We start from the raw sequence: 57,671 nt of genomic DNA, 5'->3' as shown, positions 1-57,671 counted from the left end.
GAGCAGTCGTGCAGGCAATGTCGCCGCCAGATCCTGCACCCACCAATCGCCATCCTTATAGCTGGGAAGCTGGTCAATCGGCGTTCCGCGCGGCAAACGAATATGACCGGGTGCGAGCGAGGTTCCGCCCATCGCTTCAGCGCGTTCCGCGGTTTGCGTCCAATCCTTCAGCGCTAGGTCGAGCGGCGGGGGAGTGACGATGCCCGCTGCAATCGCATCGGCGCGGTCGCCCCAGCGAAACTCAACTTCTGATGTCAAAGTCGGGATATCGGGCAGCGCCAGTCCATCGCGCTTGTTCAACGTCGAAAACACACCGTGGGCCAGCCTGCGCGGACCTCCAGTAAGTAAAGGCAAAGCCGTCGCGATCACCGCGTGGGGCGGCGTGTCCAACCGCAACCATTGCGCCAGCATCAACCGCAAGACGGAGCGCGGTTTGGCATCATGCGGCAGAGGCTTTTTCATCGCGCTGTCGATCATCATATCGAGATCAGTCAGCCAGCGAAGCGTTTCGCCCGCAATTGCCCGGGCCAGTGCTTGGTCCGCCGGTCCGCGGATCCTGCGCAGCGCATTGCGCTCAACCGTTTCCAGCGTTTCACCGCGATGCAGCACCGCATCAATCATCTGCAGCGCAGCGCGCCGTGCGGGTAATCCCGAAATATCTGACATGCCGGTCCTTTAGGCGGGGTTGAAACCAACCGCCACCCCGCGCATTGATAGGATATGACCGAACGCGCAACCAAACGTCCCGCTGGATTTCAAAAGCCTGCTCACTGGACCAACGATCCGGCCCCGAAGCCCAAGGCGGTCGATCCGCAAAAGAACGAACCGCGCGATCTCTCGCCGACCCGCTACGGCGACTGGGAGAAAAACGGCATCGCGATAGATTTTTGAGGGATTCTTTGATTGGCCTCAAGCGCCGGCGGTCGCATCCGCTCCCTTAGGCTTCCGCGCTAACCGCGCGTCGGGCAGTCGCCCTCTGACTTCCGTGACCAAGGCTCAGAGCGAATGATGATGGCTTGGAATGGCTCGGTTCACCACCAGTGAACCGCAAGGCCGACCGGCCGCCCGAGCTAATGCGAGGTAGCCAAGGAATGCGGATGCATTCCGCCCGGCGACTGAGGATCTAAGATAAACTCCTAAACGTCACTTTCAGCCCGTCTTTGGGCTGCGGTATTGGCCAGGCTTTCCACGCGGGATCATAGCCCTCTTCAATCTCGATCTGATAGCGCGTCAGGATCTGCGCCATCAGCACTTTCACTTGCATGTAAGCAAAATGCAGCCCGAGGCACATATGCGCGCCGCCGCCGAAGGGGACCCAAGCATATTTATGGCGTGCCTTTACCTGATCGGGCGTGAATCGCATCGGATCGAACTTCTCCGGCTCGGGCCAATGTTCTTCCATATGATGGACATATTGCGCGTTGATCCCGACATGCGTGCCAGCCGGAATTGTATATCCGCCAAATTCGAAATCGCGCAATGCACGGCGCGGCGTTGAGGGGACCGGCGGGATCATCCGCAACGCTTCCTTGAACGCCATTTCGGTAAGTTCCAGCTTGCCCAGATCATCATAGCCCAGATCGCCAGAGCCACCGGTGATCGCGGTAATCTCCGCGCGCAGTTTCTCCTGCCATTCGGGGTTCTTGGCCAGCAGATAGATCAGCGATGTGGCGCTCGATGTGATTGTGTCATGCGCTGCCATCATCAGGAAGTTCATGTGATCGACAACTTCGTCGACCGGCAACAGCGAACCATCTTCGCGTTCAGCAGTTGCAAACTGGCTGAACATATCCTGCCCGCCGCCTTCCTTGCGGCGGCGATGCGTTTCCTTAGTGAAATAATCGACTAGGAATTCGCGGCCCTTCACCCCTTTGCGCATCAATGTGAACGGCAAGGGATGGCGGATCGGCGCGACCGACGCTTGCACCATATAGACGAAGGCTTCGTTGATTTTGTCGGCTTCGGGGCCCCACTCGATGCCAATGAAACTGTCAGCGGCCAAATCGAGCGTCAGCTTCTTGATGGCAGGATAGAACAGCATTTGATCGCCGCCCCAATCCTTCACCGCATCAGCAATGCCGCGATTGAGACTGCCTGCATAATGCCGCATCGGACCCGGCTTGAACGCAATCGACAACGCTTTGCGATCAGCGCGGTGGTGATCGAAATCCATCAACATCAAACCGCGCGGGAACAGTTGGTCGAGAATTGGTCCCCAGCCTTGCTCCGAAGAAAACAGCTTCTGGCGGTCGAATAGCACTAGCTCATTGGCATCCGCGCCTACCAAAGCAACCACCCAGCCTCCAAAGGCTTTATTGCGGTATACTGTGCCGTACTTCTCCACCATGTCTTTGGTGAAAATGTGCGGATCGGCCAGCATTTTGAAAGTATTACCGACGACCGGATAGCCGCCTTCGCCCGGAATATGCGCGAGGTCCGCAGGTTCGGGATTGCCCTCCGTCCAATGAGTCAGAGTGGTTTCAGTGGTTTGATCAGCAGCAAGAGTGGCCATTTATTCCTCGGTATCGTTGAACTGGCTTACTGACATCAGTGTAAGTAAATCGTTGGGCTATGTCCAGCCCGACAATTCACGGCGGATAATATGCTCCAGCATATCCATTCCGGGCGTGCCGGTATTGAGGCAGGAAAGCGCGGCAAAATTCTCGCCCCCCGCTTCCTCGAACTGCTCTTTGCCCTCCAACGCCAGCTCTTCGAGCGTCTCCAGACAATCAGCGGAGAAGCCCGGTGCAGCGATGGCGACATTCTTCACGCCTTCCCCGCCAAGCCGTTCCAACGTGTCGTCGGTAGCCGGCTCCAGCCATTTGGCATTGCCAAAGCGTGACTGGAAACTGGTTTCAAAACGCATGCCTTTGCGGGGCGCCATATGCTCTTCCAAAAGCCGCGCGGTTTTGCGGCAATGGCAATGATAGGGGTCGCCCAGATCAAGCGTGCGCTGCGGCATCCCGTGAAAGCTCAGCAGCAAAACCTCGGGGTCGAAATCAAGCGCATCCAGCTGCGCCGTCAAATCCTTCGACAGCGCATCAATATAGGCAGGATCATCGTGATATGGCGGGAGCGTTCGCAGCGATGCCTGCCAGCGCATTTCTTTCAGCTTCTCTGCCGCTTTGTCGATTACCGTCGCTGTCGTTGCACCCGAATATTGCGGATAGAGCGGCGCGAGGAGAATCCTATCGCAGCCAGCATCCATCAGTTTCTGGATCTCGTCGGGAATACTCGGCGTGCCATAACGCATCGCCCATGACACATGGACCGCGTCACCCAACCGTTCCTGCAAACCTTCAGTTTGCCCTCTGGTAATATACTCCAGCGGCGAGCCCTCGTCGGTCCAGACTTTCTTATAGGCCGCTGCTGATTTCTTGGGGCGCGTGTTCAGAATGATACCGCGCAGAATCGGCTGCCAGGCAATCGGCGGAATTTCAACGACGCGGCGATCCGACAGAAACTCCGCCAAATAGGTCTTCACCGATTGCGTTGTCGGTGCCTCGGGCGTGCCGAGATTGATCACCAGCACACCAACCCGCCCGCTCTTAACCGGCGGGTGGTCCGATGGGAGTTGCTGATCTTGCCACGTCATCCGCTGTTACAGGCCTTCAGAAAACAAGGGGAGACGGCGGAACCGCAATCCGGTTGCTGAGAATAATGCATTTGCAATAGCAGGAGCGCATACAGCAGCTCCTAGTTCCCCTGGATCGAAAGGATCTTGCTCGCTGGCGATGAAATCCACTTCAATCTCCGGACAATCCGACAACACCGGCAAGTCAAGCTGCGACAGGCGCTGATTGGTAGGCAGGCCGCCAGAATAGCGGGTGCTCGACCCTCTCGCTAGAGACAGACCGAAGATCAGGCCACCCTCTATCTGCTGCCGCGCAATATCCAGATTGACGATCCGGCCAATATCCACCGCAGCGCTCAGCTTGGTTACGCGCAGTCCGCCTTCATCACGGCGAGCCGTAGCAATGCAGGCAATCCGCCCACCACTTTCGCTGGAACCCATCAGATGACAGGCAAGCCCCTGCCCGCTTTGGTCACGTCCACCGTCCCATTCGGCAAGGCGCGCGGCACGTTGAAGACAGCTGACCATGCGTGTGTCATTGCCAAGCATTTCAATGCGGTATGACAATGGCTCGCGCCCGAACATTGCTGCCGTTTCATCAATGAACGATTCGATGAAGAAGGCTGTGTAGCTATGCGCATTGCCCCGCATTCGGGCGGTGCCGTGACCGATCTCTGTTGGCACATGGTCAACTGCAACATGCGGAATCCCATAATGCGGCATCGCGCCTTCTACTGCCAGCGGATCGGCTTTGCCCGCAGCGTCACGGCGCGCGGCCCAAGCGGTCTTGTTAGCAAACAAGCGTTCGCCAAATTCATGTGTGGTCGGCGGAACCGCAACACGAACCTGCATTGCATTGATCCGCCCATTTGCACCGGGAATAAGCTCCGCCCAGAGCAAACCCGACGCCGGCGCACGTGGCGGGCTCGCTAAATGTTCCTGCCAACGCGACCAGATCAATTGTACTGGACGGGGGCGTTCCTTGGAAATCTCACGCGCGATCAACGCTACTTCAATCGCGTGGTCATGCTCCAGCCGCCGGTCAAAGCTGCCTCCTGCTGGCATCGGGTAGAGGATCACGTCTTCGACCGAGAGGCCAATCGCTTTGGCCGCCGCCTCCCGCGCTTTTTCGGGCGCTTGACTGGCGATCCAGAGTTCGAGCTTGCCGTCCGCGTATCGAGCTGTGGCACTGGCCGTTTCAAGCGTGGCGTGAAGCGCAGGCGCAACGTGATAGCGGCGGGCGATATCGCGTTCTTTTAACGCCTCACTACCCTCGCCGCGTGTGGCAATCCGGAAAGCTTTGCCGCTTGGCACAGCGTCATCAAAGGCTTCATCGGTGCGGTCACTTTCTACGACATTCGCCACAGAGAACCGTGGCTTCATTGCCTCAACCGCCTGATCGGCACTCCACCAATCGGCCGCAGCCACAGCGAGCCAACGCTTGCCCTTGATGATACCGACAATACGGTCATCACCGGCAACCGCCCCCTCATCGAAACCGGTCAATTCGGCTTGCTCAAGCGGCCCATGCTTGATCGCGGCATAGACCATGTCCGGCAGCCGGACGTCACCGGCAAACAGATGCGTCCCATCGACTTTCGATGGCAGATCAAGACGCGGAAATGCAGTCGCACCCTGAGCAGCGCCTGCAATTGGTCGCTCTGATGCGAATTCGGATTTGAGTGGCGCCGGATCCGGCGCCTCGCGCTGCGCCGCTGCTTCCACGAGTTCGGCGAAAGAAAGCTGCTTGTCGTCATGAACCACAAATCCGCCGCGCGCCTCACATTCCTCAAGCGGTGCCCCCCATCGCTCTGCCGCTTCTTCGGTCAGCATCCCGCGCGCCGACGCCGCAGCTTCGCGGCATGGCAACTCGTACGCGGCCAGCGATGTGCCATTGGCGGTCGCAGAAAAGCGCGAAATCTGAGCGTAGCGTTCGGCCAATATCGCATCGGGCTCACCCGCCAGTTCGGGCATGGTGGGCATCCACAAGGCTGACCACTGGGCGGCCAGCGGGATATTCGCATAGGCACCGCTTGCTGGAGCAGGCTCGACCGCGACTTGCCGCCAATCCGCACCAAGTTCCTGAGCAATGATCTGCGGCAGAATAGTGCTGACGCCCTGCCCCATTTCAAGCTGTGGCACAGCGACGGTTACGACGCCGTCCCGCGCGATTTTTAACCACGCATCGAAAGCATATTCACCGTCAGCAGGCGTCAACGGAGTCGGGAACGTTCGTGGGCGTAGGCCCCACGCGACCAACAGGCCGCCGCCAACCGCAGCGCCAACCAGCACTCCGCGTCGGCTGATAGCCATGGTCAGACCGCCTCTGCGGCAGGACCTTTGTCCAACCAGTCCGAAATGCGTTTAGCTACTTCGTGGAAGCTATCCCTCGCAGGACCATCGCCAGTTGCAGGCGGTGTACCAGCATCACTTGCCTCACGGATTTCCAGCGCCAGGGGAATACGACCCAAGAATGGGATGCCTGTCGCATCCGAAGCGGCCTCAACCCCGCCTTTGCCGAACGGGTCACTGACCTCACCGCAATGCGGGCAGGTATAGCCCGCCATGTTTTCGACCAAGCCGATGATCGGTACCTTGCCCGAGTCGAACAGATTCGCCGCACGCTGGGCATCGATCAGAGCCAAATCCTGAGGTGTCGATACGATCACTGCGCCAGCAGGTTTGAATTTGGACAGCATGGTCAGTTGCACATCGCCAGTGCCCGGTGGCAGATCGATCAGCAGCAATTCGGTATCGCCCCAATGCGCATCGACCAATTGTGCCATCGCATTGCCAGCCATCGGACCGCGCCATGCCAGCGCTTTACCCGGCTCAACCAGATGCCCCATCGACAATAGCGGAATGCCATGCGGGCTTGGCACAGGGACCAACTTATCGTCACGCGCTTCGGGCTTTTCACCCTTATTGTTGAGAATCGTCGGCTGTGAGGGGCCGTAGACGTCGGCATCGACCACTCCGACGTTGCGGCCCATCCGCGATAGAGCGACCGCAAGATTGGCAGTCAGCGTCGATTTACCAACGCCGCCTTTGCCCGATCCAACAGCAATTATGATCGGCGTTTTTGGGGCTGGCGGCGCAGGGGCTTTATCCGCGACCATCGCGACGCGGACTTCGGCAACCCCTTCGGCCTCGCCGATAATCTGCTTCACAGCAGATTCCAGACCATCGCGATTTTCAGGCTCCAACCCTGCTGCATCGAGCACCAAAGTGACCCTGCCGTCGGTGAGTTTTATCGACTGCACGCGCGCGGCAACTGAGTCCGGAAGTCGTGCCTTCAAAGCCTGTTCGTCCATGGCAGAAGTCCCTAGCAGCAAAATCGCACCTGCAACCCCTGTTTTTCCTGCAATCGACACCTATAAAGGAAACATGAGCACATTTGGCGATTTCACGAGAAATATCGGGCTGGCGATGGCTGGCAAAAGTCCTTGGGGCAAATCCGGGGGAGACAAACCTGATTCTGGGCCCAAGTCCGGAGCGGACGGAGAGTCCGCAAACGGCTCCGGTGGCGAGGACAAACCTAAGGGGCCGCGCAATCCGTGGCTTCCTGGTGGCGGCAACGGCAATGCACCCGAAGAACCGCGCCGTTCGGCCAATATCGAAGATATCTTCAAGAATCGCGGCAAAGGCGGCGGTGGTGGCGGTCCGGGCGGTCCCAGCTTCCAGATGCCGCAGCGCCCCGGCGGTAAGAGCTGGCTACCTATTGGTCTCGGCTTGCTTGCTTTGGCTTGGGTCGGCACGACATCAATTCACCCGATTGGTACAGCCGAGCAAGGCTTGGTAACGTGGGCGGGCGGCAAATATAGCCGCACTCTCGATCCAGGCTTCCAGTTGACACTCCCCTACCCGATCCAAGCGGTCGACAAAGAGAATGTCGAAGAAATCCGGTCGCAGAAACTGCCTGACGGTGAAGCCGAGCAACTGATTCTGACAGGCGACCAAAATCTGGTCGACTTGTCCTATCTCATTCGTTGGAAGATCGATGACCTTGCACTGTTCCGGTTCCGCCTGAGTGATCCAGCGGATACTGTGCAAGAAGCAGCAGAGACCGCGATGCGCGCTGCGGTCGCAGAGCTTGATTTGGACACAGTTCTGTCCGGTGAAGGCCGCGCTGAAATCGAGCAGAATGTCCGTATGCGGATGCAAGCGATCCTCAACAGCTACCGCGCGGGTATCGCGGTACAAGGTGTCGAGATCGACAAAACCGATCCGCCCGAAACCGTGATCGACGCATTTAAAGACGTGTCAGCGGCAGAGCAGGATGCGCAAGCGGATATGAACCGCGCACGCCGTTACGCGCAGCAATTGCTGGCCAAGGCCGAAGGCGACTCCACCGCGTTCAACAAAATCTACGAAGAATATCGTTTAGCACCACAGGTCACGCGGCAGCGTCTCTATTACGAGACTATGGAGCGTATTCTGAGCCAGACCGACAAGACCATTATCGAGGCCGAAGGCGTGACGCCGTATCTGCCGCTTCCTGAAGTGCGCAGACGTAGCCAACAGTCCCAAGCAGCGGAGGGCCAGTAATCATGAGCAACATCTGGCAGAATTATAAAGGCGCCGTGATTGCGGTAGCTATTTTCGCCTTGGCGGGACTCACCAGCCTGACTTTCGTCAATGAGGGTGAACAGGCAGTCGTCCTTCAAGGTGGTCAACCTGTGAAGACGATCAACAAGTTCGATCCGGATGACCAGTTTGGTCAAACAGGCGCAGGCATCCATTACCACCTTCCATTCATACAGACGGTTCAGATTGTCGATCGCCGAATTCTCGATCTGGATATGGACCGCCAGCAAGTGCTGACCAGCGACCAACAGCGCCTGCAAGTGAACGCCTATGCACGGTTCCGGATTATCGATCCTATTATGATGGTCACCAACGCACGGACAGAAGAGAACGTCGCGTCGCAACTTGTGCCGATTTTCACATCGGTCCTGCGTCAGGAACTCGGCCGCCGGACCTTTGCTTCGCTGCTAACCGCAGAGCGGGGCAATGCGATGAGCAATATCCGTGACACACTCGATGCGGCCGCGCGCCAATATGGTGCGCAGGTGCTCGACGTCCGGATTAAGCGCGCCGACCTTCCCGAAGGCCGTCCGCTCGAAGCTGCGTTTGAACGAATGAAATCGGACCGTCAGGAAGAAGCAGAAACAATTCGTGCGCAAGGCCGCCGTGATGCGCGTGTTATCCGCGCTGAAGCCGAAGGTGAAGCCGCGCGGACCTATGCCGCAGCGTATGGAAAGGACCCGCAATTCTACGACTTCTACCGCGCGATGGAGAGTTACGATAAAACCTTCGTTGAGCGCGAAGGTGGACCCGAAAGCAGCTTTATCCTGTCGCCAGACAATGAATATCTGCGGCAGTTCCGGGGTAATCGCTAAGGAACCCGACCCGACCAAATACGTTGGTCGAACGAGGAACCGCATTGGTCGGCGTTTACAAATGTCGTTCAAACGGCGTTCAGGGCGGATCGCCTGATGTGCTTGCGGGGAATTTTGGCGCGGTGACGCGCCCAGTAATGAAGAGGAATAAAAGGACGTGAAGCCTGTGCGATATGCTTATGGATTGACTTCCGCGCTGCTAGTTGGCGGCGCAGCCATCTCCTTGGTCGGGGGATACCCCGCAGGAGCCCAAACAGCCCAAAATGAAGGCATCGAGATGCAACGCGCGGTTCCCCGCGCTGGTGCTCCCGAAAGCTTTGCCGATTTGACCGAGCAACTTCAGCCTGCGGTGGTCAATATTTCGACCCGCCAGCAAATCGAAGTGCAGACTCGAAATAGCCCATTTGCCGGGACACCTCTTGAAGGGATGTTCGGAAACCGTCGCAGCGGCGGTGATGCGCAGCCCCAAACGCGCGAAGGGCGGTCATTGGGTTCTGGCTTTATAATCTCAGCAGACGGCTTCGTTGTCACTAACAATCACGTTGTGGCGCCGCAGACCGACCGAAACGGTCGCCCGGTCGGGACGATTGAAGAGATTACGGTTACCTTCCCCGATGGTAAAGAATATGATGCAGAACTGGTAGGTACCGATCCGCAATCAGACCTTGCGGTGCTGAAAATTCAAGGTGGTGATGACTTTCCATTCGTCAAATTTGGCGGCTCAGAACAAGCACGGGTCGGTGACTGGGTTATTGCGATTGGCAATCCCTTTGGTCTCGGCGGCACTGTAACAAGCGGCATCGTGTCGTCGGTACTTCGCAATACCGGCAGCGGTGCCTATGATCGTTACATCCAAACCGATGCCAGCATCAATCGCGGCAATTCGGGCGGCCCGCTATTCGATATGCAGGGCAACGTCATCGGCATTAACAACGCGATCATCTCGCCAACGGGCGGAAGCGTTGGCATCGGTTTCGCAATTCCGGCCGATATTGCCACACCGATCGTCGAGCAACTCAAATCAGGTGAAGAAATCGAGCGCGGCTTCTTGGGTGTGAGCATTCAACCAGTTGACGAAGATCTGGCTGCATCGCTTGGTTTGCCTAAGAACCAAGGCGAGTTTGTACAGCTCGTTCAACCGGACGCTCCCGCCGATAATGCCGGCATTCGCGCTGGCGACATCGTGACCAAAGTCGACGGAAAAGCCGTCACGCAAGATCAAACGCTGTCCTTCTTGGTCGCCAATGTGAAGCCCGGCGTAACGATCCCGATAGAACTGTACCGCGAAGGCAAACGCCGGACCGTGCAGGCAACCGTGGGCAAACGCCCTAGCGCAGAAGAGATGCGCAACCAGCAAATGTTCAGTCAGGATGCCGAGCCGGAAATGCCCGATGAGGCTGATACCGAAAGCCCGATCATCGAAAAGCTGGGCCTTCAAGTTGTTCCGCTATCCGCAACGATCGCACGTCAACTGGGTGTGAGCAGCGATACGACGGGACTGGCGATTGTTGCTGTGAATCGCAATTCCGACGCAGCGCGCAAAGGCCTACAACGCCGCGACATCATCAAATCGGCGAACTATCAGCCGGTTAATTCGATTGAGGATCTGGAGAAAGCCGTCACCGAAGCAGAAGAAGGTGACCGCGACGCGGTACTGCTGCAGTTCCAACGGCCAGGTGGACCAACCGTCTACCGTGCGGTCCGTATTCGCTAAGCGAAACAAACCCGAAAAAGAAAAAGCCCCGCTGGTTCGATCCGGCGGGGCTTTTGTTTGCGCATCATCCTAACGGGTAGGCGGCTGCGCCTGTTCACTTGGTCTCGGTGACGGCGGCGTAGGCTGAACAGCGCGTTGTGCTGGCCTCTCTACCGGAGCAGTGGGCCGCTCGCCCGTCGCCTGATCGAGGAAATCGTCGCTAGCCGCTGGCGGCGCATTATTCTCTGGCACTTGTGGACGGTCCGCAGCGTTACCGGGCTGTTCCCCGCCTTCGACACTGAAATCAGGGTCGCGCTCGCCGTCGCCCAGACCCGGCTCGATCAAATTGCCTTGCTCGTCGATGTAGTAATAGTCCTCCGGATCGCCGAAGTAGAACTCGTCATCGGGCTCCAATTGCCATTCGGGCAGCTTCAACTCGGTATTGAATTGCTCGATCGGGCGATCTTTCACCGCATAGCGCATATAGGCAGCGAAGGCTTGCGCTGGCGCGCGTCCACCCTGCAATCCGCCCACACGCTTCGCATCGTCGCGACCCATCCACACGCCGGTCGTGATCCCGCTGGAGAAACCAATGAACCAGCCATCCTTGTTGGAGGATGTGGTGCCGGTTTTACCCGCGACCGGGCGACCAATCTGCGCCGCGCGGCCTGTACCTGTATTGACCGCCGTTTGCAGCAAATCGGTGATTCCCGCTGCGACATATTCGGGCACGAGACGCGTGGCGCGCTTCCGCTCATGCTCATACAATGTCTCGCCGCCCGCGGTCGTCACTTTGACGATTCCATATGGATCAACCGAATTGCCGCCCGCCGACACCGCTGCGAAGGCGCGAGTCATATCGATCACGCGGGTTTCGCTGCTTCCCAAAACCATCGAGGGATATGTCTGGATCGGGGTGGTAATCCCAAACCGCTTGGCCATGCTGGCCACGGTTCCAAAACCGACTTCGTAACCCAGCTGGGCGGCCACGGTGTTTTTGGAATAGGCAAATGCCGTGCGGACATCGATCTCACCGGCATACCGGCCATTGGAGTTCCGCGGAGTCCAGCCGTCGATTGTGGTCTGCACATCCTTCACCGGTGCCTCGGGTGTATAGCCGGATTCCAGCGCCGCCAAATATACGAACAGCTTCCAGGCCGACCCCGGTTGCCGCACTGCATCGGTCGCGCGGTTGTAGTTTGTTTCGACGTAATCAGTCCCGCCAATCATCGCGAGGATTGCGCCGTCGCGGTCAAGGCTGACCAGCGCGCCTTGAGCACCATCGGGTGTGTTCGATTTTATTGATGCGGCAGCAGTGCGCTGCATCCCGACATCAAGTGTAGTCCACACTTCGATAGGCTCGAATGTTTCAGGCAGTAGCAAATCAAGCTGCGGAAGCGCCCAATCGGTGAAATAGCGAACCGAGTTCTGACCGCGATCTTCTTTGAGATTGACGGTCGCTGGGTCCACCGTCACGCTGGGATCAATCCGGTCTTGCTCTTTCATCAACCGCAAAACGACCTGCGCGCGATCCACGGCCGCCTGCACATCAGCTGTCGGTGAGTAGCGCGACGGTGCTTTTACTAACCCGGCAATGATTGCAGCTTCGGCAGTCTCAAGTTCCGTAGCGGGATGACTGAAAAATTTCCGGCTCGCGCTGTCGATCCCGTATGCGCCGCCGCCAAAATAGACCTTGTTGAGATAGAGCTCGAGGATCTGCTCCTTGGAGAATTTGCTCTCCATCGCCATCGCCAGAACCGCTTCGCGCATTTTCCGGTCAAGCGTCCGGTTGGAGTTGAGGAACACGTTCCGCGCCAATTGCTGCGTGATAGTCGAGGTCGCACCAAAGCGTTTGTCGCCTGTCGCCCAAACCCAAGTGGCACGCGCCAAACCAATCGGATCAACCCCAAAATGACTGTAATAACGGCGATCCTCGACCGAGATCATCGCGTCTTTCATGACTTGCGGAATTTCGTCGCTATCTAGCCATTTGCCGAAGGTTGGCCCGAGCTCGACAATCTCGGTTCCGTCGCGCGCGCGGACAATAATTGTCTGCGCGTTCTGCGTAGCTTTCAGATCCTGGTAGCTCGGCAATGACCGTGCAGCGAAGACCACTGCGAGGCCCAGAAACAGCACGCCCAACAGCGCAAAACCGCTGCCCCAGATAAACAGGCGGCGAAACCACAAGCGCCAGCCGGTGGGCTTCGCTTTTTCTGTTTTACGGCTTGCCGCGGCTTTCCGCCGGCTGCCACGCTTAGCCATTGAATCCGGTTACCCTTATAGCGGCGCTTACGGCGCCAAATTCGCTTCTGGGCATTGCATAGGCCAGTTGTAACCCGGCGTGAACGGCCAAAGTTAATTGTTACCCCGCTCTAGTTCTTGGGCCTAGCTCTTCGGCACATCTTTCAAGATGCCGTCCGGATTGAAATCGAGCGACGCGCTGTTGATGCAGTAGCGCAATCCCCCCTGATCCTGCGGCCCATCAGGGAACACATGTCCCAGATGTCCGCCGCAATTGGAGCATGTCACCTCGGTGCGGATCATACCGTGCGAGGTGTCGCGATGCTCCATCACCATATCGCCATCTGCAGGTTTGGTGAACGCAGGCCAGCCGCAGCCCGAATTATACTTCGTATCGCTGGCAAACAGCTTGGTTCCGCATCCAGCGCAGACATATTCGCCTTCTTCAAAGTGTTTATCATATTCGCCTGTGAAAGCACGCTCTGTGCCTGCTTGGCGAAGGACATGGAACTGCTCAGGCGTCAGCTTTTCGCGCCATTCGCTGTCGGTGATGGTCTTGGGATCAGACATTGAGTGTCTCCTTTGTTGGAGAATATGGGTATTTTTTGTTTGGCCTCAAGCGCCGGAGGTCGCATCCGATTTTTTGTCTTAGCCCTCAATCGCCGGGCGCGAGCCATCCGGCTCGCTTGGCTTCCTCGCATAAGCTCGGACGGCCAGTCGGCCTTGCGGTTCGCTTATCGCGAACCGGACCGTTCCAAGCCGTTATAGTTGGAACCCGATCTTGGTCGCGGCAGCCAGAGGGCGACTGCCCGACGCGCGGTTAGCGCGGAAGCCTAAGCCAACGGATGTGAGCGCCGGCGCTTGAGGCCAAGCAAACTACGCATTCACATCCGCATAGTGGCTGGGCGGTTGGATAACTTCCATCCGCTCGCTCAGCAGCGGCCTGAAGCTGGGGCGGCTTTTGAACACCGAGTACCAGCCCTTGGTCTGTTCGTGCCCTTTCCAATCAATCCCGCCAAGATAGTCGGCAACGCTGATCTGTGCCGCAGCAGTCAGATCGGCAAGACTCATGCGCGAGCCAGCCAGCCAAGGACGCGTATCAATCAGATAATCCATATAGTCGAGGTGACCATGCGCCATCTTCATTGCTTGCGCCAAAGCGCGCGAATCCGGCGGTTGCCGCAGAATTAGGCGCTTCTTCATCCGCTCATGCAGCAGCGGAGCTGTGACATCGGCGAAGAAATTCTCGTCAAACAGGGCGATCAAACGGCGGATTTCCGCGCGCTCTTTGACCGTACCATTGATCATCGGTGACTGATCGACCGTCTCTTCAAAATATTCACAGATCGCGCGGCTGTCACACAGCGTGATCTTCTTCTCGGCGTCGTGCAGAACCGGCGTGCGGCCAGCCGGGTTCAGCTCCCAGAACTCGTCGCTACCTTCCCACGGATTTTCGCGCCACAATTCATAACCGACGCCTTTTTCGCTCAGCAGCAGACGGACCTTGCGGCTGAACGGGCACAGCGGAAATTGGTAGAGACGCCACATGCTACTCTATTGCCTCAAGCATCTGCGGGCGTCCACAATTGTGACGCCGCATTGTGAAAATTGTCAGATTAAACGCCCGATCCTTCGAGCAAAAGTAAGCAAGATGGCATAATCTGATGAACTTCGCCTGCTGCGGACAGTTTATGCGCTTCTGTGCGGAGCATCGCGGCGACAGCATCACGGGTTATATTTTTGCTATCCATCAACCCTGCAGAGAAGCGGACAAAAAATTCCTGGCCTCGCTCTGCCATCGGAGGATAGCCAAGCGCCTTTTTATCGCCAGCAGCCTGCGCACCGGCAATGATCGCAAAGGCTGCCGAGCAGCGCAGAGCGGTTTTCTGCTCAAGGCTAAGCGTGGCCGTCGGGGCGGATTGCGCCTGGGCAACTGGTGGCGAAAGCAACGCGGATGCCAGTATGGTGGCGGTCAGAACAATTCTCATAAGCGCGCTGTACCGCCCTTCCGCTGAACCTTCGACTACCAATGTGAAGAAATCTCTCGAAACTTTGCCCAGCAAGGCCCATCTGCCTCGCGAGACGATTTTCAAAGGATAGCAGCATGACCGATTACCCATCCCTTCACCTTCTTATCGGCGGCGAACAGGTTTCTGGCGGTGGCCGCGCAACCGAGGATGTTCTTAATCCGGCAACCGGCGACGCACTTGCTGCTCTTCCGCACGCTTCTAAGGACGATCTCGACCGCGCGCTAAACAATGCCGAGCAGGGTTTCCGCGATTGGCGCCGCACGTCGGCGGACAAACGCGCAGCGATACTGACGAAAGCCGCAGGACTGATCAAAGAGCGCGCAGGCGATATCGCGCAGGCGCTTACTCGCGAACAAGGCAAACCCGTCGGCGAAGCCAAAGGCGAAACCATTTATGCGGCAATGCTGCTCGAATTCTATGCCGGTGAGTGCAAGCGGCTTTACGGTCGTACACTGGTGCGGCCTGAAGGCAGCCGGGTAGAAATCCAATATCATCCAGTTGGCCCCGTCGCGGGCTTTGCTCCGTGGAATTTCCCTACGCTGAATGTGATGCGCAAAATCGGCGGCGCGCTGGCTGCAGGCTGCTCGACCATCGTCAAGCCAAGCGAGGAGACCCCCGCTTCGGGGATCGCCATCGTGCAGGCGCTGCTTGATGCAGGCGTACAGGGCAATGTCGTACAATGCGTGTTCGGTGTGCCGAGTGATGTCAGCGAGCATCTGCTCGCCAGCCCGATCATCCGCAAGCTGACTTTCACGGGATCAACGCCCGTCGGAAAGCATCTGGCCAAACTGGCCGCAGACGATCTGAAAGTTACTACGATGGAGCTTGGCGGGCACGGCCCTGTGCTGGTGTTTAACGATAGCGATATCGACAAGACACTTGATACGATGGTCAGCAACAAATTCCGCAATGCCGGGCAAGTGTGCGTCAGCCCCACGCGCTTCCTCGTCGAGGAGGACGTGTTCGATAAGTTCCGTGACGGCTTCGTTGAACGCACTGCAAAGGTCAAAGTCGGCAATGGTTGGGAAGACGGCGTACAAATGGGCCCGATGGCCAATGCACGCGGCGTCGATGGTATCCAGAAGAAGATCGGCAACGCGGTCGACAAGGGCGGCAAACTGCTGACCGGCGGCGAGCGGATCGGCAATCAGGGATATTTCCACCAGCCGACCGTGCTTTCCGAAGTGCCAATAGATGCCGACATCATGAATGAAGAACCCTTCGGCCCGGTCGCAATCCTGAACCCGATGGCAGGTGAAGACGCGATGATCGAAGAAGCCAACCGACTGCCCTATGGTTTGGCTGCCTATGCATGGACCGAAGACCCCGCCCGCCGTCGCCGTTTAGCGGCAGAGGTTGAAGCCGGGATGCTGGCAATCAACACGGGCGGTGTATCCGCTGTGGATGCTCCGTTCGGAGGCGTGAAATGGTCGGGCTATGGCAGCGAAGACGGCCGCGAAGGTGTGATGGCCTGTATGGTGCCCAAGGCGGTGCATGAAGGATAGTGGACGCCTTGGCGCGCTAAGACATCAACTTGCATAAAACCGAACAGAAGCCGCAAATAATCTGATGTTTGTTGCGGATCATAATAGCTATTTGTGCGTTGAAAGGGGGGAGAATTTCTGAGCTTGGCCCTTTTCGGTCAAGCCGGGAACACGCAATCCCGCGCTGTTTTATTGAACGCATGAAGGTGACCGATGAAACATCTCAATCCCGCTCCGCTAGTTCGGCAGATGAATCTAGACGCAGATCTGGATGTGCATATTGCGCCGGTTACGTTCAGCGATAAGGTCGCGTTTTCATTCGTTAAACTGCTGCGTTTCTTCGCTGATAAGTTCTTCTCTACGCGATATGGTCACCGCGCGGTGGTGCTGGAAACTGTCGCGGCCGTACCCGGCATGGTCGGAGGGCTGTGGCTGCACCTTAAAGCGCTGCGCTATATGCGCGATGATGAGGGCTGGATTCGTACCCTGCTGGACGAGGCGGAAAACGAGCGGATGCATCTGATGACCTTTATCGAGATTGCTCAGCCGAGCAGGTTCGAGCGGGCATTGATCGTGATCGTTCAGCTGATTTTCTACAACTTCTACTTCTTCCTCTATTTGTTCGCGCCGCGCACTGCGCACCGCGTTGTCGGTTATTTCGAAGAGGAAGCCGTGTTCAGCTACACCCAGTATCTCAGCGAAGTTGATGGGAGGCGACACGAGAATGTGCCCGCGCCACAAATCGCGATTGATTATTGGCAGTTGCCGCATAACGCGCGGCTTCGCGATGTGATTATCGCCGTGCGCGCCGATGAAGCAGAGCACCGTGACGTCAATCACAGCATGGTTGCCGATATGGACAAGCGCCGCACAGACGGCTCGGATCAGGCAACCAAGGCATAGAAAGCATCTTACAGCTGGCCAGTGCTTGACGGCTTCGCATCATTGTGGTGCGCATGATTGGACAATGTCCGATTTGCTCGTTGAGGAAGCCATATGAAAACCCGCGCCGCTGTCGCTTTTGAAGCCAAAAAGCCGCTCGAGATTGTCGAGCTTGATCTGGAAGGCCCGAAAGAAGGCGAAGTGCTGGTCGAAATTATGGCGACCGGGATTTGCCATACCGATGCCTACACGTTGGACGGGCTCGATTCGGAAGGGCTTTTTCCGTCGGTTCTTGGCCATGAAGGCGCGGGAATCATCCGCGAAATTGGCGCAGGCGTTACATCGGTGGCGCCGGACGATCACGTCATCCCGCTCTACACACCCGAATGCCGCCAATGTAAGATGTGTCTCAGCGGCAAAACCAATCTGTGCAGCGCAATCCGTGAGACACAGGGCAAAGGTCTGATGCCCGATGGTACTTCGCGCTTCTCTTACAAGGGCGAGACAATCTACCACTATATGGGCTGCTCGACGTTCTCCAACTTCACTGTCCTTCCTGAAATCGCCGTTGCCAAAATCCGTGAGGATGCTCCATTCAAAACCAGCTGCTATGTGGGGTGCGGAGTAACAACGGGTGTTGGCGCGGTGACCAACACGGCCAAGGTTCAGCCGGGCGATAACGTCGTGGTTTTCGGTCTCGGCGGAATTGGGCTCAACGTCCTCCAAGGTGCAAAGATGGCAGGCGCTGACCGGATTGTAGGTGTCGACATCAACCCCGCCCGCGAAGAATGGGGCCGCAAGTTTGGCATGACTGATTTTGTGAACCCAAAGGATGTGGGTGATGTAGTCGAAACTCTGGTCAATATGCTCGATGGCGGTGCGGATTATACATTCGATTGCACAGGCAATACCGATGTTATGCGACAGGCCTTGGAAAGCTGCCACAAAGGCTGGGGCACCAGTATTATCATCGGCGTGGCTGAGGCGGGTAAGACAATCGAAACGCGCCCGTTCCAACTCGTGACCGGCCGAAACTGGCGCGGCACAGCCTTTGGCGGCGCTAAGGGCCGGACCGACGTTCCCAAGATTGTCGATTGGTATATGAACGGCAAAATCCAGATCGACCCAATGATTACACACACGCTTACGCTCGACGAAATCAATAAGGGCTTCGACCTGATGCATGCAGGCGAAAGTATCCGCAGCGTGGTGGTGTATTGAAAGCAACCAATCAGGGGATGCACATGTTAGCAAAACGCGCAGTATCAGCTTTGATTGTCGCTGGTCTGGCGGCATTGTCCGTTCCGGCCGGTGCAGAGACCAATGTCGTTACCAGCACCAGCGTAAATGCCTACAATGTTGCAAACGTGCTGAACCGGCGCGGTGATGCACCGCTCTCAGCCAAAGATGCCGAGTTGATCAAGCGGGCACTTACTGCCGATACACAGGTCGATGATGGTGAACGCGCAATGCTCGACCATTTGATCGCAGGTGAGGTATTCGTGATCAAACATCCGAAAAATGAACTTGAGGTACATTTCGCTCGCATTGCGTCCGATGAAGCCAAACAAGTCTTGCAGCAAATTCAATCGTTCTCATACGATGATCCCATTTTGCAGAACTGGATGGAAGCGACCACCGAAAGTGTCGGTAAAGTTGTCTTGCTTTATGCCGGATCGAGCGTTGAGCGTGAGAAAGCGATCGACGTTTTGGTCAAGCGTGTAGGTTCCGTCTGGAAAGAAGACAGTTGGCAAAATGATTATCGCACTTTGAAGGGTGAAATGGCTGGCTGGTCAGCCCGGTGCAATACCCAGTCAGGCGCTGCGTACCGCAGTTGCCGCACGATGGTCTATGAAGTCATGGTCAAGGCTGATCGCGGGCTTGATGGAAGTACGGCTGGTGGCATTCCCGACTTCATCTACAACCGGTTCAAGCCGAAGGAAGACTGATGCCAGAGCCCTCATCCCCGCCCTCTCCATCGAAAGTCGATCTTGCCGATAAGTTCGGCCAGTTCAACGACCATTGGGCTCCGCGCATTGTTGCGCGTTACAACGACAATGAAGTGCGCCTCGCAAAAGCAGAGGGTGACTTTCAATGGCACAGCCATCCCGACAGCGACGAGCTGTTTCTGGTCATCAAAGGCACGCTGACAATGGAATTTCGAGATCGTACTGAAACACTCGGCGCCGGCCAGATGATTGTTGTTCCACGCGGGACCGAACACCGGCCTCGCGCGTTAGACGGTGAAGTCGAAATGATCATCATCGACCCCAAAGACACTGCCAACACTGGCGACCATGCTACGGCCACCAAGGCTATCGAACTGTAAGAAAACACGTCAAAGGAGAGAAGAATGCTGAACCATATTATGATTGGCTCTGCCGACATTGAGAAGTCGAAGAGTTTCTACAATGCCGTGCTGGGCGTGCTTGGCGCGGGCGAGCCGATGGCCCATGTGAATGACACCGGTCAAACGCGTTTGTTTTACAGCCATGACGGATCAACCTTCAGCATCAGCGAGCCGATCAACGGCAAGCCGGTCGAGCCATCCAACGGAAGCACGATCGGCTTTGCTTGCAACTCGCCCGAGCAAATTCAGGAATTGCACGATGTTGCAATCGCCAATGGCGGCACCAGCATCGAAGACCCTCCGGGCCTGCGTGATGGCAGCATGGGGCCAATGTATCTGTGCTATTTCACTGATCCTGACGGCCACAAAATCTGCGGCATTCACCGCCCTAGCTAAGCGTATCCACTCACAGGAGAATACCCAATGTTCAGCCATGTAATGGTCGGTGCCGATGATATCGACGCCGCCAAAAAGTTCTATGACGCCTGCTTCATCGCACTGGGCGGTCGCGAGGGATCTGTCGATCCCAAAGGTCGTGTGATGTATATCAAAGATGGCAGCATCTTCATTGTGACCAAGCCGATTGACGGGCAGCCTGCCTGCCACGCCAATGGTGGCACTATCGGCTTCGCTGTCGACAGCCCAGAAATGGCGGAGGCATGGCACGCCGCGGGCGTGGCCAATGGCGGCACCGCGATTGAAGACCCACCGGGCATTCGCGAAGGCGGCGGCATGCAAATGCACCTCGCCTATCTGCGCGATCCGGCGGGCAACAAAGTCTGCACCATGATGCGGATGGGCTAACCCTAAACAGCCATCTGCCACTCACAAACTTGCGGCGCTGTATTATTCATGTAATACAGCGCCGCAAGTGCATTTGGGGGACACGCATATGGACCTGTTTATCTCGATGCCGATCTGGTGGGGGCCCGTGGTCGGCCTACTGATGGTTCTGCAATTCATCGGCAAAGACACAATTGACTGGCGCTGGATCGGCGGAGCAGTCGCTGCATTTTCAGTCTATTCAATGGTCGTGTTCTGGGCACCGCCGCTTGAAGGCATCGCCCTGCTCGAAAATACGCAATATAATTGGACCGGCAAGATTGCCGCGATCATCACCACGATCCTGATGATCCTGGTCCTGAAGCGTGCAACTGGCTGGCTTACCAATGAGCGGCTCGGACTGACGCTCAAACAGAATGAAGGCTCGATAGGACCTGCTTTGATTGCGACCGGCGCGATGGTCGCACTGGTCACAACTCTCCAATTGCTGTTCGGCAATAATGAGCCGCCGAGTACCGAAACGCTTCTCTATCAAGCAACGATTCCCGGCATTGACGAGGAACTGCTGTTCCGTGGATTGTTGCTCGCGCTGGTGGCTGCTGCATTGGAAAATGTGAAGCATGGCTGGCGCTGGGCAGGCGTCGCCGTGACGATCATCTTCGCGTTCGGACATTCGTTCTTCTTCAGCACCGATGGCAGCCAGTTCGATCTGGTCGCGCTGATCTTTACCGGCATTCTGGGCGCGCTAATGATGTATATTCGCTTGCGCACGGGCAGCATCGCTTTACCCTTGGTCGCTCATAATCTGACCAATGTAGTGAACAAGCTGATCGTATGACACTCGAAACTGTGGCCGAGAACCGCGCCTTTGGCGGCGTGCAAGGCGTCTATTCGCATCACTCGCAAGAGACCGGCACGGATATGACATTCTCGGTGTACGTTCCGCCTCACACGGAAGGCGCAAAGCTGCCTGTATTGTGGTATCTATCCGGCCTCACTTGTACCCATGCCAATGTCACCGAGAAGGGCGAATTCCGCGCCGCATGCGCCGAGCATGGCGTGATATTCATTGCGCCCGACACGTCACCTCGTGGCCAAGATTTGGGCGGACAGGATGTGCCCAATGACGAGGCGTATGATTTCGGTCAAGGTGCAGGCTTCTATGTCGATGCGACGCAGGAGCCATGGGCCAAAAACTTCCGCATGCGCAGTTATATTGAGCGCGAACTTCCCTCACTGATAGCCACCCAATTCCCCACTGCCGATATGGAGCGCCAAGGGATCACCGGCCACTCGATGGGCGGCCATGGCGCATTGACCATCGCGTTGAGGGCGTCTTTGCGCAATCCCGACCGCTTCAAAAGCGTCAGCGCCTTCGCACCGATTGTCAGTCCGCTGAACTGCTCGTGGGGCGAGAAAGCGCTCAACGGATACATCGGAGATGACCGCGATGCATGGCGTGAATATGATGCCTGTGCGCTGATCGAAGACGGAGCGAAACTTCCGAACTTGTTGGTCGACCAAGGAACAGCCGACGACTTCCTGAAAGACCAACTCAAGACCGGTCTCCTCGCCCTCGCTTGCAAAAAAGCGGGCATCCCCACGCAGATCAGAATGCAAGAGGGGTATGACCATTCCTATTACTTCATTTCGACCGTCATGGCCGACCATGTGAAGTGGCATGCGGAGCGGTTGACAGACTCTACAACTTTTTGACTAGGCAATATGTTGTGTGACCCTTTGGGTAATCTACGAGTTCGCCAAAAACCTTGAATCCAAGTTTTTCATAGAATGGCTTAGCTTGGAAACTTAGCGTTTCCGTTCGGATGTATTCGAACCCGAGCGTGCGGCAGTGACTCTCAACCGCAGCCATGAGTTGACTGCCAACGCGTTGTCCCCGCGCATCGTCCGAAATCCAGACAAGTTCGAGAATACAGTAATTCCAATAGGCGTTGGCGCGAATGCCACCCACCACCTTTCCGCCATCATCTTTCGCAAAAACTGCAAATCTGGTGTCGGGTTCAAAGACAACATCGTCGGGCAGATGCTGCTGATTGAAGGATTTGATGCCCTCACTGATCACTTTCAGGTCCGCATCATCGGGGTTCGCAGCTAGTTCTATCTTCATTTCAACACCCTACGCTTGAACCAGCGTTATTGGAATCCAGCATCACAAGAACAGTCGGCAACATGGCAGCTTCGCCTGCGGACAAAAACTAATCGCCCCAAACTAATTTTCCTACGGAAAATGCAAGTGTTATACCTGCTACCGCTCTTTGAATTCGTTGATCCCAATGTCGGCACGTCACCGCCAGGACTGGTCGCTTAACACAATTGCCCCTTGGACCCTGTTCCATGTGTTCCATCGTGTAGGGTTTCGCCGGGCATCTTCATTACGATAACCTGCCTCAATTGGCGGCACCGGGCGTACAGCCTTCACCGTCCTCGAACTTCGCGGAGTTGAGCAGGAATGTCAGAATCTTGAAGTGATCTTCCTCAAACGCTTTCTCTGGGGTGCATTTCGGTTTGGCTTTGGCGTGACACAGAATGCAGCTAAAATTCTTCTGCGTATAGCTCTCCAGCGCAGAGTTAATCAGATTGTTGGTATTGGTATAAACGCCGGTGATCGGGCCCTGGTGGCCATTGAGATTACGCTTTGCGGGATCGGACATGTCTATCGGGCCGGGATGCTTGTTCTGGGTTCCGATCAAGCGGTAGAATCGCATTACTGAAGGGCTGCCTTCGAAGTCTTTGCCCAGCACATTCGTTTGGTAGTGTGCGTTGATGTTTTGGATCGGCTCAGTAAGCGCAGTGACCCGGTATACATCGACCGGATCACGGCTTGGATCATCGGTTTCGCCGCTGGAGCACGGCGCCTGCCCGGGGCTTTTGTCCGCAACCGGGCAAGGCGGGATCGCACCGTCAAAGCCGTACATCTTTTGCTCGTGTGACCTGGGGCCTCCCCCTGGATTGAAGGATGGAGCTAAGGTACTGTCGGATGGTGGCTCAAAGTTGATCGCGACATTGTCGACATGCTCGAATGTTGCAGCCACAAACGCGCCATCAATGCCTTTCTCCGCATTGAAATTGTTGGGCGTGTACCGCAGGATATGGAGTGCAACCAAACCGTAAAGCCGGGTGTTTCCCTCTCCGTCGATCACAATCCGACGCTTCAAGTATCGGGCGTTCTCAGCTTCGCCTTCAGGCAGCACTTTCCAAGCCGCTTTGACATCGACCATACCTTGCCTGGCATATGCCGGTAGGTCTCTCAGATACGTGTCGAAATCGCGCTCATTGCCAAAGGGCGGTCGTTGGAATGCCCCTACACTCGTAGGGTCTAACAGGTATCGGGTGATTGCATCGCGCTGCTTGCTCGCATCGTAATATTGGAAGGCACGAACATAGGTGAAGAACGCCTCATTTACCGCGACTTCATAGCGCACATAGTTGCGGTTTTGGTCGATCAACGGACCTGTAGATGACCCGAAAAAGTAGGGCTGCTGCACATCTGGGCGATAATCGGTCAGGGCATCGGGAAAGGCGAGGAAATCTCGTCCCTTGCCAAGCGGACTATCACCCCAATTGGCGACCTCAGGCGACTGCCAGCGGTCAGGCGTAGTGAAGATATCCTGCGGTGTTTTGTATGTTTCCCAAACTGTCGTCGGATTTGCATTCAATTCGCCAATTGCAAAAATCGAACTTCCACTATCCGGCTCACCCCGCCGACCCGGAAGTGCGGCGGGCCAATTCAGTGCGATAAATGACCGCCACATAAAGTCGTAATAGAGGCATTGCTGCACTTCCGGTGTGGTTGCCGGATCTTCGGTCTGCGCTTTCTCGAATCTGAGCGGCAAATACCCTCTTTTTTCGCTCAACCACGGAGCGCCGAGCGTTGGCATCGCCGATCCGTCCGGATCACAATTATAGGCGAAGGATTGAGGAAAAGGCGGTCGAACCTCTGCCGTATCCGGATCGGACTGAACGACACAACCGGCAAGAGCAAAACTGGCCAGCAGTGTTCCAAGGATCGATTTCATGCGCGCTTCCTTTTTTCATGTTTCAAACAAACATGATCGCGCGACCGTTTTCTTTAGATGCTAGACCTGATCACTTACCGATACAATATCGGTACCCTCGAAGGTCAGAATGCTAGCGGCCAACTTCGAACAGTGCATATTCTGCACGCCAATTGGCCCCGCCCTCACCGATCTCGCGCTCGTTAGTGAAGAACCAGCGATTGGCGATCTGGATGTCCAGATCATCGGCTAACGCCTCGAAGTCCTTGACCGTCACATGGTGGATATTCTGCGTTTCATACCACGTCACCGGCAAATGCCGCGTTACCGGCATCCGGCCACGGCTGAGCAGCGCCCAACGCATTCTCCAATAGGCAAAATTGGGAAAGCTGACGAAAGCGCGGCGGCCTACTCGGAGTAGTTCCTGCATAATGCGATCGGGGCGTTCGGCGGTTTGGAGCGTCTGGCTGAGGATGGCGTAATCGAACGCGCCGTCAGGATAGAAAGACAGATCGCGGTCGGCATCGCCCTGCACCACGCTCAATCCTTGTGCGACGCAGCGTTCGACGCAGGCCCCGTCGATCTCGATCCCGCGTGCATCGACTTGCTTTTGGTCGCGAAGTGCCGCCATCAGAACGCCGTCACCACAGCCGACATCAAGCGCACGGCTATTCGGCTCCACATGGTCAAGAATGACGGCAAGGTCAGGGCGCAGAGTACGACTCATTCGATGAAACCCTTCACCACCCGGTCGAGCTCCGGAACATCGAGCAGGAAGCTATCATGACCGAAAGGCGCTGACAGTTCGACAAAGCTCACTGGCGCGCCCGCAGCATTGAGAGCGTGCACCACATGGCGACTTTCGGCGGTGGGATAGAGCCAGTCGCTGTCGAAGCTGATCACACAGAAACGCGCGTTGGTTCCCGCAAACGCATCGGCCAACAGGCCTTCCTGACCATCTTTTGCATGCTCCTCCGCCAAATCGAAGTAATCCATCGCGCGCGTAATATAGAGATAGCTGTTCGCATCGAACCGGCGGGTGAAACCGCTGCCTTGATAACGCAGATAGCTTTCGACTTGAAAATCGGCATCAAAGCCAAAGGTTTTCTCGGCTCGATCCTGCAATCGCCGCCCGAATTTATCGGTCAGACCCGCTTCCGAAAGATAGGTGATATGCGCCGCCATTCGCGCTACGGCGAGACCTGCATCGGGAGTTTTACCACTGGCGTAGTAGTTGCCCTCAGCCCAATTGGGATCGGCCATAATTGCTTGGCGACCGACCTCGTGAAAGGCGATATTTTGAGCAGAATGCCGTGCGGTGGTGGCAATCGCCAAAATACGCGAAGCCCGCTCGGGGAAGTTCGCGGCAAGGCTCAGCGCCTGCATTCCCCCCATCGAACCGCCCACGACTGTGTGCAATTGCTCGATCTCCAAAACATCGAGCAAACCGATTAGTCCGCGCACCATATCGCGGATGGTCAGAACCGGAAAACGCATCGCATAGGGTTTGCCATCGGGCGCATCAGACGCCGGGCCAGTCGAACCCATACAGCTGCCAACTACATTCGCGCAGATCACGTGGAAACGGTCCGTATCAATCGGCTTGCCGGGACCTACCATGCGCTCCCACCAACCGGGTTTCCCCGTCACCGGATGCTCGCTCGCAACATATTGGTCGCCCGTCAGTGCGTGGCAAAGCAGGATCGCGTTGCTCTTGTCAGGCGCCAGTTCGCCATATGTCTCATATGCAATCGACACGCCGTCAAGCGCTTCGCCGCTATCGAGCGGCAGCGGATGGGGAAGCGTGATCGCATCAAAGACGGGCTTGGTCGTCATGGCCGCGCGGCTTGCGACACACTGGCTGCCCTGTCAATTGGCCCATACATCGGGCTAGCAATCAGCGGTATCAATCGGCCAAGCTAAGCCCTCTGTCCTAATCGCTACAAAGCGGTTAAACGCGCCGCCAAGATGTCACACAAACCCTCTCCGAAACCCTGGATCAACGCCATCCATGCGTACGTGCCCGGCAAAGCACATGCAGATGACGGAAGTGAGCTGGTCAAACTGTCAGCGAATGAAAATCCGTTGGGTAGTAGCCCGGCCGCCTTGGCAGCACTAGCTGAGGCCAAAGCACCGGCAGGCTATCCCGATCCTGACTCCGGCGAATTACGCACCGCGATCGGTGAGCTGCACGATATCGATCCGGCCCGGCTAGTCTGCGGAACGGGATCTGACGAATTGCTCAATTTGGCAGCTCAGGCCTATGCCGGAGCGGGAGACGAAGTTCTCTTCAGCAATTTCAGCTTTGCAGTTTACGAGATTGCCGCGCGGCGGTGCGGCGCAACACCGGTTATTGCACCGGACGTAGATTACGGGACCGATGTTGATGCGTTGATCGCGGCGATAACTGGCAAAACGCGAGTGGTGTTTGTCGCCAATCCAAACAATCCGACTGGCAGTTATCTGGCCGCATCGGAGATTGCCCGTCTGCACGCCGCGCTTCCATCCGACGTGCTGTTCGTGCTCGACCAAGCCTATGCCGAGTATCTGACTGCCGAAGACGATGATGGCGGTCTGTCCTTGGCAGCCGATAACGCGAACGTTCTGGTAACACGTACGTTCTCGAAAATTTACGGTTTGGCAGGTGAACGCGTTGGGTGGGCCACCGGACATCCCGATATTATCGCATCGCTTAACCGTATTCGCGGGCCATTCAACGTGACGAACCACGGACAGGCCGCAGCGCTGGCTGCAGTCGGTGATCAAGCTTTTGTGGCCGCTTCGCGAGAACACAATGCAGCGGAACGTGCGCGCTTTGTTGAGGTGATCGAAAGTTTGGGCAATCACGGGCTACGTCCGCTGCCCAGCAAGGCCAATTTCCTGTTGGTGCTGTTCGACGGCGATCTAACTGCAGAACAAGCCTATAGAGCACTGGCGGATGGCGGCTACGCTACACGGTGGCTACCGGGTGCCGGATTGCCGCATGGCGTGCGCATTACGATCGGAACATCTGAGCAGATGGCCGATGTCGCCCGCATCTTGCGTGAACTAACAGAGACCGCACAATGAGCGACACTCCGACCATCCAGCGTGTTGCGATCATCGGCCTTGGCTTGTTGGGTGGGTCCATAGGTCTGGCGATAGCCAAACATGCGCCTGATATTGTTAGTGCAGGGTATGACACCGATCCCGCCACTCGCCAAAAAGCCCGAGAACGGAAACTTGTCGGCACTGTCCACGAAAGCGCAGCAGAGGCTGTCACAGACGCCGATTTAATCATTCTGTGCGTGCCAGTTGGCGCAATGGGTTTTGCTGCGGAAGCAATTCGTGACGCATTGCCTTCGGGTGCGATCATCAGCGACGTTGGCTCCTCCAAGCAATCGGTTGCCGACGCTCTGAGAGCCGCCTTGCCAGATCACTGCATCATTCCGGCACATCCGGTTGCCGGTACCGAGCAAAGCGGGCCCGAGGCAGGCTTTGCCGAACTGTTCGAGCATCGCTGGTGCATTTTAACACCGCCCGATGACGCGCACACAGAGACGGTAGAAGCACTCAGTCAATTCTGGACTAACCTCGGTTCAAACGTCGAACTGATGGAGGCAGAGCATCACGATCTCGTGCTCGCCGTGACCAGCCATATCCCCCATCTGATAGCCTACACCATCGTCGGTACCGCTTCCGATCTGGAAGATGTGACTCGCAGCGAGGTGATCAAATACTCTGCAGGTGGCTTCCGCGATTTTACCCGCATCGCCGCATCCGACCCGACCATGTGGCGCGATGTTTTCCTGACGAACAAGGATGCCGTGCTGGAGATGTTGGGTAGATTCACCGAAGATCTGACCGCATTGCAACGTGCGATCCGTCGCGGCGATGGCGATGCTTTGCATGATCTATTCACTAAGACACGCGCCATCCGCCGGTCAATTATCGAACAAGGCCAAGACGATGCGCGACCCGATTTCGGGCGCTCCGACCATTAATCGTTGAGAGCGTTAATCGCTTCCAGCACGCGGGCCTCGATTTCCTCACGAGGTAAACCCGGTGGGATTGGATCACCAAACTTATAGGTGATAGTCCCTGGGCGCTTCAACACACGGTGATAGAGCGGGCCACTATTCACGGCGACCGGAATCACCGGCAATTTTATCAGCTTATACACCCCGGCAAATCCCGCCTGCAGCTCACCGCGCTCGCCATGCGGGATGCGTGTGCCTTCGGGAAAGATCACTAGCGGGCGATCCATCGCCGACAGTGTTTTCGCTGCTGAAATCATCGAGCGGAGTGCTTTCGCACCCTGCTCCCGCGCCACCGGGACACAGCCGTAGATTCGCGCACCCCAACCCCAAAATGGTATACGGAACAGTTCCTGCTTCGCGAACGGAGCGGGCCAATGAAAATTCGCGGGTGCATCCAATGCCTCGAAAAAGCTTTCATGCTTGATCGCGTAGAATACTGCACCCTCGGCCTTGTCACCTTCGATACGTACGGTGATGCCGACAAAGATACGCAAACACCAGCGATGGAAATTGCACCAGCGGCGCACTGCACGGCGGAACATCGGAACGCTGAAATGCATGACAGATACCGCCCACAGAATGAGGAACGGACTGACCAAGTAGAACGTCAGATAAAAACCAAGATTTCTCAGCAAAAGCATGGTTGTCTATCCTCGAAACAAGCCGATTACACGGCTCGCCAGAAATTTGTGATACTCAAGGAACAGAATCCTCAGTGACGGCTCGGATGGCACGGCATCTTCAACAATCGTGATCGCGGGCGGTATCGTGTTGCGCAATTCGTTAGCGGCCCGGCGCATATGCCAGTCAGTGGTAACCAAGCGGATGGAGCGGATATTCTTGGCCCTCAGCCATTCGGCTGTTTCGGTCGCATTGCCCCGCGTATCCACAGCGTCGAATCCGAGCACAACGCAGCACTGCATTACATCCATCGGAACATCGAACTGGGCAGCGAATTCACCCGGTTTCACCTCTGGATCGACGCCGGTGACAAGCATAGTTCGCACATCATCGGCTTCGAGCAATTCTAAGCCGCGTTCGATCCTACCTGCGGCTCCGGTCGGTACTACCACTACGCGGCTTTCGTCATCGGCCACGGGACCGGGTAGCGTTAGCGTGAACGTCAGAAATCCTGCGAACCAAATGATCGCGGCGAAGGCGAAAATGCGTCTGATCACAGCATCTGCCTCAATACGGAAACGACCGTGATCCGCGCCGTCAGCATAGCAATCGCTACCCCGACAAACGGTATGAAAGCGATCAATATCCAGTCCAGCGCACTAAGCCCGCCGCCCGACATCATGCCCGAGCCGAGCGCAGTGAACTCCTGCCCTAGAAACAATACAGCACCGAGTCCCAAGGCGAGTCCGACGGCACCGCCCAGCGTCGCATCAAACCCGATTGAGCGTTCGAAAATGCGCGCGATTTGTGTATCTGTCCCGCCCAGTAAATGGACGACCTCGATAGTGTCCTGATTGGTGCCAAGCGCACTGCGCGCAGCAAGCCAAACCGCCGCAGCACTGGTCAGACCCAGCATAATAACCAACATACCCGCGAGCCATTGCAACGAGCTGATGGTCGAAAACACGGGTGCGAGCCAACTCGACTGCGCATCGATCCGAGCTGACGGCGCAGCGCCTTCCAATATGCCGCGCAAGGTTCCCAGAGTTTCCTCGGTCGCGTCCTGCCGCAACCGGACATCGATGAGAGCCGGCACCGGAACAGCTTCATTGTCGGTCCCAACGCCCAACCACGGCTCAAGCAATGCATCCAATTCTTCATCAGGGACGCGCCGGGTGGACGCCACTGCAGGGTGCTCAGCCAGCAGTGCTTCTGCCGCCACCGCTTGCCGATTTCGGTCTTCAGTTGATGCTTCGACGATCTGCACTGTCGCGCCACCAGCCAGTTCCGCTCTCGCGCTGGATGCCACATTGTTGAGCGCCAGTCCGCCGGCGGCAGCGATGACCGTGAGTGTTACCATGATCGCGATAACCCAAGGCATGGGGCCAGCCAGCCGGGCATGAGGCACCAATTGCGCAGCGCGCTCGCCGCGGAACGGTTTCAATCCGCGTGCGGTCTTTCGGCCTAATGCAGGCGGTTTGGAGGCTGCATTGTTCATACTTTGCCTCCGGACGCTTTGGGTGGGTAGCGCAAAGCACCAGTCGGATCGTTGAGACGTCCCTTATCGAGCCGCATGATCAACGACTCTGGAACTTTCTTGAGCAGATGCACATCGTGAGTCGCGACAATCACCGTCGTGCCCAATCGGTTGAGCGATTCAAACAGACGCAGCAGCTTCAGTGCCATTTCAGGATCGACGTTGCCGGTCGGCTCATCGGCGACCAGCATATCGGGACGTCCGATCACCGCACGCGCGATAGCGACACGTTGTTGCTCACCACCGGACAAGGTAGCAGGCCGCGCATCATGGCGGTGCTCCAAACCAACCCAGTCGAGCATGTCAGTAACCGGCTTAACCAGATCAGCCTCACGCACGCCTGATACGCGCAAAGGCAGCGCTACATTGTCGAAAGCCGACAAATGCGGAACCAGACGGAAATCCTGAAACACAACGCCGAGCCGCCTGCGAAACGATGGAAGCCGGTCACGAGGAAGCGTAATCACATCGGTCCCGAACATCCGGATCGCACCGCGCGATGGCCTTTGCGCGAGATAGAGCAGCTTCAATAGCGAGGTTTTACCCGCCCCGCTGGCCCCGGTCAGAAAGTAGAAACTACCCGGATGCAGTGTGAAAGACACATCGCTAAGAACCTCGCGATCCTGCCCGTAGCGGAGTCCGACATTGTCAAATGTTACGCCTTCGCCCTCCGCTGCGGTCATGGCAAACACCCTGGAACGGGCCGTTGGAGGCGGGAAAATTTCATTATGCCGCGCCTATAGCCGTCCTTCGGTGTGGAAAAAAGCCACCGTTCAACCTGCCCACAGTCCGCTAAGCCTTGTTGCGATTCGCACACAGTCGTAAGACGATGGTTAAGTATGATCATCGCTTGCCCCGCCTGCTCGACAAAATATGTCGTTCCGGACACCGCCATTGGTGTCGACGGACGGACTGTACGCTGCGCCAAATGCCGGCACAGCTGGCACCAAGACGGGCCCGAACTTGATCTGGGTGAGTATCAAAATGCTCCGACTGTAGAGCCGGAAACCGAGGAATCGTCCGCTTCGGAAGCGCCCGCTCCAGAGCCCGAAACCGCGTCGGAGCCCGTGAAACCCGGTTTCACGAATACCCACGCGCCCGAGCCAAAGTCAGCGCCGAAGGCAACCGAGACTGCCGAACCCGATTCGGAGGCGTCCGTTGAAGACGAACCGGCCGACGAGACGGAACCAGCGACAGACAATTTCCCAGCCCCGCCACCAACCGTGGTGGAAACAGAGCCGGAACCGCAGCCCGAGCCGGAAACCTTCTATTACGACGAAACGTCGCAATTCGATTACGAACCACCGTTCCGATCGCGCCGCAACCCGCTGAAAATATGGACTGCCGCAGCCGCGTTTTTCGCCTTTATCGCGCTCGGTACAGTACTGGCTGTAAGCTACTATGGACTGCCTGATTGGATGCCGGTCAACAAACCAACCTTTGCCGTCGCGCAGCCTGATCTGGTGCTCGATTTCCCGGCTGACCAGCAAGACCGCCGCACATTGCCCGATGGCTCTGAGTATTTTGGGGCTAGCGGCACAATCACCAATACAGGCCGCGAAACGCGCAATGTACCGTCGATATTGGTGGTGATGCGCGACGAGCGGAACTCACCTGTCTATCAGTGGGAAGTAGTCCCGCCCCAGAATACCTTGGCACCCGGCGAAAGTCTGACGATCAACGAAGCGGTAACTTCGGTCCCTAAACGCGCCAAAGTCGCAGAGATCGGCTGGAAACCCAGCTAGGCTGCAAGCCTCGCCTGAAGGGGCTCTCAAAAGAATATAACTGCACTGCAAAGCTGCGCTTGCGCGGGGTCAGACGCTTTGCTAGTGGCGCGCTCCTACCAAGCGGGGCAAGCATGCTCGCCCCAGCAGACTGTGTGCGGTCGTGGCGGAACTGGTAGACGCGCAACGTTGAGGTCGTTGTGGGCTAACGCCCGTGGAAGTTCGAGTCTTCTCGACCGCACCAAACAGTCCCTAAGGCTTTTGAAATGGAAGCTCTTGGTGGAGCAATCACACAGCGATAGTGCAGAAGTGCGGATTGAGTGTGACCTGCAATCTATCACCTGCCTTCACAGCACTTTCGATAGTGATTTTTGTCAACCAGATCGTACTATCGGGAGCTTCGACGCGGATCGCGAGGTTCGCCCCCAGGGCATGAACGTCTTGCGCTCTGTATTCGCCCGCAGGATTTAGCGATATATCAATCCCTTCAGGTCGGACCAATGCCATACCTTGGCTCAAGCCACTTGCGGTTGCGGGAATCGGACCAAACGGTGTCTGCAATTTGCCATTCTCAATCGGCCCATCCCATTCGTTGATCTCGCCCAACAGCCTTGCAGCGCTCGCTGAAACGGGGTTCAAATAGAGCTCAGCCGGTGCACCGCTCTGCACAATTTGACCATCGATCATTAGCGCTAGCGTATCGGCCATATACATGGCCTCTTCGGCATCATGGGTGACCATCAGAGCTGCCGCACCTTGGGCGGCAATTGCTGCCAAGGCGGTGTCGCGTAGTTCTGCGCGCAGCTTCCCGTCGAGCCCGGAAAATGCCTCGTCCAGCAGGATCATATCAGGTGCGGGTGCCAGAGCGCGAGCCAGTGCAATACGCTGCTGCTCACCGCCAGACAGCATATGCGGGTAGTCATTGGCCCTACCTGCCAGATGGACCTGTTCAAGCATTGCAAGGGCGCGGCTGCGCCGTTCCTCATTCGAACCGCGGCGCAATCCAAACAACACATTGTCAATCACGCTTAAGTGCGGGAATAGCGAGAAGTCCTGAAACACCATCCCGATATTGCGATGTTCAGGGAGCACGAGTGCCCCGCCATTGGTTAGAATCTGCGTATCGGACTCAATGGTCCCGCTTTCGAGATCCTCCAGTCCAGCAATGGCGCGCAACAATGTTGATTTACCCGCGCCTGACGGGCCGAGAATTGCAGTCACGCTGCCCTGCTCCAATGTCAGATCAACATTGTCGAGGACTCTCTTGCCTCCGCGTAGCTTAGTTAAACCAGTCGCACGAAGTGTAGGATTGGTCATGTTTGCTCCCTCTCAGAAAGCCATCCGATCAGAAGCATGACCGGGATGCCCAGCCCTACCAATATCAGCGACGGAAGTGCCGCCTGCGCCAGCCGTTCGTCGGAGGCGAAATGATGCGCGCTGATCGCCAGCGTTTCAAAATCAAGCGGGCGCAGGATCATCGTGGCCGGAAGCTCTTTCATCACCTCAATAAAAACTAAAGCTGCAGCGGTGATCATTCCGCTTGATGCCAGCGGCAAGTGGACGCGGCGGATCACTTCGAACCGGCTCGCGCCAAGCGATCGCGCGGCCTGATCCATGCTGTGTGTGATACGCTGGAAAGCGCTTTCACACGGTCCGATTGCGGCAGCGGCAAAACGGGCTTGATACGCGAATAAAAGAGCCAGCAGGCCGCCGCCAGAAATCGTCACCGACGCCGCCCACGATATGCCGCCAATCAAGCTTTGTGCCGCACCGAGGATTGCGATCACGCCAAGCGCAGCCACTGCGCCCGGCACGGCGTAGCCGGCGTGGGCTATTCGCACGGAGATACGGGCAAGTGTCCCTCCACTGCGCGCTGCATAGGCGGCGCCGACGCCGATCACAATCGCCAGTAGTGCAGAGAGCGAAGCCACGGTCAAAGTGCCACCGACCGCCGCCCAAGGAGATGCTTGGCGAGGCGTTTCCAGCGTCAGTTGCAGCAAGTGTGCAACCGGTGCAAACAGACCTAGGGTTACCGGAATAAGGCAGAACAAGAGAGCGACTGCACCGCGCCCACCACTAAGTTGAACGCGCGGATTTGGGCGATGCCTCCCACCTGCCTGAGCGATACTGCGCCGCCGCCGGATCCATCTCTCAAACCCGAAGAATGCCAGTGTAAGGATAACCAAGATAAGCGCCATTCGGGCAGCCGCTTCGGGATCGCCGAAGGATATCCAAGCGCGAATTATGCCTACAGTGAAAGTGGGGGAACCAAGGAAGTCGACGGTGCCGTAGTCAGCAAGCGTTTCCATCGCGACCAGCGCCAATCCCGCCATAATCGCAGGTCGTGCAATTGGCAGCGCCACTTTCCAGAACGCGCGAAACGGGCCTGCCCCCAAGATGCGCGCCGCTTCGAAACTATGGCTTCCTTCGCTGGCGAATGCCTGCCGTGCGAGCAAGAACACGTAAGGGTAGAAACATAGCGAGAAGACAAAGCTAGCCCCAGCAACCCCGCTTATGGATGGAAAAAGACCGCCAGTAGCCGCGTTAAGAGGGCCGCCAGCAACGCTCATCGACATCCACGCATAGGCAGCGACATAGCTTGGCATAGCTAACGGCAAGGGAAGCAACACCATCGCCAAACGCCGGCCCGCAAATTCGTAGCGTGCCGTTAGCCATGCGGTCGGAACCGCCAGCAAAGTGGTGCCTGCCATTGCTGCTGCGACCAGCAAGATCGAGTTAAATGTATATGTACCAAGCACAGTCTCGAAAAGGTGACTGAAATGGCCGCCTCCGCCAGCGATCGCCATAGGTACAAGCGCCATCACCGGAAGCGCACAAATCAGCGCCCCGGCGATACCCGCTATCTTTGGATCAAAGCTCCATCCGCTACGGTCGCGCCGTTCAGCAGCTGGGGAAAGGCGTTGCGTTATGGCCATCCGGCTTTGTTAAATATTTCCTGTGCTTTCGCTTGGTTCTCACCAAGTTTGCCCAGCGCAATAGGATCGATTTTGCGATTGTCCAAGCTCTCAAGCGCAGGATTGTCATAGGTAACGCTGGTGACCGGATACTCGCTGGTCAATTCGGCAAAGAATCGCTGCGGTTGCTCGGTCATGGCGAATTCGATGAAGCGCTGCGCAAGTTCAGGATTGGGAGCGTGTTTTGCTACGCCCGCACCCGAGACATTCAGGTGGATGCCCGGGCCTTCCTCAGGCCAGAACACTGCGAGGCCTTCAACCGCGCTAGGATCTTCCTTCTTCAAGCGGGAGAAATAGTAGTGATTGACCAAGGCCAAATCACATTCGCCGGCCTTCACCGCTTTGATCTGGTCGGTGTCGCCGCCCAGCGGATCGCGCGCAAAGTTGCTTGCTACGCCGTTCGCCCATGTCTGCGCCTTCTGCTCGCCCCAGCGGTCGATCAAAGCACCGAGGAGCGAGATGTTGTAGATGTTACCCGAAGCCCGCGCGCATACGCGGCCTTTGAAAGCCGGATCAGCCAGTGTTTCATAACCAGTGATCTGATCTGCCGGAGCTCTGTCTGTTGCATGGACAAGAACGCGCGCGCGGCTGGCCAAGCCATACCACAGGCCATCTGGGTGCCGCAGACCTGCAGGTACAGCCTCATCCAACGCGCTCGAGTTTATGGGAGCAAACAGCCCCTCTTGCTCGGCACGCCAAAGCCGTCCGGCATCAACCGTTATTATAACGTCTGCCGGGCTACGTGCCCCATCGGTCTTCAGCCGCTCGACAAGCAGGTCTCCGCCTGCCTCAATGGTGCGAACATCGACGCCCGTGTCTTCTTCAAAAGCTTCGTAGAGCGCATAATCAGAATCATAGTGGCGAGAGGAAAATACCACGAGCGTGCCCGCATCGCCTCCGGAAGCACCGCTGCCACCCATTTCACTGCAGGCGGTCAGACCAACCAGTAATGGCGCAGTGACCAATAATGCGCTCAGCTTCATTTCGAATCCTTCCAGAAGTTCACAATTCCATCATGCTCGCACGCTCGCGTGAAATTACCGAAAGCGCAAGGACGGTCGTCAAACAAGCAAGTTCGGCATTCTATCGCTATTGCGAAGCACTCGCATTACCTATTGGCGTGATCGCGTTGAGCTGTCAACGCCGATAGAGAACATAATGCTAGTTCGCTTTGCTGCGCTAACCTGCATCAGCCTTCAAATGATCCGCGAGAATGCCTCGCGCAATCACCCGCAGCGCCAGCGTCTCCTCTGCGCCTTCGAAGATGGACAATACCCGCGCATCAACGAAGTAGCGCGATACTGCATATTCCTCGGCATAGCCCATACCGCCATGGATCTGCACCGCTTCGCGCGTGACATATTCAGCGGAGCGGCATGCGAATAGCTTAGCCAAGCTCGCCTGCATCTGGCCACTGCCTGCATCCATTCGTTTCGCAACATTATAGGCCAGCGCGCGGCTGGCCATGAACCGCGCCGCCATCGACGCTATCTTACCTTGGGTCAGTTGATGCTGGCTAAGGGCCTTGCCAAAAATTACCCGGTCGTTGGCGTATCGGATCGACTCCGATAGTGCCGCCATCATCACGCCGCTTGCCCGGGCAGCCGTCTGGATACGCCCGCCGGTCATTCCGTTCATGGTAAAGTAGAAACCACGACCAAGGCCTGCCTCTCCGCCAAGCACACGCGAATCCGGAACGAAGAAATCCTCGTAAGACATTTCGAAACTATGCATGCCGCGATAGCCGATAGTCGCGATTGCCCTGCCCCGCACGCGCCCGCCGCTGGCCTGCTCATGGTCGATTTCGTGACCGTCGAAGCGCGGCTTTTCGACCAGCAAGATGCTCAGTCCCTTGAAACCTGGTTCGCTGCCTGTGCGTGCGACAACCATCAACACATCGGCTTTGCCCGCAAAAGTGCACCATGTCTTCGCACCGTTCAGCACCCAGCCGCCGTCGACCTTACTAGCCTTGAGATTAAGGCTGGCCGCATCGGAACCGTGATCGGGCTCAGTGATCGAGATTGCCGCGAGCGTCTCGCCCGATGCAATGCGTGGTAACCAATCTGCTTTCTGCTCCTCGGTACCGCCTGCCAATATCGCACGAGCTAGAATTTCAGGTCGGGTAATTAGACTACCTCCGGCACCAAGAGAGGCTTCAGACAGCGCCTCCGTCACCGCAATCATCGTTTGCGTATTCTCACCGGTATCGGGTGCAGACCCGCCGAATTTTTCCGGAATGGAAAGTCCGAAGACACCCATATCCGCCATCTGCCGAAGCAAGCTGTCAGGAATATCGAGATCGCGGCGATGAATCTCCTCTGCCAAAGGCGCGACGGCGTCTCTTGCAAACCGCGCGAACATTTCGCGGGCCATGTCGACATCATCATTCGTCGTGATTGTCTTGAACGCGTCGCCGCCCGCACATACGCGCGCTCCCGCTGCTGAAAGCTTGGCTGGTGAGGCACTTTCAAGAGTTGCGAGATAGTCTGGTGATTGACGGACGCCGTTGACTTTCTCGTTGGCACCCAAACCGGCAGCAATAGCTTCCAAGCGGCCCAAAGTGCCCGGAAGCGTTTGACCCGCAAAGACTAGCGCCAGATCCGCATTCTCGGCCTGTGCTCCGACCGACACTTGTTTCAGAAAGTCGCGCGCAGATTGCAGTTCGGCGGCAGCCAGCGCGAATTCGTAGGACAGGACTTGCTGTGCGTCGAAGCGCTCCTCATCGAGCCTGCCATCGCTTGCGCAAGCTGCGGCGAGCGCCTTGCCCAAATCAGCAAAAATGTGATCTAGCTGGTCAACCAGTCGCAGGCTGGCATCTAAGGAAGCGATCGGCGAAATTTCATCGGTCATCGCTGCCCCTTTGCCAAGCATTGCAGCACTGGACTACCCCTAACACGCGAACTCAGGGAACCGGTGCGACCGCGCGACGTTTCATGTCCGGGCTCACAAGGGGATAAATATCATGGCCAGCGGCAAACGTTCTTTCATCAGTTTGATCATTGTGGCCGTTGCTACAATCATTGGCTTGGCCTTTGCGTGGTACGCGGGCGCAGGCGGCTTGACGTCCGGCGGCTATTCAGTGATGTTGATCTGCGCGTTGATTGCGTTTGGCGTGAACTGGGCAGTGTTTGTCCCCTCCGCCATTTTCCAAACTGAGAAATATTACGATCTTGTTGGATCAATTACATATCTGTCGGTCATCGCCACAGCCTGCCTACTTTCAGGAGCGCTCGATACGCGAGCAATTGTTGCGGCTTCGATGGTGGCGATCTGGTGCATTCGCTTGGGCACATTCCTGTTTAAGCGGATAAGCGATAGCGGACACGATTCACGCTTCGACCAGATCAAAGTCAATCCACCGCGGTTCTTGGTCGCGTGGACGTTGCAAGCGCTCTGGGTCATTTTCACAGCCGCTGCTGCACTTGCAATTATCACCGCATCCAGCCGCGTTCCGCTCGATATCTTCTTCTGGATCGGCGCAGCTGTGTGGGTCTTCGGATTTGCAGTCGAAGTGATTGCAGACCGGCAAAAAGGCGCATTCCGCAACGATTCTGCAAACGAAGTAAAATTCATCCAATCCGGCCTTTGGGCCTGGTCGCAGCACCCGAATTATTTCGGCGAGATCGTACTTTGGGCTGGTATTGCAATTATGTCGATACCCGTGCTCTCGGGCAGCGGGTTCCTCGTTTTGATCTCGCCTGTCTTTGTGACCCTGCTGCTGACCAAAGTCAGCGGAATTCCAATGCTCGACAAAGCAGCCAAGAAAAAATGGGGCGATGATCCGGAGTACCAAGAATACCGACGCAAGACATCGAAGCTGATTATGCTGCCGCCTGGCAAATAAGTTTGCTACGGGCGCCGCAGAACACATTTTCGAAAGTACGCCACTACATGACCGATCATATCCGTATCGCGACGCAAGACCGCGTAACCACGCTGACTTTCACCCGTCCCGAAAAGAAGAACGCGATTACACAAGCCATGTACGCCGCGATGGCGGCAGCGATCACCGAGTATGGTGAGAGCGATGATGCCCGCGCATTCGTGATTACTGGCGATGGCGATTACTTCACATCGGGCAATGATCTGCAGGATTTCGCCACAGGCTCTGCTGGCGACGGACCGCCGCCAGTGGCGGATTTTCTGGCGGCGATCTCAACTTGCCCCAAGCCGGTTATCGCTGCTGTAAATGGCCCTGCAATCGGCGTCGGTCTAACGATGCTGTTGCATTGCGATCTGGTCTACGCTGCTGAAAGCGCAACAATGAGCGCACCATTTGTGAAATTGGGTCTGGTGCCAGAGGCCTCGTCCTCGATGTTGCTACCTGCTGCGGTCGGAATGGCCGTGGCCAATGATGTGTTTATGACCGGCCGCGCATTGACTGCGAAGGAAGCGCTTGATTTTGGTTTGGTCGCCCGCGTCTTCACCGATGCCGCGTTGGCGGATGAAACCGCGCGGATCGCACTGCAAGTCGCGAATTCTGCACCGACGGCGTTAAAGCTCAGCAAGTCGTTGATCCGCAATCAGCGGAAAGCCGTAGCAGAGCAGATGATGGCCGAGAGCAAGCTTTTCGCGCAGCAACTTGCGTCGCCTGACTTCGCCGAAAGCGTTGCCGCTATGATGCAGAAGCGGCCAGCGGTCTACAAATAGGCGGTGGCTAGGCCCGCTTCTCGATAAAGAAGCCAAGCTCGAGCCAGCTCTGCTTGAGGCCAGCCCAATTTGCCTGCACTGTACCTAGATCTAGCGCATAATCACTGGCGCTTTGAACCAGCGCATCGGGTGCGCTCGCCCCACTCTGCATCAGCTTAAGAAAGCGATGTTGCGGCTCGGTAATCGCCAATGTCCGCGTTATGAAATTGTTTCGGACCAGAGCATATTGGCTGCTCTCCGCCGGCGGGAATGACGGGTCAGTTTCCGCTTTCACATCGTGATAGTACCGTGCAACCGGGAACCCATAGGCACAAATCGCAAAACATGGTTGTAGCTCCAGCCTGTCATCCGGCGTTTCGTAGTCGGCAAAGGCCTTGCCCTCATTCCCCGGGGCATCGAACATGACGAATATCTGCCGCTCGAACTGCGCCAGATTGATCATGAAATCGATCCAGTTTTCTTTATCTGCATCCTGTGCGTCTCGGTCGGGCCGCGAAGCCGCCAAGTGATCGGCAAAGCGTCGTCCCAGGTCGTACAGCGTGTAGCTTTCCGGCGGTTTCTCCCGCAGATAGTCCAGCGTGAAATCGTCAAACAAGTCGCGGCCAAGCGCGTGACATAGCGCTGGGAATTGCTCCCGCATGCACGTAAGCAGGCGGTCGTAATAACTGCGCTGATAGATCGCGAGCCGCTGCGCTGCGTTGCCCGTCTCTGGTTGCTGGATCAGTTGCTCAGTCGCTGCAGGGTCGCTAGATGCAGGTGCAATCAATGCGTTTTGCATCCAATGCTGTACTGCTTTCAACTGATCACCTGACGCGGTCACGGCTGAACCAGTTCGGTCTGGTCCATCGCGTCTGGGATGAGGAAGTCGATGGGGGTTGAGTGGCTTCCCGCTTGTGACCGCTGTGGCACGCTGCGTGCGGCATCGACTGGGATGTCTCCCATATAGCCCCGCGCCTTCAGCAACTCGGCGTGGCACTCAGCAAAGTCGGGAATATTCCCGTCCCATTCCAGCAGAGTGGCGGCTCCGCTAGTTTTCGTCCAAGCCTGCTGGAACAATTGCCAGACCTCTGTACGCACAGGCTGGTCATGCGTGTCTATGATATGGGCACCGCAATCTTCATGTCCCGCTACATGCATCTGCACCACGCGCTCGCACGGAAACGCTTCGATGTAAGCGGCGGGACTTTCACCAGCATTGAAGCAGCTCACGAACACATTATTCACATCGAGTAGGAAACCGCATCCAGTCTCTTCGCCCAGATGGCGAAAGAACTCCGGCTCAGCCAAAGTCGACTGCTTAAAAGTTAAATAGCTGCTGGGGTTCTCCAGAATCAGAGGTCGCTCGAGATGATCTTGAACGATCCGCACTCGCTCGATCACATGAACCAATGCCTCTTCGGTCAACGGCAGCGGGAGCAAATCATGCGAGTTCGCGCCGTTGATACCGGTCCAACACAAATGATCACTGGCCCAGATTGCGCGTGTATCGTCTGCCAGAGCTTTAAGCTTGGTGAGATAGTTAAAGTTCAGCGGATCAGTGCTGCCGATAGACATCGACACACCGTGCAGTGCCACTGGATAACGCTCAGCAACTTGGTCCAGAACATGCCGGGGGCGGCCGCCTGAATCCATGAAATTCTCGGAAATCGCCTCGAACCAGTCAACCTCCGGCCAAGTGGACAGAATATGATCGAAATGCACATTGCGCAGCCCCAAACCCAAGCCGGGCTTGGGCAAGGACTGCAGCATGTGTGTCGCGACTTTCTGATCCATTAGATGGACTTTATTGCAGCTTTAGGAACAACCGCCAGCCCCACTCGTACCACTCGAACCACACGCAGTCATATTGCTGCGGTTGACGTTGTTGTTGGATATCCACTGATAGGCCGGACCCTTGCCTTCAAACTCAGAAGGCGCATTACCCAGATCTTTGGGTAACTCGCAGTTGGTGTCGACTGTGCCCATTGATTGCTTGTTCAGTAGCTCTGCACGGGTTTGCGGCCAAACCGTCTCTTCAAAGACTTTGCGTGCGCGTTGCCATACGCTCTTACCGCGATTTGCACCATCGGTGCTAAAGCGTTCGGCATTGATCGGAACCGCGCAGGAACCAAGCGACCGGCAGTCATTATGCGCCGGATTCTCCAGCTCTTTCGATGTCCCATATAGCCCGCAGCCGCCTTGGTTCTTACAGCTATTCTGCACATGGCAGGTATGCGCAGGCGTAGTCGCGCAATAGCCCTGGCCCGCACAATCATTCTGCACATGCGCGCCGGTCACCGGATCGAAATGTCCCTCCAGCCCGAACCGGTCAGAGCCTTTGCAACTATTCAATCCCATGCAGCTATGCAGCGGCAGGCCTTCTGGCTGCGTCCCGACAGTCTTCACAAATGCCGGAGCTTTCGCATAGGGATACGGAGTAGGAACCGGCTCGCCTGGTCCACTCTCGGGCTTCTGCTTCAGATGTTCACGACCTCTACGAGTTTGAGTCATGTGAAATACTCCCTCTTCTCAATTCAGTATGTGGCTCAGCAATGCGGCGCAGGTTTGTCGCCGTTCCAGAAGGCTTTCACATCGGGCAGATGTTGCGGCGCCCCTTGAGCATCCGTCGCCGACAGCGCCTGTTCAACGTAATAGATGACGCTTTGCGCATGCTGATCGACTGATGGGTCGGAAACAATCAACGCCTCAGCAGCCGCAATGGCCTTGCTGCCAAGCACCTTCAATGTGTCGAAAGATCCTTCGCGATGGCCGAGATTGATGTTTTCAAACGTGGCCGCAAGGAATTTACCTTTGTGTTTGCCGTCATTGATCGGAATGTCGCGCATGGTCTTAATCAGCTTGTCGAGCACCCAGATCATCGAACGGTGCATGCCTTCATTGAAGAACAGCCGCTGACTTTGCGGCGGCACCAGATACAGCGTCTCGGTGAGAACCAGCATGTACTGGAACACGCCGTTACAGAAATCAGAAATCGGCTGCAGCTCTTCGGGATAATCGTGGGTGACCGGATTTTCCGGATAGTCGATAACCACTTCAGCCAGTTCACCAGAACCAATGGTAGGCTCAACCGCCGCAGGTGGTGCAGGATATTTGGGCAACTTCTCATGCAGCCCGCCCGATTCCATATGGGCCTTGTATTCTGCGAACTGAGCCTGAATTGTCAGGAACTTATAATAGTGTGACAATTCGTGCTTTGACGGATCATCCGTCGGCAAATCATGCATATGGGGCTGGGCGTAACCCTCACCCTGATCGCATACCGTATCGATGGCGATATAGGCATCTTCCTTGCCTTGGATCGTCACCAGCTCTGTAGCCCCTGCATGACTGTCGTCTTCGTTGGAATAGACGGCACCGGCGGCGGCACTTTCACCCTCAACCGGCTTGGCATCTGGGTCGGCCGTTTCGGGTGCCGGTGTCCAAGGATCAAACTTGCCCTTCGTGTGCACCGTGTCGGTATTGTTGGGCGAATAATTGAAGCTCTGAATCTGATGCTCCACCGGACCTTTGCGGAAATCATCGTCATCGATCCATTTGGTCGCGATGATGCAGCGAACATAGGAATAAACCTGACCGATGGTCTTCCAATCATGGTTTTCCGGCACGGCATCCATCGTTTCGGGATATTCGATCTGAAGGAAATGCCAGAGCTGGTTGTAGTCCAGCTTGCCTAGCGGGATGGCCACATCGTGCGATCCATCGGGACCTTCGGGCTGCCACTTATCGGTTTGGTGATGCGCAGGCAGAACAGTGGGATAATTGGCCGGTGCCAGCTGGTACATTTTCGGCATTTCGCCGAGCGAGTAAAGAATGTTGGCGGAGAGCGACATGTGCAGCATCTCTTCAACAGCCACGCTCATGATCATACCGCCGGTTTTGTTGGCAAACACATCGCTCGGACGCATATTCTCACCGCTGTGCACGGTGCGGTTGATCGAATAATATGTGTAGAGGTAGATCGGGATCGTTGCGAGTTCGATCTGGACGGCAACTTGAAGCAGTTTCTTCAATTCTGCGAGTGCCGTTCCCCGGTTAAGGCTGCCATTAAGGCTATCAATCAGATGCCGTTCTGCCGGTGTGAAACGCGTGATGGGATCATGTTTATTCATTAAGCTACACCCTCTCCTCCGCCGCAAAATGCGTGCGGTTTTGAACAATCGGAACCTCCCTCCTCGACAGAGTTCGAATTCTACTGCGTTGCGACCCGGATGTTATATTCTACGCCGAATTATTCTGCGTTCTTTTCAGATATCAAATATTTCTGACCTCTATTCATTAGTCCAATTGACGATGTATCGCCAAGTATGACTAATCGAGATTCATATATTGTATAGAATGGACATAGTCGCAGTGAATTGGGGGAATTTGCCTATTTCAAAGCAGCTTTCAGCGCACCCAGCCACGGCTCATAAGGCTGCCAAGCGCCCTGTCCCGATCGGTTGATCGGCTGCCGCACCTGTTCCGAGCTGGCGGTTCGCACAGCGCGCTTGCTCTTATGGAAATCGAGACAGGCCTGCTCGAACGGGAGGCCGAGAAAATCGAGCATCCGATGGACCTGCCCCTCCAGATCATCGAGCACATCTTCATGCTGCACGCGTAAAACTGCGCCCGGCAGCACTTTGTCCCAATGGTCCATCAGTTCGACATAGTCGGAATAATACCGCCCGACTTCTTCCAAGCCATAGGTGAATTCCTGACCTTCAGCGAAGAGCTGCTTGAAGCCGGAGAAACAGCAATCCATCGGATCGCGCCGTGCGTCGATAATCTTGGCGTTAGGCAGAATCAGTTTGATCAGCCCGATATGCCGGAAATTGTTGGGCATCTTGTCGATGAAGAACGGCGCGTCTTCGCGGTGGATGCGGGTATTCTCGATGAAGTCCTCACCCATCTTTGCAAGCTGTTCGGCCGACAGATCATGCAGGATTTGCGGATAGAGGGATTCAACTGCTTTACGCCCGCGCAGCCGGTGCGCCAGTGCGAGAATGTTGGGCAGTTCCAGCGTGCCGTCGACTTGGCTGTGCGAGGCAAGAATCTGCTCAAGCAGGGTTGAGCCTGCCCGCGGCAGCCCAAGAATAAAAATCGGACCAGGCGCTGCGTGGCCAGCCCCCTTATGCTTGGCGAATAGTTCGGCGGTGCAATGCTCCGCCTGCTTGTGCAGTTCCGACTGCATATCGTCAGCATTATAGCGCGTCTGACGGCGCTTTAGTTCGTTACCTTGCTGATAGAATTGGAAAGACTGCTCGTAATCAGCGCGATCTTCATAGGCTTTGCCAAGCGCAAACGAGAGATGGACCCAGTCCATGAAAGCTAGGTCGGTGCGGTCAGTTTGCGCGCGCATTGCGGCAATCTCGTCGTCCGAGAACGAGTAAGTCTTGAGATTGGCGAGCGCGTAATAAGCATCGCCATGATCGGGTTTGGCTGCGAACGCGCTTTGGTAGGATTCTACTGCATCAGCCTGCTTACCAACCGTTTTCAGAGCATGACCTCGCGATGTCAGCGTTGCCGGATCATTAGGAATTTTCGCCAGTACCGCGTCGAATAACTCGAACGCACGGTCATATTCACCGGTTTGCATACTCTCGATGGCGAGGTGCGACTGGAACAGCGGATTGTCGGGACCGAGCGCGTAAAGCGCCTCTGCCTCGTCCCTAGCCTGCACGAACTTCTGGCGGCGACGTAGAGCATCAATGTAGTCTAGCCGTATCTGGATGTTGTCTGGATCAAATGTCCGGGCGCATTCGAGGAGAAACTCGGCATCGTTGAGAATGCCCAACTTAATCCCGATCTGTGCGAGCAACCGCATCCCTTCAGTATGTTTGGGCTCTTGACGCAGGAAGTGGCGGCAGAATTCCTCCGCGCGCAGCAAACGGCCTTCGTGTAAGTGATTGGTCGCTGCGAGCAATTCACGCGGCATGGTCTTCAGCCGGTCGGCTTGCGCAGTGGCATTTGCCGCATCAGCCGATTGACCATTGGCGGCAAGAATATCAGCCTGAGCTCGCCAACTTGCCTCGAGTGCAGGATTGAACTGGGTCGCGCGCTGGAAAGCTGCGAGCGCTTTATCGGCGTTACCCTGCGCCCTTTCCAGATGGCCGGCCTCTTGCCACGCGCGGCCATATTCGGGTGACTCTCTGTGAAGCTGCGCCAGATATTCTTCAGCCACATCGAAGCGTTTCAGATATCGTCCGGCAACCGCCGCTAGATAGAGCACATCAGTATCGACCGGGCTATTGGCTGGAGCATCAGCCAGCATCGCCTCAGCCGCAGCTAGACCCGCAGCAAAATTGCCAGATTGCAGATGCTGCTGCGCCTGCTTCAATTGCTCTGCGTGCCGTTCAGCTTGGGGATCAGCTTGGGTTTCTGTTTCGGTGGCCATCACATTCTTCAGTGCAGAAAACAAAAGCGGCGGGCAAGGTCCCCCTCGCCCGCCGCCAATATTCGTTTCCACCGGACTTAGTAGTCGTAGCCGATACGCAGACCGAAAGTGCGCGGACGATTGGTTGTAATCCGCTCCCGGTCGTTGATGAAGTTACCCGCGATTTCTGCACGCGTGTCAGTCAGGTTCTCACCGAAGAGTTCGAATGACCAATTATCCGACTTGATACCAGCGCTGAGAGCGAAGGTCGTATACCCTTCCAACTCAAACTTGTTGATCTCGATAATGTCAGTGAATTTCGACGAGGAATGCGCGACTTGCGGCATGACGTGTGCCGTCAGATCACCAATAGCCCATTCGTAGCGGACCCGCATATTGCCTTGGAATTTCGGAGCATAGGCCAGCGGTTGACCAGCGATCACATCAGTGGTCGGCGTCAGAACATTGGTAATTTCCGTGTCAAGGAACGAGAACGCACCAGCTACGGTCAGACCATCAATATTATACGGTGCAATGGTGACTTCACCCTCGACACCTTTAATCTCTGCATCGGCCGCATTGTCCGAGAAGAACAGGTTGGTGATGCTTGGATCGAAGATCGTTGTCTGCAAACGCTTAATGTCTACGAAGAATGCACTACCGTTGAGGCGGACTTGACCATCGGCCAGATCCATCTTCCAACCGAATTCGTAGTTTTTCACTTCATCGGTTTCGAGTTCAAACGGAACGGTAAAGCCCGCGCCATTGGTCGCACCGCCAGGACGGTTGAGCAAACCAGGGCGGAAGCCTTCCGAATAAGTGACATAGAACAGCAGATCTTCAGTCGGGGTCAGCGTCGCTGTACCTTTCAGAATAGTACCTTTGGCCTTTGCAACATCCGGAGCAGCCAATGCGTTAAACACTTGCTGCGCCTGTGTTGCACTGAGACCAGCGGCCTGAATGTCCGCAATGCTGTCACCAGCATTGAATGTCTGACGAAGCGCAGCATTACAGCTGCCGATGAAGGTGAACTGACCATCTCCATCATACAAATCGCTGATATTGGTCCCAAATGCGTTGGCATCCTGTGCCGCGCCGGAGTTACAGAACGACGCGTTCGCATCACCCTCAAAGTCGACTTCGATATTGTAATAGCGCGCGCCCAATGTGACCGTCAGAAGGTCAGGCACGATATCTATAGACGCTTCCCCGAACAGACCGAACTGCTCATCCGTACGGCGGATGTCGTTACGGAAGACTGTTTCGGCCGGAAATGGCCCTTGAGCGCTTTGGAAACCGCCCGGGAAAGGTGAGTTTGGCGCGAATGCACCGAACGGCGCAGCGGCAATGTTCCCGGGATAGGCAAAGTCGTTACGCTCTTCGAGCACCAAGTCCGAATAGAACGCACCGAAAGTACCGCGGATACGTTCTTCTTGCGGTGTGCTCACTCGGAACTCCTGAGTGAACACTTCAGTTTCCGAATTGGACGTGACGAACAAGTTTGGAGCCTGACAGGTTCCGGTCGGGCCGCCTGCGCCGGGATAGCTGACCGAACCATCGCAGATGTAATATGGCAGATACTGACCGACAAACAGATAGTCTGTGTAATCGACGCGCTGTTCTGCGGTACGCGTTGTAAACGCACCCGTGTAAACAACGTCAAGCATCGCGACGCGACCCTCGAGAGTCCAGTTAGTGTTCGAGAAATCGTCTTCCAGACGGTCTTCCTCGTAACGCTGGACCTGCAGATCATCGAGCCCACCCAAGTCCGGGTCTGCAAAGAACACACCGTCTGAATCGATGCTCTGCTGAGCATGCGAGATGGTCAAACGCCAATCAGGGTTGAATTCAACAAGGCCAGACAGCCGGAAGCCGGTATATTTGGTGTCGTTAAAGTTCTCTTCTACCAGCGCCGAGTTGTCAGCGGCGAGGAAGTTCACATTGGCATCAATCTGGGCAAGCGTTGCTGCATCTGATTGGAACCCGCCGCGCAGCGCGTTGACTGCTACACCGTTGGAACGGACGGTACCGGCAGGGCGGAAACGTGCGCTATCGCGCAGGGTTTGCGTGCCTGCGACATTGTCGATGTAGCCGCCTTGATGGTCGTGATAGACGACACCGCGAACGGCAACATTGTCAGCAACCGGGATATTGACCATCGCTTCAAGATTGTAGTTCGCTTCGCCGCCTTTGGTGAAGGAAAGGCCAGCTTTTGCACCAGCGTCAAATACGCCAATCTCAGGCTTGTTCGTAATCAGGCGGACAACACCAGCTTGCGAGCTCGCGCCGAACAGAGTGCCTTGCGGGCCAGCAAGAACTTCGATCCGCTCAAGGTCGGCTGCGTAAACATCAAGGTTACGTCCGGGCTGACCGAGCGGTTGCTCGTCCAGATACAATGCAACGTTTGGTGCCAGACCGGCGACACCCGCAGTTGTCAGGTTTGGCGTGGTCGAGGCGAGGCCGCGAATATAGATTGTGCTTTGGCCCGGGCCGCTACCGCCAGCCGATACGCTGGGCAACTGGTCGAGGTAATCCGAGAAAGTATCAATCGCGAGCTCGTCCAAAGCTTCTTCGCCAATCGCGCTAACGGCAATTGGAACGTCCTGCAGATTTTCGCTTTGCTTGGTTGCGGTGACGATAATATCGCCAACGCCGCCGGTGCGCTCTTCTTCAGCCGGGGCAGTGGTATCCTGCGCCAATGCAGGCGAAACAGTAAGGGCGGCAATCGCAAGGACCGATGCGCCACTGGTAAATTTGATCATGTATTTTCCTGCCTATTCTTTAGGTCAGACCGTCCCGTGGCACAGAAGCGTGCTAATTTATCGGGTTTGATCGATTGGAATGCGCGAAAAAAGCGTACCTTCCGCGCTTGTGAGCGTTCACCTAACAAAGGCAGACGCGACAAACCACCGCACCACCGGCCATTCCCGGAATGCAAGAAAAACCGTGCCATTTTAACAACACAACTGCTTTGGAGATAGGCTTTAGTCCGTATTTTACTATTGCGCTTCTGCAATATCAGCAGCCTCAATCGCTTCTGCTGTGCAAGGCACATCGTGCTTTTTGCGGATCAGGTCGAAGATGATCGCCTTCATGATCGATATCGCCATCAAGGCAACGACGAAGGAGAATGGCAGCGCGCCGATAATCATCGTCACGCCTATCGCATCAGTTCCGCCGAGGATCAGCATCCCGCCGACTACCAGTGCTATAGCCGCACCCCAGAATAGAATGTGGTGGCGGCGCTCGACTTCATCTTCCTCATCACCTGCGCCATTAATCGTATTCACAATCAAAATAGCACTATCGACTGAGGTAATGAGATACGTCATCAGAAGCACCACCACGAGCGCCGAGAGGATCGTTGTGACAGCCGGACTGAACAGCACCGCCAGTGTGGCAAATAGCTGATCGGAAATACCCGCAGCCAAAATCGACCCCTCGGCAGCTCCGCTCAGCTCAAGATCGATCGCGGTTCCACCGACAATCGCCATCCAGATAAAGCACATCAGCGCCGGTACTAGCACAACCCCAAGCACATATTCGCGCACAGTCCTGCCGCGCGATACGCGGGCAATGAACATTCCAACGAATGGCGCAAAGGCGATCCACCACGCCCAATAAAACACTGACCAATCAAGTTGCCATTGCGCCAATGCATTGCCCGTTGCAGTTCCATCGGCGGACCACAGCGTAGTCGCCAAACTCGGCAACGTGACGATGTAATCGTAAATGCCAGTGAACAGCAGGCCGAAGCCAAGCAAGCCCGAACCGGCCACAATAAAGACCGCCAACAGCAGGAATGACAGCCCCATATTAAGGTTGGATAGCCATTTGATCCCACGCCCGACGCCGGACAATGCCGATAGGGTCGAAGCGCCAACCAGCAGAACAAGTGCGACGATGATCGCCGGCGCGGAGGCGGACGGCGTAGCACCCGGTTCCTTCGTCACCATCAGCCAGTCACCGAAGCCTAGCCTGCTCAGACCAGCTACAAATTGCTCGACCCCGAAACCCATAGTCACTGCCACGCCCAAAATCGTCGCGACAACCGCGACGATATCGACCACGTGACCAGCAACACCGGACATTGCCTTGCCGAACAAAGGCGCCAGCGAAGACCGGATGGTCAGTGGCAGATTGCGCCGATAGGATACGTAGCCAACGGCCAGGCCGACAAGTGCATAAGTCGCCCACGCAGCAGGTCCCCAATGCAGGAACGTATAGACATAGGCAGGTCGGACAGCCTCGGTAGAGATTGGATCCACCATACCGCGAATGATATCGGGATTGTTCTGGAAATGTGCCAGCGGCTCTCCGGTGGAATAGGTCAACATGCCCACGCCGATCCCCGCACCAAACAGCATCGCAAACCAAGAGAAGCGCGAAAACTCTGGTTCCTCGCCCGGATTGCCCAAGCGTAGCTCACCGGTCTTGGGGATCACTGCCAAAACAAACGCCACCAGCATCAAAAACGCCACCAGATAAACGTACCAGCCCGCAAATTCGCGGATGAGAGTGGTATTGGCGATTTTCAGTACCGCGCTTGCTTGTTCCTGAAAAACAATCACCCACAGAATCAACAGTGTGATGATCACTTTCGCAGGCACAGTCACAAGCGTGCTGAAACCGTTGTAAAATCCCGATTTGGCAGTTTTAATAGGAAGATCCACCAGCGGTGGATTGACGGAAGTCGCGGTGTTTTCACTCATGCGGCTAGGATGTATCCGTTTCTTGTTCTGCGCCGGTCAAGCCAATTACTGCGGGCAATTGGCAATCATCGATCCGGCAATTCGGTATAGGCTATGGCATAGAGCCTGTCTGAGGAATTGCAAACCGGCCGACCAGCGGGATTGACGGCGCAGGCGCCACCCCGCAACAAGGCAAAAACAGTATTGAGAGGTCGCTTTGATCGCAAGAGATCCGTCCCGGATTCCGGTTATTATTGGCGTCGGTCAGATCAATGACCGGTCTGATGACCCACGCGAAGGACTCGATCCGGTCGGGCTGATGGCTACCGCCTTGCGCCGCGCTGATGAGGATGCGGGCGGCAATTGGCTGACGCAAGTGGACTCGCTGGCCGTAGTCGACCAGATCGCATTCCGGCACCTGAACCCGGTGGCTAGCGCAGTGGCGGAGGCACTGGAGATTTCTCCAGATCACACTTATCAAACACCGCTGCCGATGGGTGACAGTCCAATCATGCTGCTCAATGAAGCGGCCAACCGGATTGGTGAAGGTGACGTGAAAGTGGCAGCAATTGTCGGCGCGGAGGCATTGCGCACAGCGTCGAAGCTGGCTGCGCTGGCAAAGGGTGGCAGTCCATCGGATCACAACACAATGCGGAAACGCAAGAAACGGACTGCCAAGGGCTACGCCAAGCAATACGGCTTGGTCGCGCCGGTTGATATCTACCCGTTATACGAAAATGCGACCCGCGCTGCCTGGCGGCAAACGCTAGCCGAGGGTCAGGCCGAAAGTGGCGCAATCTGGTCGCTTTTTTCGAAAGTTGCTGCGCAGCATGACGGCGCGTGGATACGTGAGGAGAAATCAGCGGAGGAAGTTTGTACGCCTTCGCCAGAAAATCGGCCGATCGCGTTTCCCTATACCAAGTTTATGGTCGCCAATTCGTCGGTTAATCAAGGGGCCGGGTTCTTGGTCACAAGCCTGGAATTGGCACACGAGCGCGGCGTGCCCGACGATCAAATCATCTATATCGGCCACGGCGCAGCGGCACATGAGGATGAGGATATCCTGCAGCGCGACCGCTACGATTACTCTGCCGGGATGGAAGTTTCGCTAACCGAAACGCTGCGCCTCAACCAGATGACACTGGATGATATTGACTATGCGGAACTGTATTCCTGCTTCCCTTGCGTCCCCAAAATGGCTCGAAGGGTGATTGGCTGGCCTGAGGGTCGCGAGGCGACTGTGTTCGGCGGGCTGACTTTCGGCGGCGGCCCCATCGGCAATTATATGAGCCATGCTGTCGTGGCGATGGTGCAAAAGCTGCGTAGTAGCGGCAAAAACGGGTTGCTGTTCGCAAACGGCGGCTATGCGACGCATAATCACAGCATCATAGTGTCTAACAAGCCTGTGGAAGCCGCCAGCTTCCCCCACAGTTTCGATTGTCAAGACACCGCCGATGCCAAACGCGATCCCGCCCCGATAGTGGACGAGCAATATGAGGGCACAGGCACAATCGAAAGCTACACGGTTTTCTACAACCGCGATGGCTCGCCGCGCGATGGCGTAGTGGTCGCGCGAAACGCAGCGGGTGCGCGTTTCTTGGCGAAAGTCGCCGGCGACGACGGTGCAATGATCGCTTTCTTGACGGACGGATCGAACCAACCTGTTGGAACCAGCGGCATTGGCCAACGCAGCGAAGACGGACTGCTCTATTGGTATTCTGCATAACGTGACCAAACACATCGATCAGCTCTTGCAGACATTCATGCAGCGCCACTTCGGCCAGGGCTCAGTCACCGATTGCACACGCCTGACGGGCGGCGCGACGATGGAGAGCTGGCGTTTCAACTTTGCCGGATCTGCCTATATCCTGCGCCGCTCGCCAACGCTGGAATTTATGGCGGACAGACCTTTTGGCCATGACACTGAAGCAGCGATTATCCGTGCAGCCCATTCCGCCCGTGTGACCGCACCAGAGGTGGTCGCCGAGTTGGAAGAAAGCGATGATCTAGGCAGCGGATTTGTAATGCGCGCCCTCCCAGGTACACCCAATCCCCGTGACATTCTGGCGATGGATGAAGCAGATCAGCTGCTAAAACAGGCTGCGCAGAATCTCGCGAAAATTCACGGTATCCGGCAGGATGTACTGCCCGCGAAAGTCCCAGAGCGCGACTATTCGGAAATGGTCGAGGAATTGGCTGCACAGTTCACGGAAGCTGGTGGCAACAGGCCAATTATAGCACTCGGCCTGAAATGGCTCCGCGATAATATTCCCACGCCTGTCGAACTCGTACTCAATCACGGAGATTTCCGTCTCGGGAATCTGCTCGCCCAGGACTCACAGCTTACCGGCGTCCTCGATTGGGAACTTGCGCATTTCGGCGACCGACATGAGGATTTAGCCTTCGGCTGCATGGCTGTGTGGCGCTTTGCCCGATATGATCGCCCAGCTCTGGGCCTCGGATCGCTAGAGGACTATTTCACTGCTTACGAAGCCGCAAGCGGACAGAGTGTAGATCACGACCGTTTCCGCTTCTGGATAGTCTATCGCACTGTCTGGTGGGCACTCGGCTGCCTGCGAATGGCGAAAATCTGGCGCAGCGGAGAGGACCGGATGCTTGAGCGTGTGGTTATTTCGAGGCGGACCAGCGAGCAGGAGTTGGACCTGCTTATGCTGCTGGAAGAAGATGCTCCGGAGAGCGAGCAGCAAGCCATCCCCTCACTTTGGGAGCCGCTAGAACCTGAAGGCGAAGCAAGATGCGGCGAACTCGCCGAGGCGGTCTCTGAGTGGTTAGGCACAATTAGGAACCAGCTGGAAGAACACGATAGATTTCAGCTGGCAGTCGCACGAAACGCGCTCGGGATGATTGCACGGGACGATGCACTCATGTCAGTTGAGGGAGATGGTGAGATGGCTGATGCTATAATGGCGGGCAGAGCAACGCTTGGTTCGCCTGGCCTGCTTTACGAGCTACGCTTCTCCGTATTCGAAAAGTTGTCGGCAGACTCACCCAAATACCCCGCCCTCACCGTTGCGCGTAAGAAATGGACCGGAGAAGACTAACCTATGATGTTCGAACTGCCCTCCGAAATCATCGACTACCTGGCCGAACTGGACGCCTTTATCGAGACCGAGATCAAACCCATCGAGCAGCGCGATGACAATATCCGTTTCTTCGATCATCGGCGGGAGAACAGTCGGACCGATTGGGACAATGAGGGCCTGCCGACCGAGGATTGGGAAGAACTCCTCAATGAAATGCGGCGGGTCGCCGATGCGGCGGGACATTACCGCTTCGCCCTGCCCAAGGAGTTTGGCGGCCAGGATGGCAGCAATCTGGCGATGGCGGCAATTCGGCATCATCTGGCGCATAAGGGCCTTGGCCTGCACAACGATCTACAAAACGAAAGCAGCGTCGTTGGTAACCTAGTCCAACCACTGCTGGTCCGCGATTTTGGGACCGAGGAACAGAAGCGTGATTTCATTCCTGCTATGCTAAAAGGCGATATGCGTTGGAGCTTCGGTTTGACCGAAGAGGCCCACGGCAGCGATGCGACCTGGATGGAAACCCGTGCTGTCCGCGAAACGCGCGATGGCGTGGATGGCTGGCTGATCAATGGCGAGAAGATGTGGACCACCGGCAGCCATGTCGCGACGCATTGCATGGTCTTCGCGCGGCATTCGGGTGCAGATGGCAGCCCCAAAGGCATCGGTTGTTTCATCGTTCCCTATGGTGCCGATGGCTTCGAGATTGGTGAATATCTTTGGACCTTCAATATGCCCACCGACCACCCCAAGATCAGTTTTGAGGATGTCTGGATCCCAGCCGACGCGATCCTTGGCGACCTCGATTATGGCCTCGTTTGCGCGCAGGGCTTCGTCCATGAAAACCGCATTCGGCAGGCGGCTTCATCGCTCGGCGCCGCACAATATTGCATCGATGAAGCAGTAAAGTTCGCGGGCGAGCGCAAACCGTTTGGCAAGCCGCTCTCGGTCAATCAGGCGATACAATTTCCGCTGGTCGAATTGCAGACCGACGCGGAGATGCTGCGTCTGCTGATCTGGAAAACGGCAGCCGAGATGGACTCGATGCCCAAACCGGACGTCGCCAAATATCTCTCTGACAAGGTGTCGATGTGTAATTACAAAGCCAACCGCTTGGTCTGCGATGCTGCCGACACCGCGATGCAAGTGCATGGCGGCATAGGCTATTCGCGGCACAAACCATTCGAGCACATCTATCGCCACCATCGTCGGTACCGGATCACCGAAGGCTCAGAGGAAATCCAGATGCGCAAAGTTGCCGGACATTTGTTCGGCTTTATGGGCCCGAATAAGCAGGCAAAATAGTGCGGATTTCCTACGGGCAGCGATTTTGCTAAGGAGCCTGCGACTAGGTTGAAACTGCGCCTCGACGGGCCAATTTCAAGCTACGTCCAGAGCGCACGAGTTTTTGATTTCGCAAAAGTGTCACCCTGTCAGAAGCAAGATAGATGTTGAATTTCAAATATATGTCCGAGGTGTATTAGGTGACAGGTGTAACCCCAAGCAGCCCAATCCGCGTGGCCGCGCTGTATCAGTTCACGCCATTCGAGGACCGCGAAGCGATCCGCCTACCGCTCGCCAAGTTGTGCGAGGAACAGGGCGTGCGCGGAACCATTCTAGTCGCGCATGAGGGGCTGAACGGCACCATCGCTGGAAATGACGAAGGAATCGGTGCGGTGCTCGACCATATCCGTTCAATCCCCGGCTGTGCGAATATCGAGGTCAAAGAAGCGCGCGCGCCCAAAATGCCGTTCCTGCGGATGAAAGTGCGGATCAAAAAAGAGATCGTGACAATGGGCCAGCCCGATCTCGATCCAGTCGGTGATGTTGGCACCTATGTGGCACCGCAGGACTGGAACGAACTGATCGACGATCCCGACACGATCGTAATCGATACGCGCAATGATTACGAGGTCGGCATCGGCACGTTCAATGGCGCCATCAATCCCGAAACATCTAGCTTCCGCGACTTCCCGGCATGGTTCCGCGCCAAGCGCGTAGAGTTTGAGGCGGACGGGAAACAACCCAAGATCGCAATGTTCTGCACAGGCGGCATCCGCTGCGAGAAATCGACCGCCTTCTTGAAAAGCGAAGGCATGGAGGATGTCTATCACCTCAAAGGCGGCATTCTGAAATATCTCGAAACCGTGCCCGAAGAGGAGAGCCTCTGGGAAGGCGAATGCTTCGTGTTCGACGAGCGCGTGAGCGTGAAGCACGGGCTGGAAGTCGGCACGCATACGCTATGCCGCGCCTGCCGCAATCCGATGGGGCCGGAAGATTTGAAATCGGATCTGTTTGAAGACGGCGTCAGCTGCCCCAATTGCTATCACACCAAAACCGACGAACAACGCGCGCGTTATGCCGAACGGCAGAAGCAAGCCGAACTCGCGCGGCAACGCGGCGAAGCGCATATTGGCGATGATGCGCAGGAGAGCGCCGATGCCTAAAACAGCAAACGCTCCGATCCTCTACAGCTTCCGCCGCTGTCCCTATGCAATGCGCGCGCGGATGGCGCTGGCGATCAGCGAGACCGAAGTGGAACACCGCGAAGTCGTGCTGCGCGATAAACCCGAAGCGATGCTCGAGGCCTCGCCCAAGGGAACCGTCCCAGTGGTGGTTTTGGATGACGGTACGGTGATTGAGGAAAGCGTGGATGTGATGCGCTGGTCTTTGGGTGAAAACGATCCGGAGGGCTGGCTATCCGGTGATGATCGCGATCTGATCGCGATGATCGATGGGCCGTTCAAACACCATCTCGACCGCTACAAATATTCGACCCGGCATGATACTGATCCCGAAGAGCATCGGGCGGGCGCCTTCGCAATTCTCGAACAGCTGGAGGCGCGTCTCGAGGGCCGGAAATGTCTGTGCGGCGACACGCGCAGCATGGCCGATATCGCCACGTTCCCCTTCATTCGCCAGTTCGCCAATACCGATCGCGAATGGTTCGATGCGCAGCCACTGCCCAATTTGCAGCGCTGGCTGGCCGAGCACCTTGATAGCCCTCTGTTCAAGCAGATCATGGTCAAGCACGACAAATGGAAACTCGATCTATGACCGATAGCACACCTCTGCCCGCCCCATCCGCTCACGCACTTAACCAGGGCGGACCCGAAATTTCTCCCGTCGCGTGGGGAATGTGGCGATTGACCGAGGATAATGGCTGCAGCCCGCAAGAACGGATCGAAGCGGCACTAGAAGCAGGCATTACTCTGTTCGATACAGCCGCGATTTACGGCTTCAATGGTGACAACGGCTTCGGGGACGCCGAAGCACTGTTGGGTGCAGTGCTCCAAGACGAGCCGAGCCTGCGCAGGAAAATGGTGCTCACGACCAAAGGCGGGATCGAACCGGGCGTGCCGTATGATTCCTCCGCAGAATATCTCAACGCCTCCTTGGAAGCATCGCTCAAACGCATGGGTGTCGATCATGTCGAACTGTTTCAGGTTCATCGACCTGATCTGTTGACGCATCCGGAGGCGCTGGCTGCGACACTGCAAGCGATGGTCGAAAGCGGCAAAGTCGGCGCGATCGGCGTGTCCAATTTCACCAAAGCACAAATCAGCGCGCTGCAAAACTTCCTCGACATTCCGCTGGCCACGA

Annotated in this window: 52 protein-coding genes and 1 tRNA gene (2 of these 53 only partly in view); 25 read left to right on the top strand and 28 right to left on the bottom strand. The window is 56.5% G+C overall.

Annotation, left to right across the window (positions count from 1 at the left end):
* Positions 1–666: the 5' portion of a transcription antitermination factor NusB gene (locus J9777_RS14295; protein ID WP_209349456.1), read on the bottom strand. It extends 570 nt beyond the left edge of the window; 666 of the gene's 1,236 nt are visible here — the first part of the coding sequence; the start codon lies at positions 664–666; the stop codon falls past the left edge of the window.
* 54 nt (positions 667–720) lie between these two features.
* Here J9777_RS14295 and J9777_RS14290 point away from each other — a divergent pair, with 54 nt between their 5' ends.
* Entirely contained in the window at positions 721–891 is a 171-nt protein-coding gene (locus J9777_RS14290; RefSeq protein WP_209349455.1) for a DUF1674 domain-containing protein, read from the top strand.
* Between the two features lie 232 nt (positions 892–1,123).
* Here the strand turns inward: J9777_RS14290 and J9777_RS14285 are convergent, their stop codons facing one another.
* From J9777_RS14285 to J9777_RS14270, 4 genes are read right to left on the bottom strand one after another with little or no spacing between them, the layout of a single operon-like run.
* Entirely contained in the window at positions 1,124–2,512 is a 1,389-nt protein-coding gene (locus J9777_RS14285) for a cytochrome P450 (RefSeq protein WP_209349454.1), read from the bottom strand.
* 57 nt (positions 2,513–2,569) lie between these two features.
* Entirely contained in the window at positions 2,570–3,595 is a 1,026-nt protein-coding gene (gene hemH, locus J9777_RS14280; RefSeq protein ID WP_209349453.1) for a ferrochelatase, read from the bottom strand.
* Between the two features lie 6 nt (positions 3,596–3,601).
* Entirely contained in the window at positions 3,602–5,887 is a 2,286-nt protein-coding gene (locus tag J9777_RS14275) for a molybdopterin cofactor-binding domain-containing protein (RefSeq protein WP_209349452.1), read from the bottom strand.
* A 2-nt stretch (positions 5,888–5,889) separates the two neighbouring features.
* A complete protein-coding gene (locus J9777_RS14270) occupies positions 5,890–6,888 on the bottom strand; it encodes an Mrp/NBP35 family ATP-binding protein (protein WP_209349451.1) in 999 nt (332 codons plus the stop codon).
* Positions 6,889–6,961: 73 nt separating this feature from the next.
* Here J9777_RS14270 and J9777_RS14265 point away from each other — a divergent pair, with 73 nt between their 5' ends.
* From J9777_RS14265 to J9777_RS14255, 3 genes are all read left to right on the top strand, one after another.
* A complete protein-coding gene (locus J9777_RS14265; RefSeq protein WP_245228763.1) occupies positions 6,962–8,122 on the top strand; it encodes a protease modulator HflK in 1,161 nt (386 codons plus the stop codon).
* A 2-nt stretch (positions 8,123–8,124) separates the two neighbouring features.
* Positions 8,125–8,976: a protease modulator HflC gene (locus J9777_RS14260; RefSeq protein WP_209349450.1), complete on the top strand. Its 852-nt coding sequence runs from the start codon at positions 8,125–8,127 to the stop codon at positions 8,974–8,976.
* 166 nt (positions 8,977–9,142) lie between these two features.
* On the top strand, positions 9,143–10,690 hold the full coding sequence (locus J9777_RS14255; RefSeq protein ID WP_209349449.1) for a Do family serine endopeptidase: 1,548 nt from the start codon (positions 9,143–9,145) through the stop codon (positions 10,688–10,690).
* A 69-nt stretch (positions 10,691–10,759) separates the two neighbouring features.
* On the opposite strand, the gene J9777_RS14250 is transcribed toward J9777_RS14255, so the two are convergent.
* The 4 genes from J9777_RS14250 to J9777_RS14235 form a co-directional block, all read right to left on the bottom strand.
* On the bottom strand, positions 10,760–12,931 hold the full coding sequence (locus J9777_RS14250) for a PBP1A family penicillin-binding protein (RefSeq protein WP_209349448.1): 2,172 nt from the start codon (positions 12,929–12,931) through the stop codon (positions 10,760–10,762).
* 123 nt (positions 12,932–13,054) lie between these two features.
* Complete coding sequence (gene msrB, locus J9777_RS14245; protein ID WP_209349447.1) at positions 13,055–13,480, bottom strand: peptide-methionine (R)-S-oxide reductase MsrB; 426 nt, start codon at positions 13,478–13,480, stop codon at positions 13,055–13,057.
* 306 nt (positions 13,481–13,786) lie between these two features.
* Complete coding sequence (locus J9777_RS14240) at positions 13,787–14,458, bottom strand: glutathione S-transferase family protein (protein ID WP_209349446.1); 672 nt, start codon at positions 14,456–14,458, stop codon at positions 13,787–13,789.
* 68 nt (positions 14,459–14,526) lie between these two features.
* Positions 14,527–14,898: a hypothetical protein gene (locus J9777_RS14235; RefSeq protein WP_245228761.1), complete on the bottom strand. Its 372-nt coding sequence runs from the start codon at positions 14,896–14,898 to the stop codon at positions 14,527–14,529.
* Positions 14,899–15,014: 116 nt separating this feature from the next.
* Between J9777_RS14235 and J9777_RS14230 the strand changes: the two genes are divergently transcribed.
* The 9 genes from J9777_RS14230 to fghA all read left to right on the top strand — a co-directional run bounded on the left by J9777_RS14230 (position 15,015) and on the right by fghA (position 22,155).
* Entirely contained in the window at positions 15,015–16,445 is a 1,431-nt protein-coding gene (locus J9777_RS14230; protein ID WP_209349445.1) for an NAD-dependent succinate-semialdehyde dehydrogenase, read from the top strand.
* A 228-nt stretch (positions 16,446–16,673) separates the two neighbouring features.
* Complete coding sequence (locus J9777_RS14225; protein WP_209349603.1) at positions 16,674–17,327, top strand: alternative oxidase; 654 nt, start codon at positions 16,674–16,676, stop codon at positions 17,325–17,327.
* 93 nt (positions 17,328–17,420) lie between these two features.
* Entirely contained in the window at positions 17,421–18,527 is a 1,107-nt protein-coding gene (locus tag J9777_RS14220; protein ID WP_209349444.1) for an S-(hydroxymethyl)glutathione dehydrogenase/class III alcohol dehydrogenase, read from the top strand.
* Between the two features lie 23 nt (positions 18,528–18,550).
* Entirely contained in the window at positions 18,551–19,255 is a 705-nt protein-coding gene (locus J9777_RS14215; RefSeq protein WP_209349443.1) for a hypothetical protein, read from the top strand.
* On the top strand, positions 19,255–19,635 hold the full coding sequence (locus tag J9777_RS14210; RefSeq protein WP_209349442.1) for a cupin domain-containing protein: 381 nt from the start codon (positions 19,255–19,257) through the stop codon (positions 19,633–19,635). Before J9777_RS14215 ends, J9777_RS14210 begins: the two co-directional genes overlap by 1 nt.
* Positions 19,636–19,659: 24 nt before the next feature.
* The gene (locus J9777_RS14205) at positions 19,660–20,052 is read left to right on the top strand and encodes a VOC family protein (RefSeq protein WP_209349441.1); all 393 of its coding nucleotides are present in this window, start codon (positions 19,660–19,662) and stop codon (positions 20,050–20,052) included.
* Between the two features lie 27 nt (positions 20,053–20,079).
* Entirely contained in the window at positions 20,080–20,460 is a 381-nt protein-coding gene (locus J9777_RS14200; RefSeq protein ID WP_209349440.1) for a VOC family protein, read from the top strand.
* Positions 20,461–20,548: 88 nt separating this feature from the next.
* A complete protein-coding gene (locus J9777_RS14195) occupies positions 20,549–21,277 on the top strand; it encodes a CPBP family intramembrane glutamic endopeptidase (protein ID WP_209349439.1) in 729 nt (242 codons plus the stop codon).
* Positions 21,274–22,155, top strand: a complete 882-nt coding sequence (fghA, locus tag J9777_RS14190; protein ID WP_209349438.1) for an S-formylglutathione hydrolase — start codon at positions 21,274–21,276, stop codon at positions 22,153–22,155. The genes J9777_RS14195 and fghA overlap by 4 nt, the downstream gene beginning before the upstream one ends.
* On the opposite strand, the gene J9777_RS14185 is transcribed toward fghA, so the two are convergent.
* The 4 genes from J9777_RS14185 to J9777_RS14170 all read right to left on the bottom strand — a co-directional run bounded on the left by J9777_RS14185 (position 22,142) and on the right by J9777_RS14170 (position 26,291).
* Entirely contained in the window at positions 22,142–22,567 is a 426-nt protein-coding gene (locus J9777_RS14185) for a GNAT family N-acetyltransferase (RefSeq protein ID WP_209349437.1), read from the bottom strand. The genes fghA and J9777_RS14185 overlap by 14 nt on opposite strands.
* Positions 22,568–22,847: 280 nt before the next feature.
* A complete protein-coding gene (locus tag J9777_RS14180) occupies positions 22,848–24,476 on the bottom strand; it encodes a hypothetical protein (protein ID WP_209349436.1) in 1,629 nt (542 codons plus the stop codon).
* 112 nt (positions 24,477–24,588) lie between these two features.
* The gene (metW, locus tag J9777_RS14175) at positions 24,589–25,182 is read right to left on the bottom strand and encodes a methionine biosynthesis protein MetW (protein WP_209349435.1); all 594 of its coding nucleotides are present in this window, start codon (positions 25,180–25,182) and stop codon (positions 24,589–24,591) included.
* On the bottom strand, positions 25,179–26,291 hold the full coding sequence (locus tag J9777_RS14170; RefSeq protein WP_209349434.1) for a homoserine O-acetyltransferase: 1,113 nt from the start codon (positions 26,289–26,291) through the stop codon (positions 25,179–25,181). The genes metW and J9777_RS14170 overlap by 4 nt, the downstream gene beginning before the upstream one ends.
* A gap of 132 nt (positions 26,292–26,423) precedes the next feature.
* On the opposite strand from J9777_RS14170, the gene J9777_RS14165 reads away from it, so the two are divergent.
* Together J9777_RS14165 and J9777_RS14160 are read left to right on the top strand one after the other, a co-directional pair.
* Positions 26,424–27,524 carry a histidinol-phosphate transaminase gene (locus J9777_RS14165; protein ID WP_209349433.1) on the top strand — a complete coding sequence of 367 codons (1,101 nt, stop codon included), beginning with the start codon at positions 26,424–26,426 and terminating at the stop codon, positions 27,522–27,524.
* Entirely contained in the window at positions 27,521–28,438 is a 918-nt protein-coding gene (locus tag J9777_RS14160) for a prephenate/arogenate dehydrogenase family protein (protein WP_209349432.1), read from the top strand. Before J9777_RS14165 ends, J9777_RS14160 begins: the two co-directional genes overlap by 4 nt.
* Here J9777_RS14160 and J9777_RS14155 read toward each other — a convergent pair.
* From J9777_RS14155 to ftsE, 4 genes are read right to left on the bottom strand one after another with little or no spacing between them, the layout of a single operon-like run.
* Positions 28,435–29,115 (bottom strand): lysophospholipid acyltransferase family protein, encoded by a 681-nt coding sequence (locus J9777_RS14155; protein ID WP_209349431.1) that lies wholly within the window; start codon positions 29,113–29,115, stop codon positions 28,435–28,437. The two genes, J9777_RS14160 and J9777_RS14155, sit on opposite strands and share 4 nt — an antisense overlap.
* A gap of 6 nt (positions 29,116–29,121) precedes the next feature.
* Positions 29,122–29,652 carry a YdcF family protein gene (locus J9777_RS14150; RefSeq protein ID WP_209349430.1) on the bottom strand — a complete coding sequence of 177 codons (531 nt, stop codon included), beginning with the start codon at positions 29,650–29,652 and terminating at the stop codon, positions 29,122–29,124.
* A complete protein-coding gene (locus J9777_RS14145) occupies positions 29,649–30,593 on the bottom strand; it encodes a cell division protein (RefSeq protein WP_245228760.1) in 945 nt (314 codons plus the stop codon). The genes J9777_RS14150 and J9777_RS14145 overlap by 4 nt, the downstream gene beginning before the upstream one ends.
* The gene (ftsE, locus tag J9777_RS14140) at positions 30,590–31,315 is read right to left on the bottom strand and encodes a cell division ATP-binding protein FtsE (protein ID WP_209349429.1); all 726 of its coding nucleotides are present in this window, start codon (positions 31,313–31,315) and stop codon (positions 30,590–30,592) included. Before ftsE ends, J9777_RS14145 begins: the two co-directional genes overlap by 4 nt.
* 156 nt (positions 31,316–31,471) lie before the next feature.
* Between ftsE and J9777_RS14135 the strand changes: the two genes are divergently transcribed.
* Positions 31,472–32,377, top strand: a complete 906-nt coding sequence (locus tag J9777_RS14135; RefSeq protein ID WP_209349428.1) for a zinc-ribbon domain-containing protein — start codon at positions 31,472–31,474, stop codon at positions 32,375–32,377.
* A 136-nt stretch (positions 32,378–32,513) separates the two neighbouring features.
* Positions 32,514–32,600, top strand: a tRNA-Leu gene (locus J9777_RS14130).
* Positions 32,601–32,644: 44 nt separating this feature from the next.
* On the opposite strand, the gene J9777_RS14125 is transcribed toward J9777_RS14130, so the two are convergent.
* The 4 genes from J9777_RS14125 to J9777_RS14110 all read right to left on the bottom strand — a co-directional run bounded on the left by J9777_RS14125 (position 32,645) and on the right by J9777_RS14110 (position 38,181).
* The gene (locus tag J9777_RS14125) at positions 32,645–33,673 is read right to left on the bottom strand and encodes an ABC transporter ATP-binding protein (RefSeq protein ID WP_209349427.1); all 1,029 of its coding nucleotides are present in this window, start codon (positions 33,671–33,673) and stop codon (positions 32,645–32,647) included.
* Positions 33,670–35,292 (bottom strand): iron ABC transporter permease, encoded by a 1,623-nt coding sequence (locus tag J9777_RS14120; RefSeq protein WP_209349426.1) that lies wholly within the window; start codon positions 35,290–35,292, stop codon positions 33,670–33,672. The genes J9777_RS14125 and J9777_RS14120 overlap by 4 nt, the downstream gene beginning before the upstream one ends.
* Positions 35,283–36,314, bottom strand: coding sequence for an extracellular solute-binding protein (locus tag J9777_RS14115; RefSeq protein ID WP_209349425.1), 1,032 nt, complete (start codon positions 36,312–36,314; stop codon positions 35,283–35,285). The genes J9777_RS14120 and J9777_RS14115 overlap by 10 nt, the downstream gene beginning before the upstream one ends.
* 196 nt (positions 36,315–36,510) lie before the next feature.
* Positions 36,511–38,181, bottom strand: a complete 1,671-nt coding sequence (locus J9777_RS14110; protein ID WP_245228759.1) for an acyl-CoA dehydrogenase family protein — start codon at positions 38,179–38,181, stop codon at positions 36,511–36,513.
* A gap of 112 nt (positions 38,182–38,293) precedes the next feature.
* Here J9777_RS14110 and J9777_RS14105 point away from each other — a divergent pair, with 112 nt between their 5' ends.
* Together J9777_RS14105 and J9777_RS14100 are read left to right on the top strand one after the other, a co-directional pair.
* Positions 38,294–39,175, top strand: coding sequence for a DUF1295 domain-containing protein (locus tag J9777_RS14105; RefSeq protein WP_209349423.1), 882 nt, complete (start codon positions 38,294–38,296; stop codon positions 39,173–39,175).
* A gap of 47 nt (positions 39,176–39,222) precedes the next feature.
* Positions 39,223–39,981: an enoyl-CoA hydratase-related protein gene (locus J9777_RS14100; protein ID WP_209349422.1), complete on the top strand. Its 759-nt coding sequence runs from the start codon at positions 39,223–39,225 to the stop codon at positions 39,979–39,981.
* Between the two features lie 7 nt (positions 39,982–39,988).
* On the opposite strand, the gene J9777_RS14095 is transcribed toward J9777_RS14100, so the two are convergent.
* The 7 genes from J9777_RS14095 to J9777_RS14065 all read right to left on the bottom strand — a co-directional run bounded on the left by J9777_RS14095 (position 39,989) and on the right by J9777_RS14065 (position 51,045).
* Entirely contained in the window at positions 39,989–40,759 is a 771-nt protein-coding gene (locus J9777_RS14095; RefSeq protein WP_209349421.1) for a DNA-binding domain-containing protein, read from the bottom strand.
* A 38-nt stretch (positions 40,760–40,797) separates the two neighbouring features.
* Positions 40,798–41,754, bottom strand: a complete 957-nt coding sequence (locus J9777_RS14090; RefSeq protein ID WP_245228758.1) for a DUF692 domain-containing protein — start codon at positions 41,752–41,754, stop codon at positions 40,798–40,800.
* A gap of 21 nt (positions 41,755–41,775) precedes the next feature.
* Entirely contained in the window at positions 41,776–42,471 is a 696-nt protein-coding gene (locus J9777_RS14085; protein ID WP_209349420.1) for a hypothetical protein, read from the bottom strand.
* A 35-nt stretch (positions 42,472–42,506) separates the two neighbouring features.
* The gene (locus J9777_RS14080) at positions 42,507–44,090 is read right to left on the bottom strand and encodes a ferritin-like domain-containing protein (protein ID WP_209349419.1); all 1,584 of its coding nucleotides are present in this window, start codon (positions 44,088–44,090) and stop codon (positions 42,507–42,509) included.
* Positions 44,091–44,350: 260 nt separating this feature from the next.
* The gene (locus tag J9777_RS14075) at positions 44,351–46,354 is read right to left on the bottom strand and encodes a tetratricopeptide repeat-containing sulfotransferase family protein (RefSeq protein ID WP_209349418.1); all 2,004 of its coding nucleotides are present in this window, start codon (positions 46,352–46,354) and stop codon (positions 44,351–44,353) included.
* Between the two features lie 77 nt (positions 46,355–46,431).
* A complete protein-coding gene (locus tag J9777_RS14070) occupies positions 46,432–49,095 on the bottom strand; it encodes a TonB-dependent receptor (RefSeq protein WP_209349417.1) in 2,664 nt (887 codons plus the stop codon).
* Between the two features lie 237 nt (positions 49,096–49,332).
* Positions 49,333–51,045, bottom strand: a complete 1,713-nt coding sequence (locus tag J9777_RS14065) for a BCCT family transporter (RefSeq protein ID WP_209349416.1) — start codon at positions 51,043–51,045, stop codon at positions 49,333–49,335.
* A 196-nt stretch (positions 51,046–51,241) separates the two neighbouring features.
* On the opposite strand from J9777_RS14065, the gene J9777_RS14060 reads away from it, so the two are divergent.
* The 6 genes from J9777_RS14060 to J9777_RS14035 form a co-directional block, all read left to right on the top strand.
* The gene (locus J9777_RS14060) at positions 51,242–52,750 is read left to right on the top strand and encodes an acetyl-CoA acetyltransferase (RefSeq protein WP_209349415.1); all 1,509 of its coding nucleotides are present in this window, start codon (positions 51,242–51,244) and stop codon (positions 52,748–52,750) included.
* A complete protein-coding gene (locus J9777_RS14055; protein WP_245228757.1) occupies positions 52,704–54,086 on the top strand; it encodes a phosphotransferase in 1,383 nt (460 codons plus the stop codon). Before J9777_RS14060 ends, J9777_RS14055 begins: the two co-directional genes overlap by 47 nt.
* A 3-nt stretch (positions 54,087–54,089) precedes the next feature.
* Positions 54,090–55,373, top strand: coding sequence for an acyl-CoA dehydrogenase family protein (locus J9777_RS14050; RefSeq protein ID WP_209349414.1), 1,284 nt, complete (start codon positions 54,090–54,092; stop codon positions 55,371–55,373).
* Between the two features lie 179 nt (positions 55,374–55,552).
* Complete coding sequence (locus tag J9777_RS14045; RefSeq protein ID WP_209349413.1) at positions 55,553–56,515, top strand: rhodanese-related sulfurtransferase; 963 nt, start codon at positions 55,553–55,555, stop codon at positions 56,513–56,515.
* The gene (locus J9777_RS14040) at positions 56,508–57,125 is read left to right on the top strand and encodes a glutathione S-transferase (protein WP_209349412.1); all 618 of its coding nucleotides are present in this window, start codon (positions 56,508–56,510) and stop codon (positions 57,123–57,125) included. The genes J9777_RS14045 and J9777_RS14040 overlap by 8 nt, the downstream gene beginning before the upstream one ends.
* On the top strand, positions 57,122–57,671 hold the 5' portion of the coding sequence (locus J9777_RS14035; protein ID WP_209349411.1) for an aldo/keto reductase. 365 nt of this gene lie beyond the right edge of the window; 550 of the gene's 915 nt are visible here — the first part of the coding sequence; the start codon lies at positions 57,122–57,124; its stop codon lies off the right edge, out of view. Before J9777_RS14040 ends, J9777_RS14035 begins: the two co-directional genes overlap by 4 nt.

This window comes from Pontixanthobacter sp. CEM42 (assembly GCF_017812015.1).
Classification (GTDB): Bacteria; Pseudomonadota; Alphaproteobacteria; order Sphingomonadales; family Sphingomonadaceae; genus Pontixanthobacter.
Note: the sequence above shows the minus strand (reverse complement) of the source record. Positions and strands in the feature narration are given on the sequence as shown.

Bases quoted from the DNA above. Each gene is read 5' to 3' on its own strand.
- J9777_RS14090 (WP_245228758.1), bottom strand. From the start codon at position 41,754: ATGGATCAGAAAGTCGCGACACACATGCTGCAGTCCTTGCCCAAGCCC.
- J9777_RS14095 (WP_209349421.1), bottom strand. From the start codon at position 40,759: ATGCAAAACGCATTGATTGCACCTGCATCTAGCGACCCTGCAGCGACT.
- J9777_RS14270 (WP_209349451.1), bottom strand. From the start codon at position 6,888: ATGGACGAACAGGCTTTGAAGGCACGACTTCCGGACTCAGTTGCCGCG.
- J9777_RS14135 (WP_209349428.1), top strand. From the start codon at position 31,472: ATGATCATCGCTTGCCCCGCCTGCTCGACAAAATATGTCGTTCCGGAC.
- J9777_RS14160 (WP_209349432.1), top strand. From the start codon at position 27,521: ATGAGCGACACTCCGACCATCCAGCGTGTTGCGATCATCGGCCTTGGC.
- fghA (WP_209349438.1), top strand. From the start codon at position 21,274: ATGACACTCGAAACTGTGGCCGAGAACCGCGCCTTTGGCGGCGTGCAA.
- J9777_RS14145 (WP_245228760.1), bottom strand. From the start codon at position 30,593: ATGAACAATGCAGCCTCCAAACCGCCTGCATTAGGCCGAAAGACCGCA.
- J9777_RS14220 (WP_209349444.1), top strand. From the start codon at position 17,421: ATGAAAACCCGCGCCGCTGTCGCTTTTGAAGCCAAAAAGCCGCTCGAG.
- J9777_RS14290 (WP_209349455.1), top strand. From the start codon at position 721: ATGACCGAACGCGCAACCAAACGTCCCGCTGGATTTCAAAAGCCTGCT.
- J9777_RS14080 (WP_209349419.1), bottom strand. From the start codon at position 44,090: ATGAATAAACATGATCCCATCACGCGTTTCACACCGGCAGAACGGCAT.
- J9777_RS14230 (WP_209349445.1), top strand. From the start codon at position 15,015: ATGACCGATTACCCATCCCTTCACCTTCTTATCGGCGGCGAACAGGTT.
- J9777_RS14115 (WP_209349425.1), bottom strand. From the start codon at position 36,314: ATGAAGCTGAGCGCATTATTGGTCACTGCGCCATTACTGGTTGGTCTG.
- hemH (WP_209349453.1), bottom strand. From the start codon at position 3,595: ATGACGTGGCAAGATCAGCAACTCCCATCGGACCACCCGCCGGTTAAG.
- J9777_RS14210 (WP_209349442.1), top strand. From the start codon at position 19,255: ATGCCAGAGCCCTCATCCCCGCCCTCTCCATCGAAAGTCGATCTTGCC.
- J9777_RS14100 (WP_209349422.1), top strand. From the start codon at position 39,223: ATGACCGATCATATCCGTATCGCGACGCAAGACCGCGTAACCACGCTG.
- J9777_RS14200 (WP_209349440.1), top strand. From the start codon at position 20,080: ATGTTCAGCCATGTAATGGTCGGTGCCGATGATATCGACGCCGCCAAA.
- J9777_RS14195 (WP_209349439.1), top strand. From the start codon at position 20,549: ATGGACCTGTTTATCTCGATGCCGATCTGGTGGGGGCCCGTGGTCGGC.
- J9777_RS14185 (WP_209349437.1), bottom strand. From the start codon at position 22,567: ATGAAGATAGAACTAGCTGCGAACCCCGATGATGCGGACCTGAAAGTG.
- J9777_RS14125 (WP_209349427.1), bottom strand. From the start codon at position 33,673: ATGACCAATCCTACACTTCGTGCGACTGGTTTAACTAAGCTACGCGGA.
- J9777_RS14235 (WP_245228761.1), bottom strand. From the start codon at position 14,898: ATGAGAATTGTTCTGACCGCCACCATACTGGCATCCGCGTTGCTTTCG.
- J9777_RS14065 (WP_209349416.1), bottom strand. From the start codon at position 51,045: ATGAGTGAAAACACCGCGACTTCCGTCAATCCACCGCTGGTGGATCTT.
- J9777_RS14180 (WP_209349436.1), bottom strand. From the start codon at position 24,476: ATGAAATCGATCCTTGGAACACTGCTGGCCAGTTTTGCTCTTGCCGGT.
- J9777_RS14225 (WP_209349603.1), top strand. From the start codon at position 16,674: ATGAATCTAGACGCAGATCTGGATGTGCATATTGCGCCGGTTACGTTC.
- J9777_RS14260 (WP_209349450.1), top strand. From the start codon at position 8,125: ATGAGCAACATCTGGCAGAATTATAAAGGCGCCGTGATTGCGGTAGCT.
- ftsE (WP_209349429.1), bottom strand. From the start codon at position 31,315: ATGACCGCAGCGGAGGGCGAAGGCGTAACATTTGACAATGTCGGACTC.
- J9777_RS14215 (WP_209349443.1), top strand. From the start codon at position 18,551: ATGTTAGCAAAACGCGCAGTATCAGCTTTGATTGTCGCTGGTCTGGCG.
- J9777_RS14075 (WP_209349418.1), bottom strand. From the start codon at position 46,354: ATGGCCACCGAAACAGAAACCCAAGCTGATCCCCAAGCTGAACGGCAC.
- J9777_RS14250 (WP_209349448.1), bottom strand. From the start codon at position 12,931: ATGGCTAAGCGTGGCAGCCGGCGGAAAGCCGCGGCAAGCCGTAAAACA.
- J9777_RS14085 (WP_209349420.1), bottom strand. From the start codon at position 42,471: ATGACTCAAACTCGTAGAGGTCGTGAACATCTGAAGCAGAAGCCCGAG.
- J9777_RS14285 (WP_209349454.1), bottom strand. From the start codon at position 2,512: ATGGCCACTCTTGCTGCTGATCAAACCACTGAAACCACTCTGACTCAT.
- J9777_RS14170 (WP_209349434.1), bottom strand. From the start codon at position 26,291: ATGACGACCAAGCCCGTCTTTGATGCGATCACGCTTCCCCATCCGCTG.
- J9777_RS14240 (WP_209349446.1), bottom strand. From the start codon at position 14,458: ATGTGGCGTCTCTACCAATTTCCGCTGTGCCCGTTCAGCCGCAAGGTC.
- J9777_RS14105 (WP_209349423.1), top strand. From the start codon at position 38,294: ATGGCCAGCGGCAAACGTTCTTTCATCAGTTTGATCATTGTGGCCGTT.
- J9777_RS14110 (WP_245228759.1), bottom strand. From the start codon at position 38,181: ATGACCGATGAAATTTCGCCGATCGCTTCCTTAGATGCCAGCCTGCGA.
- msrB (WP_209349447.1), bottom strand. From the start codon at position 13,480: ATGTCTGATCCCAAGACCATCACCGACAGCGAATGGCGCGAAAAGCTG.
- J9777_RS14275 (WP_209349452.1), bottom strand. From the start codon at position 5,887: ATGGCTATCAGCCGACGCGGAGTGCTGGTTGGCGCTGCGGTTGGCGGC.
- J9777_RS14120 (WP_209349426.1), bottom strand. From the start codon at position 35,292: ATGGCCATAACGCAACGCCTTTCCCCAGCTGCTGAACGGCGCGACCGT.
- J9777_RS14050 (WP_209349414.1), top strand. From the start codon at position 54,090: ATGATGTTCGAACTGCCCTCCGAAATCATCGACTACCTGGCCGAACTG.
- J9777_RS14165 (WP_209349433.1), top strand. From the start codon at position 26,424: ATGTCACACAAACCCTCTCCGAAACCCTGGATCAACGCCATCCATGCG.
- J9777_RS14040 (WP_209349412.1), top strand. From the start codon at position 56,508: ATGCCTAAAACAGCAAACGCTCCGATCCTCTACAGCTTCCGCCGCTGT.
- J9777_RS14205 (WP_209349441.1), top strand. From the start codon at position 19,660: ATGCTGAACCATATTATGATTGGCTCTGCCGACATTGAGAAGTCGAAG.
- metW (WP_209349435.1), bottom strand. From the start codon at position 25,182: ATGAGTCGTACTCTGCGCCCTGACCTTGCCGTCATTCTTGACCATGTG.
- J9777_RS14155 (WP_209349431.1), bottom strand. From the start codon at position 29,115: ATGCTTTTGCTGAGAAATCTTGGTTTTTATCTGACGTTCTACTTGGTC.
- J9777_RS14070 (WP_209349417.1), bottom strand. From the start codon at position 49,095: ATGATCAAATTTACCAGTGGCGCATCGGTCCTTGCGATTGCCGCCCTT.
- J9777_RS14265 (WP_245228763.1), top strand. From the start codon at position 6,962: ATGAGCACATTTGGCGATTTCACGAGAAATATCGGGCTGGCGATGGCT.